Origin of the sequence: Mammaliicoccus vitulinus, from assembly GCF_029024305.1 — a bacterium.
GTDB lineage: Bacteria > Bacillota > Bacilli > Staphylococcales > Staphylococcaceae > Mammaliicoccus > Mammaliicoccus vitulinus.
In genome coordinates this window covers 1-57,671 of sequence record NZ_CP118974.1, presented here as the reverse complement: position 1 = coordinate 57,671, position 57,671 = coordinate 1, and the positions used below count along the sequence as shown (strand labels likewise).

The window sequence follows — 57,671 nt, the reverse complement described above, 5'->3', positions numbered from 1 at the left end:
CCCATTAGAATATGAGAATTAGGAGTGAATTTTCCCTTTAATTTAGTATTTTCAACTGTCTCTCCAATTCCTTCGAGAATAATTACATGGTAGCCGGCTGTGATTGTGGCAATTGAAAATAAGATGTTTTGTATTAATAAATTTGCATCACTTAAAAAAAGCCCAATTATAGCCAACACTAAGCCAATAAAATATGAAATAATTGGCATTTTTCCGTGATCATGATCATGACTATGATCGTGGCTATGACTTTCGTGTGCTTGTTGCTCTTGAATATTTTTCATTTCTATCACCTTTCTAAATAAATATGATATATCGGGTTCCAATATATTCGCAGTAAGCTTTACTAAACCAGGACGTTAATTGACCACATCCAAACTTTTTGTATCCAATAATACATCCTATGAATTTATCAACCGTATTCACTAACCCTCTCTGCTACACCCATCTCACTTTCCTTCGAGATATCATACAACGCTTTCCATTCTGTTTTTTTGTTTTCCATATCCATTGCAAAATCCCCTTTTCATATAACAATATTAATGACGTGAATTATTATTAACACTCATTACTGGTTTACGGAATACTAGTGATGACAGGCGTGATCGATCGCCTGTTTTAGCATATTCATAGTATGTTCATCATCATGGGAATAAAACAATGTTGTGCCTTCCCTTCGGAATTTTACTAACCGTAAATTTTTCAAGAACCGCAATTGATGGGAAACTGTTGATTGTCTAAGATGTAGCGTTTCAGCAATACCGTTTACCGAATACTCCTTATAAAAGAGCAAATGGAGAATCCGGATTCTCGTAGGATCACCTAACGCTTTAAATGTTTGCGATACGACAAATAATGTTTCATCATCTAAGTCCTTATTATTTACTTCCTCTAATTCCTTTTTTTCTTCCATTCTCCTTCCCTCACTTTAGGTTTCAATTCAAAACCTTATATATAATAATCACTATTTATCTACATATATTAATATATGTTCATATATATGATATAACAATCTGAATAAAGAATCAAATAATATTTAATATGAATTCATATATTTTGTTTTGATTTTTTAGAGTAAAATAAACAAAGCCTTTTTAAGAATAGTGGGATGAGTGCAGTATAAATTAATTTAGGGAGCGAGACTACGATTCAAAATGAATTTTATCCCACTTCTCATACATGCTTAGTATCTCATTTTATTCACTAATGATTTGTCCTTTGATGACATAATCCTTTTGGTTAACAAAAAATCTCACATCTTTATCTTCAATTTTATAGATATATTCTTTACCTCAGGCTGATGTAGATGTATACTTTGCTTCACCGTAATGATTCAAAAATTCTTTTTTGCTCACTGACTTACGGTCTAATAAGAAGAAAACACCATTCGCTTTATGTTTAGAAACCCCGTAATATGTTGGATCGTATAAGTCTTTATTATTTTTAGTAATCTTGTAATTATTAATCTTGAAGTTAACAGCTTTTAGAGATGTTTTAAATTTCTTATCTAGAATAAAGTTACTTTGATGTGCTGTCTAACCTCTATAATTAAAAGAAGGTTTCACAGATTCTTGTGCATGTGCTTGAGTGACATTAAATAATTCGGGCGTTACAGAAAAGCTCAAAACTAAACTACTATCTAAAATAAATTTAGAAACTTTTTTCATAAAAACCCTCCTCATATTTGTCTTACAGGCCACATTATTACATTAATATTACAATGCCACAAAATAATTATATAAAAATATAAATTTTTTACTTCTTTTTACATTCATACACGCAATTTAACTTTTGATTTTCTTAGTTTAGAGACTTATCACTATAGACAAATTACAAAGTAAATGTTTGATATAATCATAATTAAACAAAGAGCGCATATACATTGCCATGCCTCATGTTGAGAATCATTTGATATACATTGATTTTAAGTGTAAATATAAAAAAATCGCCTGGAACAAAACGTAATGTTCCAGGCGTTGCTATGATAAGTCTTATAATAGTTTCGCGAGTGCGAACATGACAAATTGTAATTGCTCATCCACTTAGAAAGGTTGAATATTGCTTTTTGTATCATTCATTCTACCTCTCATGTAAGGATCTATAGATAAATAAATGGAGTCTACTTGAACTTCACCTACTTAAGGTTCTCGTGCTTCTATTGTTTCAAATCTAAATACAACGGTCTTGAGGGATACCTTATGGTAGTTTTGCAAGTACAACTTGTTGATTATTCATTTATTATTCTTCCAGATATTTAGTCGTTGCGTCTGATAATGACAAATCACCATTGATGATTTGGAATTCGTGACCTTGTAATGCTTCATCAGTTAATACAGAAACAAGCACTTCTGCTACATCTTCTCTTGTAATAGACGGATTTTGTACATTTTCAAATTGCGCACTCATATTGAATTGTTGCGTTTCATGTTCGTTTGTTAAAGCGCCTGGATGCACAATGGTATATTTTAAATTTGCATGTCTTAAGTAGTCATCCGCATAATGTTTAGCAATGGTATATGGTTTCAAGTCGCCTGACGCATCAAACGCTTCTCGACGTGAGTCGTACGTTGATACCATAACAAAATGTTGACGACCGACGTGTTCACTTGCTTTAATTGCTTTCACTGCACCGTCTAAATCTACTATGATTGTTTGATCGTCACCTGTGCTTCCACCAGAACCGACGGAAAAAAGGATTTGATCATACGGTTTAAATAATTCTATTAATTCATCAATAGATTGTTTTGCAACATCAATGTAAGTTGCATCAATACCATCTGCTTTTAAAACTTCAACTTGTTCTTCTTTTCTAACACCGGCAGTAAAGTCAACGTTTCGTGCTTTGAGTTTGCGTACGAGATGTTGACCAACGCCACCATGAGCACCAATTATTAACGATTTCATGTGTATCGCTCCTTTTTAAAATTATTGATTAGCTAAGATTTTTAAAGCATGTTCAGCAACAGCATGTCCTGATTGAGGATTTTGACCAGTCACAATGCGACCATCTACGACTGCGAAATTGCTCCAGTCATCCTCTTTTTTAAAATGTGCACCGTTACTAATAAATTCGTCTTCTAATAAATATGGCATGTATTCAGTTGTACCATTTGCTTGTTCTTCACTATTTGTAAAACCAGTCACGTCTTTATGACGAACGAGGTAATCGCCATTTTCTTTAATGTCGAGTAGACCAGCCGCACCATGACATACAGAAGAGAGAATGCCTTGGTTATTGTAAATACTTAACGCAATGTCGTTAAGTTCTTTGTTATTTCTAAAATCCCAAATCGCACCATGTCCACCTGCAAAGTAAATGGCTTGATAGTCGCTAGGATTAACCTCTTTTGGAGATAATGTTTGTCCAAATTTATTCATATAATCATGATCCGTGTAGTATTCCCAGTCCTCAGCTCCCATCATTTCAGGGTTAAGACTGATAGGATCAAGAGGCACATATCCACCGTTCGGACTTACGAAATCAACATCATAACCTGCGTCATAGAAATCTTTCGCAAAATGCGTAACCTCTGAGAACCACGCACCCGTAGGTCTGTCTAAATTATCGTATTTCGCAATGTTTGTTACAACAATTAAAGCTTTTTTCATTGTATTTCCTCCTCATTCATGTTTATATAGAGTACAATATCAGTTAAACCTTGGTTTAAGAGAAAGGATATGCTTACATGAAACAATATTACATTGAATATGTCTCAGATTATTGCAATATACCTAAAAGCAAACTGCGTTATTACGAGAAAAAGAATATCTTGAAACACATCGACAGAGATAGCAATAACAAGCGTTTATACACAGACGACGATATCGAAATGATTAAATTTATCCAGTGCCTAAGCAATTTGAATATGCCATTAAAAGAAATCCGAAAAAACACAGATATGCTTTATCAAAACCAAATAGATGTCCCAAGCGTGTTACGCGCACACCTAAAATTCTTGAATGAACAACGGAATTTGATCAGTACACATATCGACTTAATTGAACAAGAATTACAAACTGCCATGACCGAGTGACGAGGGAAAAGGAGGTGTGAATTAAAAGAACGATAAGAAGAGTATGGAGGGATAGTGAATGAATAAGCATAAAGAAATTGTAGATTTTAAAGGTGGAGTGCGTAGATAAAGGCGATAGGTGGATAGGCAAAGCTGGAATGAATTTTTCTTCATCTACATAAGTTTCAATAAGTTCAGCATAGCCTGTCTTTTTTGCTTTTTCTACTAAGTAATAAGTCGCCATTAACATTTCTAAAAATGTTGGGAATGACGTTTCCCTTTGTTGCATATAATCTAAATAACTGGATACGGTCTGAATGCCAAATTTATAATATTTCTCTTGTGGGTCAATTTGTATCAATTCATTTGTACAATATCCTAACCAGTGATCATGATATTTCCAGTATTTTTTCTCTATAAACATTTCAAATAACATTTTGACAGTATTCAACAATTACATTCTTAGCTATCTCACAAACATTTTTTAAATATATAAAATTTTTATTTTTTCCTATATAATGTGCTTTAGCTTTATCATTTGTTACTAAAGATGATTCATTACTAAAGTTAAAGATATCTATCTGTATGCTATTCTTTACAAAGTCCTCATTTAATTCATATAAATATTTAGCGCTATCAAACAAAAATAGTGGGGTGTTTGAAATTCTTTTATGCTCTTCAGCTTTACCGTTATAATACATATTCGTCAAAAATGTAAGTATGGAAATCATCAAAGAAAATCCTGATATATACTTTGCTGTTTCTGGCTTAATAAGCATGAAAACTATTAATAAGATTAAAAATATAATGACTTGGGTATTTTATTATCACAACATAGCCCTTCATTTTTTACATACTTTACACGATTTAATGTATATCTTAGTAAGAGAATTAACCCATTCTTATGAAGTTAAATTAGAATTAGGTTTTAAAAGAGAGTTAGTAGGCAAATTAAAGGCTTCTGACAATGAAACTTATAACAAATTAGGGAATATACTTAATAAAAACAGTCCTATCCGTACCGTAAAGTATAGAGATGAATATACTCATAACATAACTCCATACCGATTAAATAGCCATCCGAGAAAGATGAGCATGGAATTGCTTTTTTTAAAGCTAATAAACCAATGATCAATGATATTGAGGAAGCTATAAAAGACATAGAGTCTGATTTTAAAAAAACTGCTGAAAAGGCTAAGTATATTAAAACAGCACTTGCTATCTTATAATAGTTATACCATTCAAAATTCACCCAAAATTATTAACAGTTTATAGAAATGGATGATTAGTATGATAAAAAACAAATGGAAAATAGAATTATGGTTTCAGAAATTTAACTATTTTATACATAAAATCAGCAATGAGTTTGTGCCAGAAAGCATCATATTTGATAAAAATAACTTAATTAAAGGAAGATCATTACCTAATGAAACAGTTTATATTAGCTACTTTATAAATCAATCAGATCAAATATTTGAACAACATACAGTGAAATCAGATTCAAACGGCATCTTTACTGACAATGTCCCAAATATATATCAATCGGAAATTTTCAAAAATGATAAATTATCATTTTTTATAGATAGTCAAAGTAAAATTGATATTGATGATATATCACAAGAAATCATTGAAGAAGGTTCTTCCGTTCTCCTATTCTTAGATTTAAAAACAATAGAATCATACTTTGATGAATTCTTACTTGCCATTTCAGACAAAACAGAATTTGCTAAACAAACTGCTGAAAATGTAAGAAGACAAATAATGGGTGAGATAAATCTTAAAAAATGGGATATTCAAATTAAAATGAATAAAAACAAAGATAAATTAAATTCATCTTCAGAATTCAACAAACTTAAAAATGAAATTATAAAGAACCATCAAGACTTAACTGCAGAATCATATAATGACATTTTAATAAGTGATTTCTTAACTAAATATCTTGTATATAAAGAAAAGCAGGACTCCTATCTGGAAAAAGGCATATTAAGTCAAAATAAGTCAAACTATTTTATAAAATTAATTAATAAAAATTTAATTAAACAACGAAAAAGCGACTCCCAATATTTTGACATTGCAAATAGTATTAAACCGTCAACTCATAAAAATGATTCTTTAGAACAATCTGACAATATCGATCAATTCAGACAAGCTGCTATTGGTGTTTCACTTTATCTATACGATAAAAATGACCCTTACTTTAAATTTATTCGCAGTATTGCAAATGAAAGCTTGCGCAAAAAAACAATAACTGTTGATGACATTATACAGTCAAAAGAAAAAATTGATGAATTCATGGAGGAGGAAAATCTAATCAGTTATAATGAACTCTATTATAAGACAACTATTGAAGATACGTTTCATTTCACCCTATTTACAGCTATTTCAGATTTATTAGATGAACTCATTCAAACTGTAAGTGTCATAATACAAAAAGCAACAGAGCAAGACATACTAGTATCTTTACATATAATAAGTAATCTTAAACAGGACTTAAAGAATTGGGTTGTAAAATACGATCAAAAATCACAGCATATAGAAAACCTAATTAATGGCTATGCTAGAAATTCAGATTTAAAGTCGGTAGTTGCTAAAACCATTCAAATGAATCGCAAACTAACTTCAACTATTGAAAGTGAACTACTTTCAACACTTGCTGACTATGACATAAGCACATTTTATAGTAGATATGGTTCGACCTCTAATCCTAACGATTTTCGTGATACATTAATGACTCAACTTATTAGTAAATTTTATGAATCACGTTTTAAAAACAGTAAAAAGCATAGAAATATTTATTTTTAATAAATTAATTGCCTATCGAATACATGTATTCGATAGGTATTTTTTCTTTTAAACCCCTTTATATCAATGTCCTAAAATTTCCCTAAAAAATTTGAAACTAAGCCTACTTGTGAGGGATTAGTATGTAATTACATCAAATTTGATGATTTTAATTATTAGGAGGAATTTTATATGAGCAAAAAAAGTTATTGCTTTCTTTTGTTAAAAAGACGCGCTTGTGGTGTTGCTTTTAATTTAGCAATTGGTAAAGATTTTACGTTTAACGATTTAAATTTGGCGTCCAACGTTACATGTTCAACTGACGTACAACAAGATGTTGGTCGCTGGTTTGCATACTTTGTAAAGAACATGCCAAATGTCCCATTTGTCATTATTGGTAAGAATAGCAACGGGAACTTAGTTTATCGTAAGACAGGACCTAATCCAATGCTTCACAAACATAACTGGAAAGGTGGTAACAACTAATGACTAACAACATATTCAAGCAATATCCATATTTTTTAAATTCAAATGGCTTTTATGAAGTGATTCCACCTAAAAGTAACAATGATGTAGAAAAAATCATTCAATTGTCTAGTCCCATCATTATTGAAAATAAATTTCTCGACCCGTCTACAGGGGTTGAGAAGCTGATTATTACAGATGGAAAAAATATTGAACGTATTGAAGCATCAGATATCTTAACATCTTTCAAGCTACCTGGATTGATTAAGTACGGCTTCAACATCAATGAACGGTACATTAAATCATTAAGCTATGCGTTACAATCGATGCGCCAGTCACTTCCATTATCTAAATTATATACCGGCGTAGGTGTATTACAGTCTGATGATGAAGGTATGGTCATTTCATTGGATAAACCATACTTTTCAAAAGAAATAGAGCAATCTCAAGCTAATGAAATCATTTGTGAAACACACTATGATTTACAACCAAAAGGTACTTTCAAAGGCTGGTGGGAGATGTACTTAAAACAAGTTAAAGGGAACTTACTACTAGAACTTGCAGTAGTATTTGCTGCTTCTTCATTAGTTACTGCGTTCCTAAAAACAAGACATGAGGTCGAGTTTGCGGGAACCATATTCTCATTTATGGGAAATTCAAGCACAGGTAAATCGACTGCAGCCGCTTTAGCTGTTTCAATAGCCGGCAATCCTACTAAAGGTAGCAATACACTTTTTAGGTCTTGGAATGGTACTAGAAACGCGCTTGAAGGATATTTAAGTAGCAATTATGGTTTGCCTATCGTATTGGACGAATTATCGGCTGCAACCTTCAAAGACACTACTGGGTTGTTGTACAGTCTGGCAGAAGGACAAGGCCGACAACGATCTAATATAGATGGTAATGTCAAAGCACTCAAAAATTGGGGGACCTCAGTGATAAGTACGGCAGAACACAGTGTTTTAAATAATAGTGCACGTAATGATGGATTAAATGTTCGTACCATTGAAATATCAGAAGCTTTTACGACGAGTGCTGACAATGCAGATGCAATTAAAAGGGCTACATCGGTCAATTATGGCCATATCATGCCATTAGTAGCTGAATATCTTTTAAAACGTGAAAACGAAGTAATTAAATGGTTTCATGCGGAACATGATTGGTTCAAAAACCAACTAAAAAATGAAACGAGTAATACTGGTATTCGTATGTTCAAACGCTATGCAGTGATTGCGACATCTGCTCGGATATTCGAACGTGTTATTGCAGTGCCTATTGATATAGATGCAGTAAGAGAATACTTGGTTAGTTATCACTTGGAGTCAGTTTCAGAACGCTCACTAGCAGAGAAATCTATCGAGGTCATTGTTCAGTTTGTAGCGCAAAACCGGGGGAAATTCTCTGAGGATGCCAAGCTATCAAGAATGATTGAGAATTATGGACTTATTGAACTCAAAGAAGACCACATACAAGTTAAAATCCTGAAAAATGTATTTAAAAATATGTTGAATGAAAATCAATTCCAAGATGTAAATATTGTAATTGATGCTTTACGAGACAAAGGTTATATCCATTCTGATCGGAACCGTAAAACAACAAAACGTAGCGTTCCAGATTCTAATGGTAAAAAGAAGACTATTGTCTTTTACCATCTTAAGCTAGATATGACTTATGCTTCAATGTTTGGTTTGAGTTCTAAAACAGAACCTAGTATACCACCACCATTCGTTGATAATACAAATAAAAATTTGCTTAATGACTTTGTTAATCAAGCCAGAGAAAAAGAAGCAAGTGACGATTTAGAACTATAAATTTGAATGTTATACCGCTACAACGCTATAAACGCGTTGTAGCTCATTAAATCAATCGGAGGAAAAAATTATGAACGTAATTGCATTAACACATAATATTACAGATGAAAGATCTGAATTTTTAGAAAACACGCCTATTGATGACATTAAAACTTTCTGTAAGTCAAATGGTTATAAAATTACAAAAGCTTATGACAACGATAACCAATTAATAAATGACATTAAACTTAAAAACATCAAACCTAAACGTATTGTCTTTTGGGGCACCTATGAAGATTACTCTGAATTGGACAGACTCTGCTCAAAGCTAAATATCGAATTCATTACAATATTTCCGATGTTGGTATAACACTTTTACTACTATCAAAGTCAATTGGGAGGAATAATATGGACGAATTAATCACATTACTTGCTGATTTAGTGATTGAAGAAATCAATCACACTGATGACTAATAATAACGCCCAACACCTCACTGGTGTTGGGCTTATGTGTAAATTCATTCATAAATATATATTATCACTGTGGAAGGAGGAAACAGGATGAAACAAGCAATGGGTTACTTACGTCAAAGTACAACAAAACAACAATCACTTCCGGCACAGAAACAAGCCATCAAGACATTAGCTGAAAAACACAATATTCAACACATCACATTTTATAGCGATAAGCAATCAGGACGCACTGATAAGCGAAACGGTTACCAGCAAATTACTGAACTGATTCAACAAGGACGATGTGACGTACTATGTTGCTATCGTCTGAATCGACTTCATCGTAATCTAAAAAATGCATTAAAACTCATGAAATTGTGCCAAAAATATCATGTTCATATCTTAAGTGTTCATGATGGCTATTTTGATATGGATAAAGCATTCGATCGGCTTAAACTTAATATTTTCATCAGCTTGGCCGAATTAGAATCTGATAATATTGGCGAACAAGTAAGCAACGGGATAAAAGAAAAAGCGCGTCAGGGTAAATTGATAACTACACACGCCCCCTTTGGTTACCACTACAAACGTGGTACATTCACGATAAATAAGAATGAATCACCAACGGTAATTGCCGTATTCAATTACTATCTTCAAGGTAATGGCTATAAAAAAATTACACAGTTCTTAGAAGAAGATAACAAACTACTCAACCGGAAACCTTATCAAGTACGTAATATTATTATGAATCCCAATTACTGTGGTCGTGTTATCAATAAATATGGACAATATGACAACATGTTTCCGTCTATTGTTTCTACAAATATGTACGAACAAGCGCAAGCTCTACGATCGCAAAAACAAATCAAACGAACACCTTCAGACAATCAACTCAAACAAAAAATCAAATGCCCTTATTGCGGGTCAACCCTTACCAATATGACAATTAGAAAAAAGAACCATGCATTACGTTACTATGTCTGTTCTCGAAATATGAATGCATCTCATTTTGTCTGTGAATTCAAAGGGATTAATGCGCCAAAACTAGAAACTCAAGTCTTAACTACATGTCAGGACTTCTTTCAAAATCAACAACTTTACTTAAAAATCAACGATGTAATTCAAAAACGGATCAAAAAACAAAGGGCCCTAGAAACTAGGAGCACACTTACACAAGAACAATTGATAGATAAATTAGCTAAAGGAGCCATCGATGCAGAAACGTTCAGAAAACAATCTCAATCGTTACTTCAACAATCAAAACCAACACTATCAATAAATGAGCAACAAATTCAAAGGTCTTTTGAAAATGTAATTCAACAACACTTCACGTTAAGCATGTTATACCGATATATTGATGAAATTCATATTTCTAAAAACAAAAGCCTTGTGGGAATCTATTTCAAAAATGAACCGCTAAACATTGTAAACCAAGCTACGCAATCATCGATTGCTTAATTAATGAAAGGATGAAAAATATGAAAGAAATGAAAAGAAAATCTGTAGGATGTTATGTTAGAGTTTCAACAATTTCTCAAGACATTGATAAATTTAGTATTAATGGTCAAATTACACAAATAAAGGAATATTGCCAATTCCACGGATATGAAGTTTTTGATATTTACGCTGACCGTGGTGTTTCAGGAAAAACAATGAATCGCCCAGAGTTACAACGCATGTTAAAAGATGCTAAAGAAGGTAAATTGGATTGTGTTATGATATATAAAACAAGTCGTTTAGCGCGTAACACATCTGACCTGTTAACAATTGTTGAAGGATTACACAAGCAAAATGTTGAATTCTTTAGCTTGTCCGAAAACATGAAATTTGACTCAAATAGTGGAAAATTACTCTTACAAATTTTAGCTTCCTTCTCTGAATTTGAAAGGAATAACATCGCCGAGGGAGCATTTATGGGGCAGTTGAGAAGGTCTCAAGAAGGCTATTATCAGGGCAATTTACCGTTAGCTTATGATAAAATACCTGACAGTAAACATGAACTCATGATTAACCAACATGAAGCCAATATTGTGAAATATATTTTTGAATCTTATGCCAAAGGTCATGGTTATCGTAAAATAGCCAATGCACTCAATCACAAAGGCTATGTGACTAAAAAAGGCAATCCATTTAGTATTTCAGCTGTTACTTATATTCTCTCAAATCCATTCTATATTGGTAAAATTCAATTCGCAAAATACAAAGATTGGAATGATAAACGACGTAAAGGATTAAACGATAAGCCAGTAATCGCTGAAGGTAAACACACGCCTATTATTAGTCAAGATTTATGGGATAAAGTCCAAGCACGTAAGAAGCAAGTAAGCAAAAAGCCACAGGTACATGGTAAAGGGACAAATCTGTTAACTGGAATAATTTTCTGCGAAAAATGTGGTGCAGCATATGCAGCTTCAAATACAACCAATACACTCAAAGACGGTACTAAAAAACGTATTCGTTACTATTCGTGTAGTAATTTTCGAAATAAAGGCTCAAAGGTATGTTCTGCGAATAGTGTTAGAGCCGATGTCATTGAAAAATATGTTATGGACCAAATACTTGAAATTGTCAAAAGTGATAAAGTTCTCAAACAAGTTGTCGAACGTGTCAATCAAGAGAATCAAGTCGATGTAGCTGCACTTAACCATGATATTGCTTATAAACAACAACAATTTGATGAAATTAACACTAAACTTAAAAATCTAATTCAAACCATCGAAGACAATCCAGACTTAGCATCTACGCTCAAACCAACCATTCATCAATATGAAACACAACTGAATGATATCACAAACCAAATGAATCAACTCAAGCAGCAACAAAACCAAGAAAAACCATCTTACGATACGAAGCAAATCGCTGCCCTATTACAACAAATATTTCAAAACGTAGAATCAATGGATAAAGCACAACTCAAAGCATTATACCTTACGGTCATTGATCGTATCGATATTCGTAAAGACGGTAATCATAAAAAACAATTCTACGTTACACTCAAACTCAATAATGAAATTATTAAACAACTTTTCAATGATACCCCACTCGACGAAGTGCTCCTCAGCACTTCGTCTTTATTTTTGCCTCAAACGCTCTTTCTTCAAATCTAATACAAATGTACTGTCCTTTCGTCATTCAATAACACTCATCTAACAAATATATTCAACACGCTAACAAATCATGGCTCAATGTGAAGCTTATATTGATATGACGAAAGAACATCCCAAAACAAAATATAAGTGGGATAGTAACGGGATTGGCTAACTTCATGTAAGAGAAGGATTACGCAAGCGTAATCCCAAAATCCCATTATTATTTATAAATAAATAATATAAAAAGAAAAAGTAAATCATAACCACACCTACAAATCCAAACTATATATAAATATATAGCTATATTTCCCAAAAAATGATCGGGATAACGGGATTTCCTTGTCATACCAACAATTGTGACGACTTTCGATTGGGATCTTTTCTGTATTTCAGTGGGATTTTTAAGCGAAACAAACGTTATTTCAAACTTATATTATCAAAATGATGTATCACGTACATACATCAATCAAATACATTAGGAGGTCATAATAATGACACTAGAACAACAACTCAAGCACTATATAACCAACTTATTCAATCTGCCAAAGGACGAAGTGTGGCACTGCGAATCTATCGAGGAAATCGCTGATGATATCTTACCCAATCAATATGTAAGACTTGGCCCACTCAGTAATAAAATACTTCAGACTAATACCTACTACTCTGACACACTTCACGAAAGTAATATCTATCCTTTCATTCTCTACCATCAGAAACAACTCATAGCCATTGGTTATATCGATGAAAATCACGATATGGATTTCTTATACCTACACAACACTATCATGCCCCTTTTGGATCAACGATACTTACTAACAGGAGGACAATAATATGCATAAATACATCAAAATTACACAAATCGTCATTACAATTCTTAGTGAAATTATCATTTGGATGAAAGAATCAGAACGAAAGGAAAACACTTATGAATAGATATATCACTCGTGGTATTGCCAATAGCTTACCTATCACCTTACAACATCAATTATGGCAACTTGTAGCACAACGCGAAAACGAACAGTCCAAAGCAAATGAATCATTGGATTATTTTCATATATTCCAACTCAATATGCATAATAGTCAATTATATATCAAGCATATACAAGAGCGTCCAGAGTATATCAAAATTCATAAGGCAAACGTCAAACAGCCTATCAATATCAATAAAGTCTACATTATCAGAGAAGATGATGTAGGCCTTTCCTATTACGTCATGTTACTACCAGAAGAATACTAGAGGAGTGAATATTACATGGAAACAATAAAAAATACATTAGAAACTGAAGCCATATTCAGTGATGACCAACAACATCGCTATCTACTTAAGAAAACATGGGATAGTGAAAAACAAACGATCACAATCATCACAATGTATCCGCATTATGATGGTATTCTCAATATTGATTTAACGACTCAATTAATTCTAAATAAAGTATCTGAAATGGAAGACTTCGGATCAATTGATTTTGTGAATCTATATTCAAACATGATAACAACCACAAATATAAAGCATATAGAAAATAGCCATGATAAACATACAGACATTCAAATCATGAAAGCTGTAAAAGAAGCAGATGAAGTTATATTAGCTTGGGGTGCATACGCTAAAAAAACAGTTGTTGAGTCTAGGGTCAATGAAGTATTAGAAATGTTGAAACCTCATAAGAAGAAAGTAAAGCAACTTATTAATCCAGAAACAAATGAAATCATGCATCCACTTAATCCAAAAGCAAGAAAAAAATGGATATTGGGATTTTGTGAATAAATTTATCATTAAAGTGACGATCTTCATTCTAGACCTTAATTTTATTGTTGCCTAAGGCATTATCTGATAGTATGGTAAAGTATATTATGAGGAGTTGTAGAAATGAGATTTATTGGATCAAAAACAAATTTATTAACAAACATCGAAGAGATATTAAATGAACATTCTGATGGTGATGAAAAAACTTTTTTTGATGTGTTCGCTGGTAGTAATGTTGTAAGTGAATACTTTAAAAAAGATTATCAAATTTTCAGTAATGACATTCTTTACTTTAGTTATATAATGGCTAAAATCAGTATTGAAAATAATGAAACTCCTTCCTTCAAAAACCTCAAAAATATTGGTATTGAAAATCCTATAGATTTTTTAAATCAAATTGATTTTAGTTTAAATGAAGTTGGCTACTACGAGGAGAATTATAGCCCTAGTGGGAAATCTAAAAGAATGTATTTTACTGTTGAAAATGCTAAAAAGATTGATGGAATCCGTACTTTAATTGACAAATGGAAGTTGGAAAGTTTGATTGATAATTTGGAGTATTACTATTTACTTACATCATTGATACAAGCTATTCCATTTATAAGTAATATAACAGGGACATACGGAGCCTATTTAAAAAAATGGGATACACGTGCTTTAAAACCGCTAACTTTAAAAGCAGTAAAAATAGTAAATAACAACAAATCTAATTTATCTTTTAATGAGAATGCCAATAATTTGGTTAAAACTATTAAATCAGACATTGCATATTTGGATCCCCCATATAATAAAAGACAATATGCCCCAAATTATCATGTGTTAGAAAATATAGCTTCAAATAAAAAGCCTGAGTTATCTGGTGTAACAGGATTAATGGATTACAGTAATTTAAAAAGTACATACTCCATGCAGAAGAAAGCTAAAGAATCTCTTGAAGAGCTGATTAGTAATATCAATTCAAAACATATTATATTGAGTTATAATAATGAGGGAATAATTAGTGAAGAAGATCTAATAAATATAATGCAAAATCATTCCTTCAATAAAAAAGTTGATATAAAAAGAATACCTTATCGAAAATATAAATCGAAGATTCCTTCAATAAATGAAGGGCTGTATGAAATTTTAATTTATATTAGAAAATTTTAATAAAAAGGAGTTTATAATGTTAAAAAGCCCATTGAATTATGTTGGTGGTAAATATAAATTGCTACCACAAATTATACCATTATTTCCAAACGAAATAGATCTTTTTGTTGATTTATTTAGTGGGGGGGCCAACGTAGGTATTAATGTTGAGGCTAAAAAATATTGGTTTAATGATATGAATTACAAAATTAATGAAATGTTCAGATTTTTTTCAACTCAAGATCCTGATGAATTAATTTATAATATAGATGAAATAATTACTAATTGGAATCTATCTAAAACAAATCAAGAAGCCTTTCTCGCATTTAGAAATTACTATAACTCTAATCCCTCACCTATTAATCTATATGTATTAGTAGCGTATAGTTATAATTATCAAATAAGATTTAATAATTCTATGAAATTTAATAATCCATTTGGTAAAAATCGTTCTCAATTCACAAATAATATGAGAAGTAATCTATATAAATTTGTCAAGAGATTGAATGAAATAAAGCCTCTATTTACAGACTATCTTTTTGAACACCTAAATTTGTCAGATTTAAAACCTAACGACTTTGTATACTTAGATCCTCCTTATCTTATAACTAGAGCCAGTTACAATGATGGAAATAGAGGTTTTACAAATTGGAATGAAAATCAAGAATTAAAAATGTATAATTTACTTAATCAACTTACTAGTAATAAAGTTAGATGGGCTATGTCTAATGTCTTAGAAAATAAAGAAAAGCAGCATACTTTATTAGAGAATTTCATAAAAAATAAAAGTGTAGCTGTACATGTATTAAATTATAATTATAATAACTCGTCATACAATTCAAAAGGTGTCGGCAGTAAAGAAGTACTTATTACAAATTACGACGTTTCTAATGGCAATATTTTAAAATACTAAAATTAAGGTGATTAATATGGATTTCAACCGTACTTATTTATTTGATTGTGTATATGGAATTAAAAAATTAATTGCTTCAAATGCTTTAATCGATTTAGTTATTGCAGACCCACCATATGTGATTTCAAGAAAATCTAATTTTGCAACAATGAAAGACCGAAAAAATAGTCGCGTTGGTACTGATTTTGGCAATTGGGACAAAAACTTTGATAATCAGTTATGGATAGAAGCTGCTTATGAAGTAATCAAACCTGGGGGCAGTCTAATTATTTTTAATGACTTTAAAAAATCCAGCATTCTAACTGAAATATGTCATAATCTTGGATTTATATATAAAGATACAATCATATGGCAAAAAACTAACCCCATGCCACGTAATAGAGATAGACGTTATGCACCTGATATAGAAATGCTTCAATGGTATGTAAAACCTGGTAAGAGTTGGACTTTTAATAGACAAGATAGTGCGATGGAACGGTCAGTATTAAAATTTCCTTCCGAAAGTGGTGGCGGCTTTGAAAGATACCATCCTACTCAAAAACCCGTTAAACTTATTGAACACTTAATAAATATACACTCCAATAAAGAAGATATTATATTAGATCCTTTTATGGGAAGCGGAACTACAGGAGTGGCTTCGATGAATACCGATCGTAATTTTATAGGTTTTGATATAGATGAGAAGTATGTTTCTATAGCCAATAAAAGAACGAAGTTTAAGCAACAAAAATTGTTTTAAAAAAAATGACTTAGAATGAAATCTAAGTCATTTTTTTCATTATTTTTTCTAACCATTTTGGACTATTATCGCTAAGATTTATTTGACCGAGATTATTCACATTTAATAACACATCTTTATGAGGTAATTCGTCCTGGTTATTAGATGAATATAAAGTAACCCATTTTGAAAATTGATAATCAGGGTAATATTTCTTCAAGAAATCCTCTTCAAAAGTTGGATAATTTTCTAACTCTTCTATACCTTTTTTCCAATTTTCATATGTTTTGCCCTCTACTAATAAAAGCTCTTTTTCTTTGTGATTAGCTATCACTACATCAGGTATATAATATAATTGATTCATTTTATTTTTTTTAGGTATTACTATGTTCTGATTTTCAGTTATAAAGTATCCTCTCTCACTTCCTGCATGATTTTCATAAATTGCTGGAATATCAAAATAATCACATAATAAATGTAAGAAAATATCCGTAACTTTTTCACTAGTGTTTTCATATTTCCAATATTGAGAAGGTATATATGCTTTAATTTCTGTTAAATCCATTTCTATATTTTCTAACTCTATATTTAATATTGAACAAAGTAATAAAAATTTATTTTTTTTATTACGATTTATGTAAGTTTGTGACACTCCATGCCTAGTGATGACTATCTTTCCATTCCAACCTAACTTTCTCAAAACAGAACTAATTAATGTTAAGGCTCCAATATTAGGATCATGACCAATGTTACCTGCATTCGCTGGCTTTGCTAATCTTCCAGATATAGTTATTAGATTTTTATTTAAATCAAGATTTATATCTACCGGTACATTTCCTTTTGGTGGTTTTCTCATAGAAGATTTAAATTCAATCAAATCTTCTATGCTTCTAAAAGATTCAAACCATTTGTCATCTTTACCTATTAAAGATACATCGAGATTTTTATAAAGACTAGTACCAAACACACTAGTTTCAGAAGGTTTCACTTTACTATCTTTATTACTATCATTATATAGCATGTATAACTTTGAATCAGGATAAAAATGTTCAAAAAAGACAAATTTCGACCCTCTTTGATAAACACCTGTATTTCTACTTTCACTATCTCTAGTTTTAGTTTCTTCAACACCAAATATTAAGTTATTTTCTTTTTCCGGATTTGGTATTTCATTTTGTATAAAAACTAAAAAATCTACGAAACTTGAATATCCTTTTGACAATTTTATTATTATACTATTAATACCTTCAATCTCTATTCCTTTTACTAAATAATTAAACGTAAATCTACCGTCGATTATTTCAGGTATTATTTTAAAATTAGTTTTTTCCTCATTTAAGCGAAGTATTTCATTCTCTTTAATATTTTTGTTATTCAAATGTGATTGAACTAATAATAACAACTGATAAACCACACTTTTTTTAGGTCGTTCTTCTGAAAGAATATATACATTTTGCATCATCTCAACTCCATAATTGCATTATACCTCAATATATTAAAATTTGGAATATAACAAATAATGTGTATAAGTAATTAAAAAACCGCATCACTTATGATACGCTTCCCCACGCATTATCTTAAATGCTCTATATACTTGCTCCATCAACACGACTTTCATCATTTGATGTGGGAAGGTCATTTTGCTGAATGATAGGGCGTAGTTGCTGCGTTGGAGTACTTTACTATGCAATCCGTTTGATCCGCCAATAATAAATGTGATGTGTGAATTTCCTCGTGTCATGAGGTTATCGATTTCTTTACTAAGCTGCTCGCTTGTTAACATCTTACCTTCTATTTCCAGGGTAATGACGTAACTGTCTTGTTTTACTTTCGACATAATACGGTCCGCTTCTTTTTCTTTCACGATCTCTATATCTTTTTCACTCATATTATCTGGTGCTTTTTCGTCTGCTACTTCGATTAATTCTGTCTTCGTATAAGCGCCTAATCTCTTATTATATTCATCTACGGCTTGTTTCCAGTACTTCTCTTTTAGTTTACCGACTGTTATGATTGTTATTTTCATCATTATCCACCTTTATTCATTGTCTTAAAAGTTATCCACAGGTTATCAACTTATGCACAGTTTTCTTTATCATTATATCAACATTTCAATATTTTTGTATATTTTCTTAATATTTAGTCGTTTATTTTTATACATTTTGGTGCTATTTATCCACTGAATTATATACATTGTGGATAGAATAGTGGATAACCCATGTAGTTATGCACAGTTTGTGGACAATTGGGTATAACTGTGTACAAACTAAAAAGATATCCCCAAATCTGAAATTGGGGATATCTTTTGCCTATATATAATATATTGACGTTGCTTTTTCTTTATCTGTGTCGCATAGGATGACTTCTTTGTTTGTATCTATGTCGTTTTCGTTTAATATTTGTCCTACGCTCATTCTTGCTAAATCTTTCATATTATTATCTTGGCTCAAGTGAGAAAGATAAATGCGTTTTGTATTACCTGTTATCACGTCACACATTGCATGTGCTGCGTCTTCATTAGATACGTGACCCATATCACTTAATATACGTTGCTTTGTCTTCCATGGATATCTACCCATTCTTAACATATCTACGTCGTGATTGCTTTCAAATACAAATGCATCACTACCATGTATCATACCTTTCATTCTGTCTGACACGTATCCTGTATCTGTTATCATTGTAAATTTTTTATAGTCATGATTGAAGATATAGAACTGTGGATCTATCGCATCGTGTGACACGCTGAATGACTCGATATCAATACCTGCTAATGTTTTTGTTTCATATGGTTCAAAGTTGAACTTTTGATCAAGTGGTATATTCTTATCTTTAGCTTCTATCATTTGCCACGTCTTCTTGTTGGCATAGATAGGTAGTTTATATTTACGTGCAAGTACGCCTAACCCTTTTATGTGATCGACATGTTCGTGGGTTACTAAGATGCCTTCTAAGTCGCTGATGTTACGGTCTATTTGTTGAAACAGACCTTCTAATTTTTTACCTGTCAACCCTGCGTCTACGAGTAGGCTTCCTTTATCTGATTCTATATAAGTGGCATTTCCTGTACTGCCACTTGCGAGTACGCTCATTGCGATCACAAGTGTTCATCTCCTTTAATTACCTTCTCTTATGATTCTTCTAACACGGTTGATTCTGGTTTGATTGCATCAATGTACAATACTTTAGTCTTACTTTTACCGTTTTCTTTGGATTTAATTTTGACTTCCCATGAAGGAACAAGTACTTGTCCTCCAATTTCTTTAACGACACTATAATAGCCTAATCTCACGGATTCTACTTTATCACCTTTTTTAAGGTATGTGTTGTAATACAATATGTCTAGGGCTGTCTTAGCATCTGCAATTTTTTGCTTATGATTGTTATCTCCGTTACCTGGTTTCAGTTTATCTAAATATGTTTGTGTATATTTATTTACTTTACCTTCTTCTATATTAAAGACGATTTGCCCTTTACTATTATTCAGTATAGGTAAACCTTCATAGTTTTGTTCGTAAATCACTTTATTTTTATCAGTGTTGTTACTTTTATCTTTGTATTCTTTACCTTTAAAGGACTCTTTATTGATGAAGTTTTTGAATGATGATTGTTTGCTATCTTTATCTAAGTCTACATTGATGTCTTTATTTATCTTTGTGTCTTTTTCAGTTAATGTATACACACCTTCAAGTTCATCAGAACTAAACGATTTACTACTGCCTGTTATGGCTTGCATTTCTTTATCTTTATACTCTGGTAACTGTGGAATTTCTATTCCTTCTTTTGAGAAATTTACATCTGATTGTGCGTTAGATTCTTGAACGATCGAGTTGTTAATTTTATTAAAATAGACGACGACCAATCCAATGTTAATCAAAACGAACACAATGATGAAGAGTGACTTGGCATGTTTCCAATCCATTAAGTAAGCCCTCCATTCTCATATCTTTTCCATTCACCATCATATTTAATATACCATTTTGGCGTGAATTCAATTGTATCTTGTAAATTATCAATTTCATTATTTGGTATTGATAAATCATATCCAATCGCTATATTTGTAACTTTATTAAAGTCTATTTGTGCATTAGAAGCTAAACCGTATCTCACTTCTTCTGATGAAGGCAATTCATCTGCTTCTTTTTTAGACGGTACTGCTACACCTGTTGTAATCAATCCTCTATTATATTCATTAATCGTATCTCTACCCCACACAGCTTCGATTGAAGATAGCTTATCATCATTAAATACTGGATAGTTGTTTAAGAACATTTGGTAATCGATTTTGCCCGTCTTCTGATCGGTATCAAATAAACGGAACTCATCTGTATATCCTGCATGTTCATTAATAAATTTAAATGTATTCGTAATCGATTTAGAAATATCTTTTTGACGATTTTCATCTTCCGATAAATTCGTATAACGATACGTTTGCTTTTCTTCGTTTACAGTGGAAATCCCTGTATTATTATTATATGACGAAATGTTATCTTCGTTACTGCGTGCAATAACAGATTCTCCAAGAATAACATCATTTAAGTCCGCTACTGATATTTTATTAGATACATAACGGTAAATGTTCATATTATCAGCAGTCTCAGGTGCATAAATTTGGTTGATTTCATTTGTAGTCGTTTCATTCGTAATGATACCCGTATAAGGTTTCAAATCTGATGCAGCTGCTTTATTAATTTGATCGAATTTATGACTTTTCATCGACGTTTGTAGCTTTACAGCTTTACGTTTATCTTCACTTAATAAATAAACAACCGCTTCGTTTGTAGACTTAGTATCTACTAAAATTCTATCAAAATTAACTTTAGGATAATAACTCATATTCATGCCTAATACCTGATTCAAGTACATTTCACTAGGGACACTGTCAGGGAAGTCTAAAATCGTATAACGTTCAGACAAATCTTCAAGTTCAACAACTGATTCACTGCTTAAAATATCAACTTTCTTAACTTCTTTGCTCAACATTTGATCCGTTATTCTTTTAATATCTTTCACATTAGACGTCCCTTTCACGTCTGTACCATTGCGATTAATCATTCTAAAAGGCATAATCACGCTATCAATAGGCTTACTAATCTTAGGTCCAATAGAAGGGGTATCGGTATTAACATCCGTTTCCAAGTCTGTCAGTTCAGGTGTGAATGTCCATACACGGTATGTCATAAATACACTGACCAACACAAGGATGATAAGGATAGCAGATTTAATAACTTCTCTATTACGCATCCCAATCACCAAACTCATCTTCCATGACTTCACATGGCAAGGTAATATAAATAGATGTGCCTTGACCTTCTTTACTATTAGCCCAAATTCTACCTTTATGTGCTTCAACGATTTCTTTAGTAATCGCTAAACCTAATCCAGTACCGCCCATCTTACGCGCTCTTGCTTTATCTACTCTATAGAAACGATCAAATATTTTATCTACTTTATTAACAGGTATACCGATACCATTATCTTTAATCTGGATCGTCATTCTGTTATATAACGTATTTTGTTTCACATGAAACTCTACACGTTTTTGAGATTCTTGAGAATATTTAATCGCGTTTGTTATAACATTATCAAACACTTGTGTCATCTTGTCAGGATCAATTTCTACAAATAGTCCTTTAACTGGTATATCACGTATAAATGTTACATTCTTACCTTGTGACATTTCATGTCTGTTAATAATTTTATTGATGAACATATTGAAGTCAATCAACTCTGAATTCATTTGATCACTTGAATTGTCCATTTTAGATAGCTGTAATAAATCATTCACGAGACGTATCATACGATCGGTTTCTTCTCGTGTAACATTTAAGAATGTAGGCGCAACTTCTGGATCACGCCAAGCACCTTCTTCTAGTGCTTCTATATAACTTCTCATGGATGTTAACGGTGTACGCAATTCATGTGAAACATTCGCAACAAATTCGCGTCGTTCATTCTCTAAAATATGTTGTTCTGTAACATCGTGTAATACCGCAATATAACCATTAATAAAGCCGGTATCTTGAATGATTGTACTGAAGTTAACGCGTGCAATGATACCCTCTTCTTCGTTTACATCGATAATGAAGCTATCATTGTTCTCTTGTAAATCATCTAATGAGTAATCATCATCAATATTAAGAATGTCTAACATATGTTTAGCTTCTACATCAGAACGTTCTAGCCCCAACATCTTAAGCGCCATTTCATTGATGATTCGTACGCGACCACGTCTATCCGTCGCTAATACACCATCACTCATATGTGTGATGACAGAGTCGAGACGTCGTTTTTCACTTTCAGTATTCGCTTGTGCTTCTTGTACACGTTTCGATAAGTTATTAAATGATAAGGCCAGTTCACCAATTTCATCATTTCCATATATCTTCACGCGCTGTGTATAGTTACCTTTAGACATTTCTAATGTTTGGTTACGCATATCTGATATTGGTTTCGTAATTGTTCTCGCAATAAAGAAACCGAGCACAATTGTGATCAATAATGAGATTGCCGTACCTATAATGAAAATCTGGTTAATGTTGTTTAACTGCTCATATACAGAATCAATATCTGATTCAACGTATATATCTCCTACAACTTCACCTTCATATTTAACGGATTTATTTTTAATCCACACTCTGTTCCTATCTGAAGAATCATTTTTCAAAACGATTTTATCATTGGATTTACCTAACGATAATGCCTTTTGTACAGAGCTATCATTTACTTTTTGATTGACGGTATTCTGATTTGTAGCTTTAGATGTCGCAACGATAATTTGATCTTGATCAATAAATCTAATTTCATCAATTTCAGTTCGGTTTGCATAGTCATCTAGTATACCTTGTATTTCTTTTTGGAAGTTCCGATTTGGATCTTCTGAGTTGTACGTTTTCTTTATGTTGTAATTAATCTGTTTCACGTGTTGCTCAATGTTTGTCTTGAAGTTACGCGTCAGTTCTTTCTCAAGACTGTTTGTAAAATACAAACCGATAATTTGCATACCAATAATGATTAATAAAACATAAATGACGACAAGTTTAATGTGTAAGGACTGAAATTTCTTTAGCCAATTCATACTATCAGCCTACTCTTGCGTTTGTAGGAAATAACCCACACCTCTACGCGTTACGATATATTCTGGATGAGATGCATCGTCTTCGATCTTTTCACGTAGTCGGCGTATCGTTACGTCTACAGTACGCACGTCACCGAAGTAATCATAACCCCATACAGTTTGTAGTAAATGTTCACGCGTCATAACTTGTCCAATATGTTTCGCTAAATAATGGAATAACTCAAACTCACGATGTGTTAATTCGATATCTCCACCACGCTTTTTAATTGAATAAGCATCTGGATATACTGTAATATCTTTAATAACAATTTCATTCGTTTCTTCATTTTCTGCTTGAGTAGGTTGTGAATAATGTCTACGTAAGTTCGCTTTAACACGCGCAATCAATTCACGTGTTGAAAATGGTTTCGTAACATAATCATCTGCACCGAGTTCTAAACCTAACACTTTATCAATTTCTGAGTCTTTAGCTGTTAACATAATGATAGGCATTTCAAATTTCTTTCGAACTTCTCGACAAACTTCCATTCCATCTCTACCAGGTAACATAATATCTAATAACACTATGTCTGGTTCCTCTGCATATATCAAGTCTACTGCGTCATTACCGTCATATGCGCAATAAACATCATAACCTTCTTTTTTTAAATTAAATTCAAGTATATCTGCTATTGGTTTTTCATCATCAACGACTACTATTTTTCTAGCCATATGTTTACCTCATTTCTTTTTGAAAATAAGTATCTTCAAGCACACACTCGTGCATGATATCCTATACTATAATTTAACACTATTTGTCCATTAATTCTATTGTTTGGCGTTATTCTATAATTGTACAACAAAAAAATGCTTATCGTTATTACGATAAGCATTAAAAGCGGTCCCGACGGGAATCGAACCCGCGATCTCCTGCGTGACAGGCAGGCATGTTAACCGCTACACCACGGGACCTTATATGTATATAATTTAGATGGTGACCCCTACGGGATTCGAACCCGTGTTACCGCCGTGAAAGGGCGGTGTCTTAACCGCTTGACCAAGGGGCCTCTGTTTAACACAAGATTGATTATAGCATGACTGTTATACAGAAGACAAGATTTTATTTTAAATTTTTTATATAATATAAATAGAAGTAATAAAAAGGGATGATGATATGGAGCAAGAACAAGTTATAAAAAAAGGACATCGCAAATTAAGTAAAGGAGAAATCCTGAAACGATTCATTTTTATCACGATAGGTAGCGTGTTAATGGGCGTTGGATTAGAACTATTTTTAGTCCCTAACAAATTACTTGATGGCGGAATAGTAGGCATCGCGATTATTTTAAGTCATTTAACTAATATGAAACTCGGACTATTTATATTCATATTGAATATTCCCTTTTTCTTTTTAGGTTATAAACAAATTGGTAAGACATTTACGATTTCTACTATTTATGCGATAACCGTCTTATCAATTACAACTGCCTATTTACATCATTTTGAACCTTTTATTAGAGAAACATTTTTGGTTACAATTTTTGGTGGCGCAATTATAGGTTTCGGTGTCGGTCTCGTCATTAGATATGGCGGATCTTTAGACGGTTCTGAAATCAGTGCAATTTTAGTGAGTAGTAAAGCACCTTTTTCAGTTGGAGAAATCGTGATGCTCATTAACTGTTTCATATTCGCAGCAGCCGGATTTGTCTTCAATTGGGAGTCGGCCATGTTTTCCGTAATCGCATACTTTATCGCAGCTAAAATGATTGATGTGACCGTTCAAGGATTTGATGAATCAAAAGCAGTATGGATTATTAGCGATACATATCGAGACATCGGTGAAGCAATTAACGACCGTCTAGGTAGAGGTGTAACTTATCTTAACGGAGAAGGCGCTTATACAGGAGAAGATAAAAAAGTCGTATTCTGTGTAATCACTCGACTAGAAGAATCTAAACTAAAAGATATCGTTACTGAAATCGACAATACCGCATTTCTATCAATAGGAGATGTCAGCGAAGTTAAAGGTGGACGCTTTAAAAAGAGAGAAATTCATTAATATTGAATAAAAACGCATGAAAACTTATAAATTTAGTATGTGAGTTAGACATCCGTATGATAGGGAAGTCTTAATAAAGCTTGGCATGATAAGTTTTTGTGCTTTTTTATTTTAAGTTGGTTATGATATTTCAAGAGAAGCTTACAAGAGCAAAATCGTAACACTATATAAAAAAAGCATATCACGCTTATGACTGAAAAATTCAGTAGCGTGATATGCTTTTTTATTTAAAACTTAATCCCATAAGTTTTCTAATAAGTTTGTTTGGTTTCTATCTGGTCCTACTGAGAAGATAGAAATTTTTACGTCACATAATTCAGAAACGCGCTCTAAATAACGACGTGCGTTATCTGGTAATTCTTCTAATGAACGGCATCCTGTAATGTCTTCTTCCCAACCTGGTAATTCTTCAAAGATTGGTTTACAACGTTCTAATTCTTTTAAGTTTGCTGGGTATTCTGTAATTTCAACACCGTCAATTTCATAAGCTGTACAGATTTTAACTGTTTTAAGACCTGTAAGTACGTCGATTGAGTTGATTGATAAGTCTGTAATACCACTTACGCGACGTGAGTGACGTAATACAACTGAGTCAAACCAACCTACACGGCGTGGACGTCCTGTTGTTGTACCGTATTCACGACCAACTTCACGGATATGGTGACCATCTTCATCGAATAGTTCTGTAGGGAATGGACCGTCTCCTACACGTGATGTATAAGCTTTACATACACCGATAACTTTAGATACGTATGTTGGACCAACACCGCCACCTACTGTAACGTTACCAGCAATTGGGTTACTTGATGTAACGAATGGATAAGTACCATGATCGATATCTAACATGACACCTTGTGCACCTTCGAATAAAACTTTTTCATCATTTACGAAAGCATCGTCTAATAATTTAGGTGTGTCTGTAACAAATTCTTTTAAGCGTTGTCCAGCAGCAAAATATGTTTCAAAGATTTCTTCAAACGTGAAACCTTCAGCATTGAACATTTTTTCAAACAATTCATTTTTATATTCTAGATTTTCTTTTAAGCGTTTTTCAAATGTTTCTTTATCTAATAAATCAGCCATACGAATACCGATACGTTGCGCTTTATCTACATAAGCTGGACCGATACCTTTTTTAGTTGTACCAATTTTGTTGTCTCCGCGTTTTTCTTCTTCTAGTTCATCTTGTTTTAAATGATATGGCAAGATTACTTGTGCACGGTTAGAAATTCTCAAGTTATTTGTTATAACACCGCGTTCGTTTAAAGCATCTAATTCTTTTAATAAAGCAACTGGATCTACTACGACGCCATTACCGATAACACTTAATTTATCTTTATAAAATATACCTGATGGTACTAAGTGTAATTTAAAAGTTTCTCCATCAAATTTTATTGTATGACCTGCATTGTTACCACCTGAAAAACGTGCAATAACGTTTGCATCCTCTGCTAAGAAATCTGTAATTTTACCTTTACCTTCGTCTCCCCATTGCGTCCCAACTACTACGATTGATGACATGTGAGCACCTCCGCTTTTTCTCATTAACCATAAAGTATTCTATCAGTCCTATAACTAAATTGCAAACTAAAAACGAACATTAGTAAGGAGTGTTTTTTTACAACCTATAAATGTATGATAAACTCTATCAAAGACCATAACCATAGTGTTTAAAAGGATTTAACCTTAAATATTTCATTGTACAAACACAAACATAAAGAAATAATTGTCACTTTACATAAAACAAAAGGCGTACATTATAATAGAAAACTATATAAATGTACGTCTTTTGACTAAAAAACTTTTTTATCCAAATTCCATTCCAGCATGTTGATAATCAATATCTGTGAATTTGTTGTATTGTTTCATGAAGTGAAGTTTAACCGTACCAGTTGGACCATTACGTTGTTTGGCGATAATAATTTCTATTTCACCATTCTCATCTTGTGCACCGGCATCCATTGCTTCTCCATCTTCGTCTTCTCCACCTCTTGAATAGTAATCTTCTCTATACAAGAAGGCAACGATATCCGCATCTTGCTCAATAGAACCCGATTCACGAATATCACTCATCATCGGTCTCTTATCTTGTCGCTGTTCAACACCACGGGATAACTGACTTAGTGCGATAACAGGGCATTCTAGTTCCCTAGCTATCGCTTTAAGCATACGTGAGATTTCAGATACTTCTTGTTGTCTGTTGTCTGAGCTACGTGAACCACTACCTTGAATGAGCTGTAAGTAGTCAATCACAATCATGTCCAATCCGTGTTCTTGTTTCAATCTACGACATTTTGCGCGTATATCCGTGATACGGATACCTGGCGTATCATCGATAAATATTTTTGTGCGAGATAGTTTACCGACAGCTACTGTAAACCTACTCCAGTCTTCTTCTGTCATCGACCCTGTACGCAATCTGTTCGAATCAACGTTACCTGTACTACAAATCATACGCGTTGCCAGCTGATCTGCACCCATTTCGAGTGAGAATATGCCGACAGAGTACAAATCTTGATGCGTAGCGACTTGTTGGGCAATATTTAATGCGAAGGCAGTCTTACCGACAGAAGGACGTGCCGCAATAATAATCAAATCATTGCGGTTAAAGCCTGCTGTCATTTGGTCTAAATCTCTATATCCTGTTGGTATTCCTGGCGTTTGACCACTGTTTTGATCAAGTTGCTCAGCGTTATCAAATACAATACTTAAGACATCTTTAATATCTTTGAATCCTTCTGTACCTCTTGAAGCAGAAATTTCTAATATTCTTTTCTCTGCGTCACCTAACAATGATTCTAAATCCAGTTCTGGATTATACCCATCTTCAGCAATACTATCTGCTACACGAATCAATTGACGTTTCACTGCATGCTTAAACACGATATCTGTGTAGAAATGAATATTTCTAGTTGTCGGAACATTGTTTGCTAATTCAGCTAAATATGCAGGACCACCCGATTCTTCTAACAAAGATTCAGCTGCTAACTCATCCATCAGTGTTACCGAATCAATTTCTTTATTCTGCTCATTTAACATCAACATCGCTCTAAATATATGTTGGTGATTTGCACGATAGAAAGCTTCAGGTATTAACGTTTCACCTGTTGAGTTAATCAGTTCAGGATCAATCAAGATTGCACCGATAACAGATTGTTCTGCCTCTATACTATGGGGCATTTGTTTCGCATTCATCATATTATCCATACCATCCATACTGATTACTCCTTTCCGTTTTTAATATTTTTTATTATAACGCATTAAAATAGGTCGGTAAATCAAATACCGACCATTTTAATGAATCACTTACGCTTCTACAACATGTACTTTTAATGTTCCAGAAACTTTATTATGAAGTTTAATAGAAACTTTTGTATAACCTAGGCTATGAATGCCGTTAGGTAAATCCATTTTACGTTTGTCCACTTTAATTTGATGTTGTTTTTCTAATGCTTGAGTAATTTGTTTCGTACTTACCGATCCGAACAATTTACCACCTTCACCTGTTTTAGCAGGAATTTCAACTTCTAATTCTTCTAGTTTTTGTGCAAGTGCTTTTGCATCATCTATTTCTTGTTGTTTTAACTCTTGTTGGCGTTTATTTTGTTGTTCTAATTGTTTCATGTTTCCAGGAGTCGCTTCTACAGCATAATTATTTTTTATTAAGTAATTTTGACCATAACCTACTGGTACGTCTTTTACTTCTCCTTTTTTGCCTTTACCTTTAACATCTTGTGTGAAAATAACTTTCATTATTCTTCCACTCCTTTTTCTTCTGATTCAACAACCTTAATTAATTCTTCGATTGCTTTCTCTACTGATGTATTTTTAATTTGTGTTGCGGCATTTGATAAATGACCGCCGCCACCTAATGCTTCCATTGTTAATTGTACATTCACTTCACCTAATGAGCGGGCGGAAATACCAATTGTATCTTCGGAACGTCTTGCAACTACGTAAGATGCTTCTACACCTTCTAAACCAAGCAACTCATCTGCTGCTTGTGCCACTGTAACAGGATGATACGTTTGATGATCCTCACCGTGTGCAATCGCGACGCCACTACGGAATAGTTTAACAGTCTTAATTAAATCCGAACGTTTAATATATGTGTCTATGTCATCTTTTAAGAAATGCTGACATAGAATGGTATCTGCACCGTGACTTCTTAAAAAGCTCGCTGCATCAAATGTTCGTGATCCAGTTCTTAAAGTAAAGTTACGCGTATCAACTATGATACCTGCTAACATAATTGTCGATTCGATTCTCGTTAAACGATGTTCTGTTGGTTGATACTCTAATAATTCTGTAACGAGCTCTGCAGTTGAACTTGCATAAGGCTCCATATAAACAAGTAGCGGGCTAGAAATAATACTTTCTCCTCGACGGTGATGGTCGATAACCACTTTTCTATTTGCCTTGTTCAGCAAATTCTCGTCTATTACAAGTTCAGGTTTATGCGTATCCACAACAACGAGCGTCGTACGTGGTGTCATTTCATGCCATGCTTCTTCTGATGTAATAAACCGTTCTTTAAGGTCAGGTTTCTCATCTATTTCAGTCATAACACGCTCTAAAGTGCTATCAATATCAGAGTCATTTAACACGATATAAGACTCTAAATTATTCATTTTAGCGATACGAGAAACACCGATTGCAGCACCGATTGCGTCCATATCTGGTGATTTATGACCCATAATAATAACTTTATCACCTTCAATTAAGATATCTCTTAATGCATGAGAAATTACACGAGCACGGACTCTTGTTCTTTTTTCCATTGGATCCGTTTTACCACCGTAAAATCTTACATTACCGTTACTATTTTTAATCGCTACTTGGTCTCCACCTCTACCGAGCGCTAAATCTAAACTGGATTGAGATAGCTCACCTAATTCAATTAAGTTCTCACTACCTTCACCGATACCGATACTCAGTGTTAATTGATGTCCGATTTCTCGCGTTCTATCTCTTAAGTCATCTAACAAATTGAACTTCAATGTTTCTATATCTTGTAAAATACTATTATTTAATAAAGCTACAAATTGATCCGAACTATAACGTTTAATATAGAGTTGATAACGTGATGACCAATCATCAATTACACTCGTGATAATACTGTTAATTTCGGAACGTTGAGAATCGTTCATATTCTGAGTAATTTCGTCATAGTTATCTAAGAAAATCGTCGCTATGATTGGTTTTTCATTTTCATATAATTCATACACATGTGCAGACTCTGTAATATCGAAAAGATAAATCGCTTTTTCATCTTCGGTATACGTAACTTTATATTTATATGAACCTTCTTCAATCTCTACTTCTGGCGTATTTTCTAATCTTTTTAAAATGTTTGGAAAGATTTCATTAATCGGTTCGTCTAAAACATCTCGCTCTAAGCGCTTATTAACAAAATTATTAATCCATTCGATATGATCTTTTTTATCTAATAGTATTACACCTATTGGCAAGTCACTAACAGCACTTGTCTTACTTTTAGTAATTCTTCCGGCTAAACTTCCAATATATAAGTCTAATTTCGCAAAGCTTTTTCTAATAAAAAATATGCTTATTGCAATTAGAATTATCGTAACAACCGTCGAAATAATCGCCCAAAATATCGAATTAAAAAAACTGAAAACGAGTAGCACTAAAGCTAATATCATCATAATGATATACGGAAATATTAGGGCTTTCTTAACTGATTGACGGTTCATAAACTCACCTCAATTTACTTTTTTATGCGTTGTTTTAAATTAAACCAAATATCCATTAATCCAAATAAGTATGCAAACGGCTTAAATATGAAGGCCATTACAAATATCAAAACACCTACAATAATAGGTAATTTTTTTACTTTTACGTATAAATGGAACAAGGATAATGCTTGAATAAATATAACCCATTCTAACACAAATTGTAAGTTAGTGACTATGCCATACATCACTACGTTTTCTTTTGAAACAAACAAACTTACAAGTACAGTTATCACAAATACAAACGCAACACTTCTATTAATTTGCCACATAAATAATGGTCTGAATACTGGTGTCGCTACTTTGAATTTTCTTAATATAGGGAAAGTCACGAGTAAATTAACGAGAACAAGTACAAATACCCATAATATTATATACCCAGGAATGCTTACTTGTAATATCTCCATTGAAACTCGTAATGCTTCTTCAATTTCTGTCGTTAAATTTCCACTCATTTGAAAATAAGACATTAATACATCTTGATACTGACTAAATAACTTGCTTGTTAAAGGTATGTTCCCTGTAATTTGTAAAATTAACACACTACCGATTGTTAATATACTCATAAATGATGTAACTAAGTATAAAATACGTTCTTTTGATGTACGTTCAAGTAACAATTGCCCAATGAATACACTCATAAATACCATAAGCGTCATCGCTGTTAATAAAAACATATTATTGAATAGTACGGTCGCACATAATGTCACGACAACAGTCACAAAAAACGACGGTTTAGATCGATACCAAAGTATTGTTCCAGGTATCGTAATGAACGGTAATATAATAATTACTAAATATGGTGCGAAATTCATAACTACCACACTTAGCACTAGTGCTAATGTTGCTATAATTGTCGCTTTTATATCGACTTTAAAAGACAAATTTTTCACTTCCCAATCTAATTTAAACATCTTTCTTTATTTTACAGATTTTTATCTCTTAAAACAATGTAGGTGACTTTTTAAATGATATTAGCGTGCTTTGAATTTATGTAATTTTAAGAAGTGATAGACGTTAGGTGCCCAATCTCCGAAGTTTAATAAGAATCCATCGTGACCAACATTGTCTTGCACGAAGAAATGTCTATGATATTTAAAGAATCTACCTAAAGCTCTCACTTGATCATCTGGATACAATAAATCATCCGCAAAGCCTAAAGTTAAGACTTTCGTTTCTAGTTGTTGTAATCTTTCTTCAACATCATTACGGCCTTTAAATATGTCATGGCTATCTAATACGTCTAACAAGGTTAAATAACAATCTTTATCGAAAGTTTCTTTAAATTTATTACCTTGATATTTTTGATAACTCACGACATCATCTGCTGAAAATCTCGCCTCATAATCTTTACTTGAACGATAAGTTAAGAAGCCGAGCTGTCTTGCTATACTCAAGCCATCTTGTCCATTCATATTTATAACTTGTCTAGCGATTTCATTAAATGCTCTGCTATATGATGATGTCTTCTCAGTCGCTGCTAATATAACGGCCTTTTTAACTTCAATTGATCCATCGTAAAGCATTTCTAGAGTTTGCATACCGCCTAAAGAACCGCCGATGAGTACATCTATTTTTTCATAGCCAAAATGTTTTAAAGCTAAAATATTCGCTTTCGAAATATCTCTCATCGTTAATTTTTCTGGGAAATTTGATGTATTCAATTTAGAACTCGAACCATAAGGGCTACCAATTACGTTGAATGTAATAAATTGATAATCATTAATTGAAAGGTAACCACCATCTATAATTTCTCTCCACCAGCCTGGATTTTCATCGTCGCCATACGTTAAATGATTACCTGTTAACGCGTGACAAATAACGACTAAAGGTTGACCTTTATATCCAACATATTCATATTGAAGTTTCAAGTTATCAATCACTTCGCCAGATTCTGTTTCAAAATATCCTAATTCGACTAAACCTGTTTCTCGAGAAATAATCATATTAGAACCCCCTCTGTTATTAAATAGAAAAACTTCTTACTCGTTAAAGAAGTAAGAAGTCCTCATCATCCTTATTATGCGAGTAAACTCGTTGGTAGTAGCACCGTATCCAATATGACCGGTTGCTGAAGTGTCATCGGGCCAAATCCCTTAACTTCTCTGAATAAGCTTTGCTATATAATTTATATTAAGAATACTAGAAAAGAGCATTTCTTTCAATAAGGTAACGAATGAAATTAAAAGACGAATCGGACCATCGCCATGATAAACATCCCTGCTATAACTGTGATTGTTAAACTTCTAGATATTAAAGCGATCATGATGGTTGGAACGGCAACAATCATACTTTCATAATTCAATGTAAATCCAGACGTACCTTCTTGGTTTAACATGCCTTCGACGATTAATGCAGTAAACAGACAAACAGGTACATACTGTAACCACTTAATCACATTTTTCGGTAATTCAACCTTCGCTAAAAGTACAAAAGGCGATACTCTAATCATCCACGTTAAAACAAAACAACCTGCCGTAATCAACAACAAATAAGTCGAAATACTCATTTATCGAACACCACCCCTACTACTGAAGCAATGATGGTCGCTATAATAATAGATAAGTAAGTCGGCATAAATAATGTAAGGAGCATCATGCTTACAATCGTTAGTACAATTAAATATATATATACGGTGATTTTACTTTTATGTATCGTTTCAAATTGGGCCACAAGTAAAAATATGAACATCGCTGTTAGTGCATAATCCAGCCCAAATGTTTCTGGCTTAGGAATTAAATTCCCTACTAAACCGCCTAATATAGATGTCAAAATCCATAATAAATAAGCCGAAATATTTAAACCGTGCATCCAAGTTGAATTTAATGATTTTTCTTTCGCATATTTCGTAATTGCAACACCAAATGATTCATCTGTAACGAGTGTTCCGATACCGATGTTAGACCAAAATGAATTGCTTTTAAATGCTGGAACGAGCGCTAAACTTTGTAGAAACATTCTAGAATTAACAAAGAATACGGTTAAAAAAATCGCTGATATAGGAGATTGAATGGCAACTAAAGCACAAATAATAAATTGAGCAGCACCCGCATATACAAAGATAGATAATAATGTGATTTCTAAAATAGATAAACCTGATGAAACACCAACAATACCAAATGCTAATGCGACACTAAAATAACCAAGCATAGTAGGTATACAATCTTTAACGCCTTGAAGAAACGAATCTTTATGAGTCACGCTATAACTGTTCAACGCCCTACCTCCAAACAAAATATCACTACAAGAGGAAGTCTAACGTTTGTCTAACCTCAGTCTGACTTACCTCTTTAATAATTTTAATATGTCTTAGTTTTATCATACCTAAAGTACATTAGCAATAATGCTTGATTAAATATTCGGAAAATAATAAACAAAACAAAAAAACTACGTACAAAGCTTTTTTAACTTTGTACGTAGTTCTTATATAATCTATTATAAATTATTCGCCTAAACTGAATTCAGCACTTGCTTCGAATTTAACATCTCTACCGATCATTACGCCACCTGTTTCTAATGCTTGGTTAAATGATACGCCGTATTTTTCACGATCAATTTTACCATTTACTACGAAACCTGTAACTGTTTCACCGTTTAATGGATTTTTACTTACGCCGTTGAAATCAACGTCGAAAGTTTCTTTGTGTGTTGTACCAGCCATTGTTAAATCTCCAGTAATTGAATCTTCACTGATTGATTTTGTTTCAAACGTAATGTTTGGATTTTCATCTGCACTAAAGAAATCTGCTGATTTTAAGTGTCCATCACGGTCTGCATTTTTAGTATTAATTGAATCTGCTTTAATTGTTACTTTTGCTTTTAATGATGATAAATCATTAATGTCTCCTGAAACTTCTACATCATAGTCTTCAAAAGTTCCTTTAACGCGAGATACCATTAAATGTTTTACTGTAAATTCTAAACTACTGTGTGTTTTGTCAAAATTGAAATTAGTCATGTGTCAAAACTCCCTTTATTTATTTTATATACTTATTATATCAGATATAAAAAGTATATTCAAGATTTAAGTCTAAAAAAAGAGCAACCAATATATGATTACCCTTTTTGTAAGATTTAACTCACTTATAGTTCAATTGTTTCAAGTCCACCCATAAATGGTACTAATGCTTCAGGCACTGTGATTGTTCCATCTTCATTTTGATAGTTTTCGACAATTGCTGCAAAAGTACGACCAACTGCTAAACCACTACCATTTAATGTGTGTACGTATTCAGGTTTAGCATCTTTATCACGTTTAAATCTAATGTTTGATCTTCTAGCTTGGAAATCGGTCATATTTGAACAAGAACTGATTTCTTTATAATCATTGTAGCTCGGTAACCATACTTCTATATCATAAGTTTTAGAGCTTCCAAAGCCTATATCGCCTGTACATAGATTAATTGTTCTGTAAGGTAATTCTAGCGCTTGAAGAATGTTTTCAGCGTGCCCTGTAAGTTCTTCTAACGCATTGAAAGAATCTTCAGGTTTTTCATATCTTACCATTTCTACTTTGTTGAATTGGTGCAATCTAATTAGACCTCTAGTGTCTCTTCCCGCAGAACCTGCTTCACTTCTGAAACATGCTGATTGGCCAGTAAATTTAATAGGGAATTGTTCATTTTGTAACACTTCATTACGATAGAAATTCGTTAATGGTACTTCTGCTGTAGGAATTGTATATAATCCTTCTTTTTCCACTTTGAATAAGTCTTCTTCAAACTTAGGCAATTGGCCAGTACCAAACATTGAATCTGCATTTACAAGTTGTGGTACCATCATTTCAGTATAACCATGTTGAGTTGTATGCATTGTCACCATGAAATTCATAAGCGCTCTTTCAAGTTGAGCACCTTTACCTGTTAAAAATACGAAACGTGCACCTGATACTTTAGCAGCTCTATCAAAGTCCACCATTTTCAAGCTTTCAACTAAATCCCAATGTGCTTTAGATTCAAAATCAAATGCACGAGGTGTACCCCATTTACGAACTTCAACATTATCATCTTCATCTTTACCAACTGGTGTTTCGTCACTAATTAAATTAGGAATTCTTACTAATTTATAAGTAACGTCATCATTTATTTGATTTAATTCTTGATCTATTTCTTTAATTTGATCGCCGACTTGACGCATTTCTAATATAACGTCGTCCGCGTTCTCTTTATTACGTTTTTTCTGAGCGATTTCTCCACTCACTTTATTACGACGAGATTTAAGTTCTTCCGTTTGAGCAATTAACTCACGACGCTTTTTATCTAATTCTAAAATTTCATCGATGACTTTTGGGTCATCACCTCTTTTTGATACTTTGTCTTTAACGAATTCTGGTTCAGATCTAATTAACCTAATGTCTAACATAATATTTCCTCCCTCTTATTCCATAATTGTTTAAGAAAAAAAGCACCACGTTCCTTGTTGTTACACAAGGGACGTGGTGCTTACGCGTTGCCACCCTATTTAACAGTCGTATAGACTGCACTCTAAGTCATATAACGGTTTAAACCGATTGTTCTGCTTAATAGGATAGATTCATTTAAGTTTCATGTCTTGTTTGCACCAACCACAAGCTCTCTTTACATGACCGTCTTAAATTACTTATTCCTAAACAATATGGATATTAATTTAACCTAAATATATCAAATTGACATCATATTTTCAAGCTATATTATGATTCAGACAATAAGCCTGGATTTTCATAAACTTTTTTACCATTGATAATAACTGTATGAGCATGATTGACGCCATAATGATAAGGTAAATATTCATGGTTTGGAATGTCCCAAACGACCACATCTGCTTGATCGCCTTTTTCAAGTGTACCTGCATCTACATCAATTGCTTTAGCGGCATTCACTGTAACAGCATTCCAGATTTCATTAGGTGTAAGCTTTAATTTTAATGCTGCTATACTCATCACAAGTTGAAGGTTATCCGTTACACAGCTACCTGGATTAAAGTCCGTCGCAATCGCAATCGCACCGTTATGATTAAGCATACCTCTAGCATCCGCGTATTGATCTTTACCTAAATAGAATGTTGTACCTGGTAATAAGACCGCTACAGTATCACTATCTGTTAAAGCTGCTTTATCTTCTTCACTGGAAGCGACTAAATGATCTGCTGAAATTGCACCTTCTTCAATCGCTAAACCTAATCCACCGAGAGGATCAATTTCATCAGCATGGATTTTAACTTTTAATCCTTTATCTTTTGCTGCTTTCATATAACGTCTTGATTCTTCAATTGTGAATACACCTGTTTCACAGAAAATGTCTGCAAAATCAGCTTTATCTTTCACATCATCTAATAAATCTATCATTTCTTGTAAAAATGTTGCATTATCTTTAGCATCTTTAGGTACCGCGTGTGGTCCAAGGAAAGTATGTTTCATTCTGATTGGTGTGTCTTGATCTAACTGATGTGCCACATTTAATTGTTTTAATTCTGTTTCTTTATCTAGCCCATAACCGCTTTTAGCTTCAACAGTCGTCGTGCCAAATTGAATCATTCTAACAATCTCTTTTTTAGACTTTTGATAAAGCTCATCCTCAGTAGATTGACGTGTCGATTCAACCGTACTTAAAATACCGCCACCTTGTTTCAAGATGTCTAAGTAGCTTACGCCTTGTTGTTTAAGTGCCATTTCATGTTCTCTAGACCCACCGAATACTAAATGTGTATGTGCATCTATTAAACCTGGAGAGACAACTTTATTTGAGCCATCTATCACTTCGTCCGCTTCATATTCATCAGTATGTTCACCTGCATAAACCACTTTGCCATCATTAATAACAACCGTACCATTTTTAATAATATTTAATTCGTTTAATTCTTTACCTTTAAGAGGTCTAGCAGTCTTTTTCGGTAAAATTAATTCGCCTATATTTTGTATGATGATATTATTCATTGTTATCTTTCTCCTTTAACATTGGAATATCTACATTTTTTTCTTTCGCAGTATCGATTGCAATGTTGTAACCCGCATCTGCATGTCTCGCAACACCCATGCCAGGATCTGTTGTGAGTACTCTTCCAAGTCGTCTATCAGCGCGTTCACTACCATCTGCTACAACTACCATACCAGCATGTAAAGAGTAGCCCATACCAACGCCACCACCATGGTGAACTGAAATCCATGAACCACCTGCAGCAGTGTTAACAAGCGCATTTAATATTGCCCAGTCGCCGACAGCATCTGAACCGTCTTTCATTGATTCTGTTTCTCTATTTGGAGATGCTACAGAACCAGAATCTAAGTGGTCACGACCGATAACGATTGGTGCTGTGATTTCACCGTTTCTCACAAGTTCGTTTAATGCTAATCCCATTTTTGCACGTTCTCCATATCCTAACCATGCAATTCTAGAAGGTAATCCTTGAAATGCGATTTTTTCAGTAGCCATATCTAACCAACGCATGAGCTTCTCATCTTCTGGGAATAATTCTCTCATGAGTTGATCTGCTCTTTCAATATCTTTAGGATCTCCACTTAATGCTGCAAATCTAAATGGTCCTTTACCTTCACAGAATAATGGACGAATATAAGCAGGTACAAAACCAGGAAAATTAAAGGCTTTTTCTAAACCTTCGTCAAATGCTACTTGTCGAATATTATTTCCATAGTCGAAAGCTACTGCGCCTTTTTCTTGGAATAATAACATCGCTTCTACATGTTTTTTCATAGACGCTGAAGATAATTTAACATATTTTTTAGGATCACTTTCTCGTAATTTGTCCGCTTCTTCTAACGAATAGCCTTCTGGAACATATCCATTTAACGGATCATGCGCTGAAGTTTGGTCCGTTATGATATCAATTTTAAATCCTCTGTTCAGAATTTCATGATGGACTTCAGCTGCATTACCTACTAAACCGATTGCGAGTGGTTTACCGGCTTTTTTAGCTTCTTCTGCCTTTTCTAAAGCTTCGTCTAATGAATCAGTCATAATATCACAATATTTTGTTTCAATTCTCTTTTCAATTCGTGAAGGATCCACATCTACACCGATGACGACACCGTCATTCATCGTAACTGCTAACGGTTGAGCACCACCCATGCCACCTAATCCAGCCGTTAATGTGATTGTACCTTTTAAAGATCCATCAAAATGTTGATTTGCCAGTTCAGCAAAAGTTTCATATGTACCTTGAACGATACCTTGTGAACCGATATAAATCCAGCTACCTGCAGTCATTTGGCCATACATCATAAGACCTTTCTTATCTAATTCATGGAAATGTTCCCAATTTGCCCATTTAGGCACGAGAACAGAGTTTGATAGTAATACTCTAGGTGCTTCTTCATGTGTTTTGAATACAGCTACTGGCTTACCAGATTGTACGAGCATCGTTTCATCGCTTTCCAATCTTCTTAACGTTTCAACAATCGCATCAAAGCTTTCCCAGTTACGAGCAGCTTTACCAATACCGCCGTATACCACTAATTTATCAGGATGCTCTGCCACTTCAGGATCAAGATTGTTGTATAACATTCTTAGTACAGCCTCTTGTTCCCAACCTTTACATTCAATTTCTAAACCTTTTTTAGCTTTAATTTCTCTAGACATATGTCATTTCCCCTTTTCTAAAAAATTAATAAACTGAACGGTATCGCGATTAATAAAGTAAGTGCGACACGAATAAACCATATTAAAACCAATTTCCATATCGGAATTTTAATTTCTGTTGCCAAAATACAAGGTACCAAAGCAGAGAAGAATATAATTGCTGAGATACTTGTAATTGCTGTAACAAACTTCACTTCAATCGATGCCTTAACAACTAGAAGTGATGGTAAGAACATTTCGATGATTGATATTGTGGAAGCTTTTGCTAACAACGGTTTATCATCGATAGGAAACAGATAAATGAATGGATAGAATATATAGCTCAACCAATCGATAATAGGCGTAAAATTAGCTAATAATAATCCTAAAAATCCTATCGATAAAATTGAAGGTAATATTGCCATCGTCATCTCTATTCCATCTTTTAAATTTGTCATAATGTTTTTAAATAATGTTAAAGATTGATGTGATTGGCGCTTTGCTTCTCTATATGCTGCTTTAAGATAATTACCTTGAACCTTCATTTCTTTCTGACCTTCTTGGTTATGATAATAAGCTTCTGATTCACCTGAAATAGGTGGTAAATGTGCAGAAATTGCGGTTACGATAAATGTAATAACTAACGTACTCCAAAAGAACAAGTTCCACATATCCATTAAATCTAAAGTACCTGCTACAATAACCATGAATGTTGCTGATACAGTTGAAAATCCAGTTGCGATAATAACCGCTTCTTTCTTGTTGTACATACCATCTTTATAAACTCTGTTTGTAATAAGCAATCCTAAAGAGTAACTTCCTACAAATGAAGCAACTGCATCTACGGCAGACTTACCTGGCGTCTTAAATACAGGCCTCATAACAGGTTGCATGAGCACCCCGATAAATTCTAAAAGTCCATAACCTACTAAGAATGATAAAGCAATGGCACCAACTGGTATGAGAACACTGAGTGGTAACATTAATTTATCGAATAGAAATGGCCCATAGTCAGGGTTAAAAAGTAATTGAGGTCCTACTTTAAAAACATACATACAACCAATTACAGCACCCATCACTTTAAACAATACCAATATAAAGTCGGTGATAGATTTCTTAAAGTCCATCCGTACAAGCGGTAAGATTGCGCCTATTAATATAATAATAAGTGCGTAATAAGCCATAAAGTGACCGAATAAAGCACGTATAGCTAAATGAATGTGATCAACTAAAATCGTACTATTTTCACCGATTTGCATTGGCACAAAGAATAATGCAATTCCTAATAAACTAAACACATAAAATCTCCACATCTTTTTACCGGTATTATCTAATTGCTGATTATGCATCACATCACCCCTATGTTTGGTCTTTAATTATCTTAAATACTCATAAACTTTTTCTATATCATGATGAAATACTCTATCTTGTGTGATTGATGGCACTATTGCTCTTAATTCTTCATATTTCGCTTTAGTCTTAGGCGATAATTTCTCTACCCCTTTAATTTCTACAGCTTGCAATGCAATGATGCACTCAATAGAAATGACTCTTCTTACATTTTGAATGATTTGATACGCATGTCTCGCCCCAATTGTGCCCATCGATACATGATCTTCTTGGTTTGCTGATGAAGGAATTGAATCTACGCTTGCTGGGTGAGCTAACGTTTTATTTTCTGAGACTAATGAAGCGGCTGCATATTGCATAATCATCGCACCACTTTGTAAACCAGGTTCAGGACTTAGAAAAGCTGGTAGACCTCCATTCAACTGTGGGTTAACTAATCTCTCAAGTCTTCTCTCTGAAACATTGGCTAATTCTGCTACACCGATCTTCAAGAAATCAACTGCAAATGCAATCGGTTGTCCGTGAAAATTGCCACCTGAAATCACAAGTGTTTCGTCACCTTTATCAAAAATTAGAGGATTGTCATTAGCTGCATTCATTTCTAATTCTAATTTTTCTTTTACATAATTCAGTACTTGGAAGCTTGCGCCATGAATTTGTGGAATACACCTCAATGTATAAGCATCTTGCACGCGCACTTCTCCTTGACGCGTTGTTAATTGAGATCCTTCCAACCAATTTCTCATTCTTTCTGCGACTTCAACTTGTTCCTTAAAATTTCTTGCAATATGAACATGTTCATCATAAGCATCTACTATACCGTTAAGCGCTTGATGTGTTAATGAAGCGATCCATTCAGAATGGTAAGCAATATTTTCTGCTTCTATATAAGCAATTACCCCTTGTGATGTCATTGCTTGTGTTCCATTAATGAGTGCTAATCCTTCTTTCGCTTGTAACGAATGAGGTTCTAATCCGACTTCATGTAATACTTCTTTTGCATTACGTGTTTCACCTTCGTATTGAACATCTCCTTCACCAATAAGTGCTAATGCCAAATGAGATAATGGCGCTAAATCTCCAGAAGCGCCTAATGACCCTTGCTCTGGTATGACAGGTATAATTCTTCGATTAATAAATTCTACAAGTAATGCTACTAGTGATTCCGTAACACCAGAATGTCCCTTTAACATCGTATTTAGTCTCAGAATCATCATGACTAATGACACATCGTTAGGAAATGGTTTACCAATACCACACGAATGTGAACGTATTAAATTCACTTGTAAATCGTTATATTTTTCTTTTTCTATTAATACATCACTAAACAATCCAAAACCAGTCGTAATACCATAAATAGTTTCTTTATTTTTAATAATTCTCTCAACTGTTTCACGACTTTTTCTAACATTAACTAATGCTTCTTCTGATATTGTGATTTGTCCATTTTCTTTTAAAAACTTTTTAATATCATGAATTGTTAAATCTTTACCATTTAATACTAAAGCCATTCAAAACACTCCTTTTCAGGACACAAAAAAATACAACAAATCATCATTTGTTGCACCTTTCTCATATCTAATGTCTAATAGGCGTTTCTATGTCTTATATATGATTTATACCTAATCCAATTGTTTCATGTTCTTTACCTTTGATAGGCGCGCCAATCGTACCGTATAAACTAACTGCTATCCATTCACCTTCTCCAACGTCTTTATATGGATAACCTCGTACAATAGCAAATCTTAAGCCAACTGTTCGCATGATTTCACCTATAGATAATTCGCCTCTCGTAATACCATTAACCGCTTCTAATATGGCATGGTATAATGCGTGCGTTTCTCTATAATGACTTTCAGAAATAATACCTTCTCTTCTAGCCGCCGTTTCAACCGATGCAATAATTTTATTCAATGACATTGTTCCAATTCTGCCTGTTAAAAATTGCATTTCACGACATTGAGGCATTAACTTTTTAGCAGTATCCTCATCTGTAAGGGTTAATAATGTAGCGTACTTTCCAATCGATATTTGTTCAGTCATGTGAAAGCTCCTATCTCGTCTAATAACTAATGTCTATATTCACTTTTAGTATACGCTTTCATAAAATTTATGACAATACTTTTTAGAACATCCGTAATTCAGTGATTGATTAATATATTACCTTGTTAAAGTAATTTCTTTGTAATGTTTTAAAAAATATACTGTTCAATTTCATCTTTAAGTGGCATAATGAATCGTACAATTACTTGAAGGTGGGTTAATATGAAGACAATTTCATCTGTCACAATTCCAAAGAGGGAACAAGAATCTCATAAAGGGGATTATGGTAGAATATTATTAATCGGTGGTAACGCTAATTTAGGTGGCGCAATCATGTTAGCTGCAAGGGCGTGTGTATTTAGTGGTAGTGGTCTTATAACAGTCTCCACACATTCATCAAACTTCGCCGCATTACATTCACGTTGTCCTGAAGCAATGGTTTCAGATATAACAGATTTGAAAAAGCTCTCTAAATTAATCGAACAATCGGATTGTATTTTAATCGGGCCGGGACTTGGTTTAGACTTTAAAGGGAATAATACGTTAACGTTTCTATTCCAAAATATTCAGCCACACCAAACTTTAATTATTGATGGAGATGCTATAACAATTTTGAGTAAATTAAAGCATACTTTACCAGAATGTGAAATTATCTTTACACCTCATCAAAAAGAATGGGAACGATTGAGCAATATCCCAATAGAAGAACAAACATATGAAAAAAATAAAGAGGCAGTTAAAGCATTGAATGCGACTGTCGTATTAAAAAAACATGGTACAGAATTATTCTTTAGAGACCATGAATATAAATTATCAATCGGTACACCCGCTATGGCTACAGGTGGAATGGGAGATACGTTAGCAGGTATGATCACAAGTTTTGTTGGACAATTTGATTTAGAAGAAGCGGTTATAAATGCAACTTATATCCACAGTTATATCGGTGAAAAGCTATCTAAAGATATGTATATTGTCCCACCATCAAAACTGATCGATGAAATTCCATACGCAATGAAGTCATTTGAATCATAATAAAATATCTCTTCATTAGGTAATCGCCTAGTGAAGAGATATTTTTATGTTTTAAATTATTACGATTTATCATATGGAGCCTGACTTGATAAATTCACAGGCAAATCGCACGAAGACTCAAAAATCAAATAAAAAAAAGCGCAAATTCTTTAAAATTAAGAATTTGCGCTCTTTTTAATATATTATTCTTCTTCGTTATCTTGTTCTTCGATATCTTCATTTACACGTTCAATGAAGTCTTCTCTTAAGTCTTCTTTTCCATCATGCTCTTCAGTATCTTCTGTACTTACAGTTTCTTCTAATACGCCTTCTACTGGAGATTCTGCTATTTCATCTTCATCCGGCTCAACTTTTGCAACTGTTGCAACGTGTTGATTTTCGCCTAAACGGATTAATCTAACACCTTGTGCGCTTCGTCCGTTTTGAGAAATATCTGACACATGAAGTCTAATTATTACGCCTGAGTTGGTAACAATCATTAAATCTTCATCACCTGTAACAGTAGTAATGCATACAAGCTCGCCATTTTTCTCAGTTAGCGTAGCAGTCTTAATACCTTTACCGCCTCTATTAGAAATACGGTATTGATCTGCTGATGTACGTTTACCGTAACCTTTTTCAGTTACAATTAGGATTTCATCTTGATGCTCTTCATCAGTGATGTCTAACCCTATTACTTCGTCACCTTCTCTTAATGAAATACCTCTTACACCTGCTGCTGTTCTACCTAATGGGCGTAATTTAGTTTCATCAAATCGAATTAATGAAGCATGTTTCGTACCGATGATAACTTCTTTCGTACCATCCGTCAGTCTAACCGCTATTAGTTCATCGCCTTCTTTAAAGTTGATGGCAATCTTACCATTTTTGTTTATACGTGAGAAATTAGATAGTTTCGAACGTTTAACAGTACCATGTTTAGTAGCAAATACTAAGAAGTTTTCTTCGCTTGAAAGATCCTTAACTGCTATCATTGTACTAATCATTTCGTCTTTATCAATTTCTAAAGCATTCACAATTGGTAAACCTTTAGACTGTCTAGACATTTCTGGAATTTCATAACCTTTAAGTTTGTATACACGGCCTTTATTCGTAAAGAATAAGACGTTATCATGTGTACTTAACGTCACTAATTGGCTAACAAAGTCATCTTCTATAGTATTCATACCTTGTACACCTCGACCGCCTCTGTTTTGAGAACGGTATGTAGAAACTGGTAATCGTTTAATATAGTTATTATGACTTAATGAAATCACGATTTGTTCTTCTGGGATTAAGTCTTCATCTTCAATTTGATCAAGACCAGCTGCCGTTATTTCAGTACGACGTTTATCACCATATTTATCTCTAATTTCAGTGATTTCTTCTCTAATGATTTCAAGTAACTTTTCTTCATCATTTAAAATCGCTTTTAATTCTTCAATAAGTTTAAGTAAGTCTTGATATTCATTTTCGATTTTGCCACGTTCTAATCCAGTTAAACGACGTAAACGCATATCTAATATCGCTTGAGCTTGTCTTTCTGATAAGTTAAAGCGATTTTGCAAACCTTCCATCGCTTCTGAATCACTTTGTGCTTCACGAATTAATGCAATGATTTCATCGATATGGTCTAACGCTATTCTTAAACCTTCAAGAATATGTGCTCTATCTTGTGCTTTTTTCAAGTTATATTTCGTACGTCTTGTTACGACTTCTTTTTGGTGTTCTAAGTAATGGAATAGTATTGGGCGTAAGCCTAATAATTTAGGTTTACCGTCTACTAAAGCAATCATATTTACACCAAATGAAGTTTGTAATGGCGTTTGTTTATATAAATTATTTAAGATAACATTCGCATTAGCATCTTTTCTAACTTCAATAACGATACGAACGCCGACTTTTAAGCTTGTTTCATCTCTTAAGTCTGTAATACCTTCAATTTTCTTATCGCGTGCTAACTCAGCAATTTTTTCAATTAATCTTGCTTTGTTAACTTGGTAAGGAATTTCACTTACTACGATACGCTCTTTACCGTTCTTCATAAGTTCTATTTCTGAACGGGCTCTCATGATGACTGAACCACGACCAGTTTCGTAAGCACGTCTAATACCACTTCTACCCATAATTAAACCAGATGTTGGAAAATCAGGTCCTTGAACAATGTCCATTAAGTCATTCGTTGTAATTTCTGGGTTATGGCTTAATGCCAATACGCCGTCAATAACTTCGTTCAAGTTATGAGGTGGTATATTCGTAGCCATACCAACAGCTATACCTGAAGTACCATTTACTAATAAGTTAGGGAATCTTGCAGGTAAGACTACCGGCTCTCTTTCATTACCATCATAGTTATCTTGGAAATCAATTGTATCTTTGTTTATATCTCTTAATAATTCACCTGTAATTTTAGACATACGTGCTTCTGTATAACGCATTGCAGCAGCACCATCGCCATCCATAGAACCAAAGTTACCTTGGCCATCTACTAATGGATATCTATAACTAAAGTCTTGTGCCATACGCACCATTGCTTCATAAATAGATGAGTCACCATGAGGGTGATACTTACCCATTACGTCACCAACGATACGTGCAGATTTTTTATAAGGTTTATCTGAAGTCATACCTTGATCATTCATACCATATAATATACGTCTATGAACTGGTTTCAAACCATCTCTAACATCTGGTAAAGCACGAGATACAATTACGCTCATTGCATAATCTAAAAATGACTCTTTCATTTCTTTACTGATGTTACGTTCAATAACTCTTGATTGTGGTATTTCAGCCATTAATCATATCCTCCTTAAATCGTAAATAATGCTTTATATATCTAACGTTGCGTATTCGGCATTTTCTTCAATAAATTGACGACGAAACTCAACAACATCTCCCATAAGCATTTCAAAAGTTTCGTCAGCTTCTATCGCATCAGTTAGTGTTACTTGAAGCATTGAACGATGTTCAGGATTCATTGTTGTATCCCACAATTGATCAGCATTCATCTCTCCAAGACCTTTATAACGTGCTATAGATAATTTTGGTGTTGAGCTAAGTTCTTCTTTTAATTTATCTAGTTCTCTATCGTTAAATACGTAATATTTTTTCTTACCTTGTTCTACTTTGTATAAAGGTGGTTGTGCAATATACACATATCCCGCTTCAAGAAGTGGTCTCATAAATCTGTAGAAGAATGTTAATAATAACGTTCTAATATGAGCACCATCGACATCGGCATCCGTCATAATAACTAATTTATGATATCTTGCTTTACTAATATCAAATTCTCCACCAATACCTGTACCAAGACCCGTAATCATTGCACGTATTTCATTGTTACCTAAGATTCTATCTAAACGTGCTTTTTCAACGTTTAAAATTTTACCTCGTAAAGGTAATATTGCTTGTGTTCTAGAGTCACGACCTAATTTCGCAGACCCCCCGGCAGAGTCACCCTCAACGATATATAGTTCACATTCTTCAGGTTTCTTACTTGAACAGTCAGCTAGTTTACCCGGTAAACTCGAAACTTCTAAAGCTGATTTACGTCTCGTAACTTCTCTTGCTTTTTTAGCAGCAAGACGAGCTCTAGACGCCATAACACCTTTATCAACAATAATTCTCGCAACATTTGGGTTTTCTAATAAGAATCTTTCAAATAGTTCAGAGAAAAGTTTATCAACAATTTGACGTACTTCTGAATTACCAAATTTAGTCTTAGTTTGTCCTTCGAACTGAGGATCACTATGTTTGATTGATACAATAGCTGTCATACCTTCACGTACGTCTTCACCAGATAGCTTCTCTTCGCTCTCTTTAAGAAGTTTATTCTTCAGTCCATAACTATTAATAACACGTGTTAAAGCACGTTTAAAACCATCCTCATGAGTACCACCTTCATAAGTATGAATGTTATTGGCATACGTAAGTAAAGTTGTAGCAAAGCCACTGTTATGTTGAATTGAAATTTCAACTTCTACATCCTCTTTACTATCATGAATGTAAATTGGTTCATCATATAATACTTCTTTAGATTTATTTAACATTTCAACGTAAGATTTAATACCGCCTTCATAGTGGTAAGAATCTTCTTTAATGTTTTCTTCGTCTCTTTCATCTCTTAATGAGATTTGAATACCTTTGTTTAAAAATGCAAGTTCACGAATACGCTTTTGTAATGTTTCATAGTCGTATTCAGTTGTTTCAGTAAAAATTTCTTTATCTGCTTTAAAGCGAATAGCTGTACCTGTATGATCTGTGTCGCCAATGACTTTCAAATCAAAAGCTGGTACACCTCTTTCGTATGCTTGATGATATATTTTATTATTAAGGTGAACGTAAACTTCTAGTTCAGAAGATAGTGCGTTTACGACAGATGATCCAACACCATGCAGACCACCAGATACTTTGTATCCGCCACCGCCAAATTTACCACCAGCATGAAGAACGGTTAATATAACTTCTACAGCAGGACGACCCATTTTCTCTTGAATATCTACAGGTATACCTCTACCATTATCCGTTACTTTAATCCAGTTATCTTTTTCAATCACAAGCTCTACATGATCTGCATATCCAGCTAATGCTTCGTCAATACTGTTATCAACAATTTCCCAAACTAGATGATGTAAACCTCTTGCAGCTGTAGAACCGATATACATACCAGGGCGTTTACGGACTGCCTCTAAACCTTCTAATACTTGTATCTGATCTGCACCATAACTTGTACCGTTATTTTGTTCTGACACGTATTTCCACCTTCACTTTCATCTACTCAATAATATTGCCTTTAGATACATTAAATACCTTGGCATCTTTCATAATCTCATGTTCAATTCCATCAACAGATGTAGTCGTAACAAATGTTTGTACCTTTTCTTGAATAGTACTTAATAAATGGGTTTGTCGTTTATCATCAAGTTCACTCAACACGTCATCTAATAATAATATTGGATATTCCCCAACAACTTGATTAATCAACTCAATCTCTGCAAGCTTTATAGATAATGCTGTTGTACGCTGTTGTCCTTGCGAACCATAAATTTGTACATTCATGTCATTAACATGAAAGCTAATGTCGTCTCTATGCGGCCCAAATCTTGCACTTCCACGCTCAATCTCTTTATCCATAGATTCATTAAGCAACTCGCAAAAAGCATTTTTCAATTCAGATACATTTTGATGTGTTTCAGCCAGTTTTATATTAGGTTCGTACTGAACCTGTAAACTTTCTTTTTCACTCGTTATACCTTGATGAATAACTTCTGCAATTTTTTGTAATTCACTAATAAAATGTGCACGCTTCAAAGTTACATTTGCTGCCGCTTCTGAAAATTGTTCATTGAATACTTCTAACATTGTTCGATCTTTCATTCTCCCAATTTGTAATTGCTTGAGGTAATGATTTTTTTGTTTAAGTAATCTCTGATAATTAGATAAATGATTTAAATAGACCGCAGACATCTGACCGAGTTCCATATCAATAAAACGTCGTCTGATTTGCGGGCTACCTTTTACAATATTCAAATCTTCTGGTGCAAACAATACCACATTTAAATGGCCAATATATTGTGTTAAACGACTCTGTTCTAGATGATTAACTCTCGCCTTTTTGCCCTTTTTAGTAATGATTAAAGAAATAGGCATAGTTCCATGACGATAACTTAGTTCACCTTCTATTTTACCATACTCTTCACCAAACTGTATGAGTTCTTTGTCATTTGAAGTTCTATGACTTTTAGCTAATGCTAAAGTATAAATAGATTCTAATAAATTCGTCTTACCTTGGGCATTCTCGCCAATTAATATATTAACATTTGAATTAAATTGAAGTGTACATTCATCATAATTTCTGTAATTGGTTAAAGTAAGCTTTTGTAGTATCATAATTTATTCGCTAAGATGGTTAATACGAAATTGACCCTCTGAAGGAATTTCGATTACGTCACCATCATGTAATTTTTTACCTCGACGAGTCTCACGTTCACCATTTATCAATACTTCTTCATCTTGGAGGAACCATTTAGCTTGACCACCCGTTCCAATGACGCCTTCGTTTTTTAGGAATTGACCTAAAGTTATATCGTCTTTAACTGAGATATCTTGTACCACTATCTTCACTCCAATCTTAATTAGTCATCTCTATATTATACCTTTTTTTTACTAAAAAATCATGTTTTTAAGCGCAATTCATTTTAAGATAAATAAATCTCCAAAAAATTTATATTTAAACTAAAAAAACATAGCTCACATTTGATAGCAAGCTATGTTTCATATTGTGAGCAAGATACTGAATCTCAAGCTCTTATTTTAAAATTTCTTTATCTTTTTTTGAGAATATTAATATTAAGCTAATTGACAGGAATGCTATTCCCGCTAAAAATGGTATCGTTATAAATCCAAGTCCATTGATATATTCTGATGAACATGGCACGCCTTGTGTACATGGTTTGATTTCAGCAAACCATGGTACTTTTTGTTCTAAATAGTGCCACGTTGATATTAACAGCCCGATTATTGAAAATGGTAGTGCTATTTTTTTAACGTTACCATCATTTTGGAATGAGCCAATACCTAATATGATTACTAAAGGATACATACATATTCTTTGATACCAACATAATGTGCATGGTACAAATCCTTGTATTTCACTAAAATATAAGCTACCTAACATAGCAACTAAAGCTATTACCCAGGAAATAAATAGTGCATATTGTTGCTTCAAATATATCACCTATTTTTATTTATTTTTCTTTTCGATTGCTTGATCGATTGCTTTGGATACTTTGTCGTAATCCATTGGATCTGCTAACACTTTACCATCTACAATTACTGTTGGTGTTATGTCTATGTCATATTTATTCGTTAAATCAGAATCGTTTTTCATTTGTTTATATGATTCTGAATTTCTATCTTTCACTAATTTCATAATTTGATCTTTTTTAGATTGATTGATATCTAAACCGTCTATTGCTTTTTTCACTACTTTTAAATCTAACCATTCGTCATCCGTTTCAGCATTATGATCATCTGGTTGTGCTTCAAATAATGCTCTATGATAATCCCAATACGCATCTGGTGCTATTTTATACACAGCGTGCGCAGAAGCGCCCCCTAATTCAGAACCTTCACCGTGGAATGGTGCATTAACGAATCTATATTCAACTTTATCTTTGTCGATATAATCTTTTTCAATTTGATCCATGTAATTTGTTTCGAATGCTTTACATGCTGGACATTTAAAATCCCCAAATTCTATGATTTGAACTTTAGCTTTATCTTTTTTATGTGTTGGATTATCTTTTGTATCTTTGGATAAATCTGTTGCTTTAACAGTTCTATCAAATAGACTTTCTTCTTTGTTGTCACTTCCGCTTCCACCAAACACAACTAGTAATACGATACCTACGACAACAACAACTATTGCTATCATCAGAAACATTATATTACTATTACTATTTTTATTCGCCATATTAACCCCTCAATCTCTATAGTTGATACTATAAATTTTATACTATCATTCAGAGAATTTCTATATTATTCCACAAAAAATCATTAAGGTTTTGTGACAAATTAGCTATTTATAAAGTTTTTAAAATTATTTAGTAATATTTAATGCGTTTTTTAAATTTTTAATGATACCTTTTTCATACGTAAGCACACTACCGCGATAAGTTTTAGCAGCAAATACAAGTAACACGATGCTCGTAATAACTGATATAACGATCCCTAAAATTAAATGCCACTCAGGCGTTGTTTCTGAAGTTGTTCTCAATAACATAACCATTGGCGACAACAATGGAATAAAGCTCGTCACTTTAACAAGCATTGTATCAGGATTAGAAATACTAAATATCGCAATATAAAATGCACCTAATGATACAAATGTTACGGGCATCATAGATTGAGCAAGATCTTCTATACGGCTCGTTAAGGCCCCTAGAATAGCCGCTAATGAAATATAGGATATAACCCCTAAAATTAAGTATACTGCACCGTAAATGATGATTCTCGTCGTCTCAGGGCCATACTCTACACCAGCTGATTCGAATAGACCTTTTAAATCAAATGCAAAGATACTAATCACAATCGCGAGAATGATAAAGAAGATTTGAGTAAATGCGACAGCTATAATCGCTAATATTTTAGCTGAAACATGTATTGACGGCTTCACACTTGTTATGATCATTTCAATCACACGAGTCGTCTTTTCAGTCGCAATCTCGGAACCAATTTGGTTAGCATAATTGATCGCTATGAAGAATGATAAGAAGATAATGATATAAACGACCGCAGTATTTAAAGCTTGAACTTTCGGGTTAATATCACTCGTTTGCTTTTCATCACTAGATTTAATTTCTTCTGTTTTTACGTCACTCGGCGTATTTAATGTTTTTAAATCGTCTTCTGATAAGTTTAATTTTTGTGCTGTTAATGATGATTGCATTTGGCTAAGCGTTGATTGTAACCTCATCTTCTCGCTTTCACTAACACTACCCTTTTCGTAGATTGTACCGTCTACTTTTTCACCTTTCACATTAACTTGAATGAGGCGTTTATATTTTTTATCTTTAACGCCCTTTTTACCTTTTTCCAGTGAGACTTTTTCGACTTTTTTAATATCATCACTTTGTTTATATTGTTTCTCTAACACGTTGTAAATCATGTCGTTATCTGTTTGTATCGCGACTGTTTTACTACTGTTATCAAATAAATCAATAATTTTATCAACATTGCTTAATGCAAAAATAAAAATCATAAAAATAGCTGTCATAATAATAAACGACTTACTCTTTACTTTTTGCATATACGTTAAATTAAAAGTTGGCCAAAATTTATTCATGTTTTTCACCCACCTTAGCAATAAAGATATCGTTAAGTGATGGTTCGGCTACTTGGAATCGTTTAAGATATCCTAATTTCGTAACGTTTTGATAAATATTTTCAGCATATGATTCATCAGAAATTGTGAATTTAACGCCTTTTTTAGTCATTTTGAAATCTTCAACGCCTTCAAAGTCTTTTAAGAATTCAAAATCATGTTCACCTTCGATGAAAATATCTTTCTTACCGAAATCATCTTTAACATTGTCTAAAGAACCTGACACAATCGCTTTTCCTTTACTCATTATGCAAATATAATCACATAATTCTTCAACATGTTCCATCCTATGCGAACTAAATATAATCGTCGTACCTTGTTCTTTAAGGTCTTTAACGGCTAATTTTAGTAATTCAACGTTTACTGGATCTAGTCCACTAAACGGTTCATCTAGAATCAATAGTTCAGGCTTATGAATGATTGCTGCAATTAATTGAACTTTTTGCTGGTTCCCTTTTGATAATGCTTCAATCTTTTTTTCTTTATTTTCAAACGCATCAAATCTTTTCAACCAATAGTCTAATTCAGTTGCAATGTCTTTTTTCTTCATCCCTTTTAATTCTGCTAAATATTGCACTTGCTCCCAGACTTTAAGTTTTGGATGCAATCCTCTTTCTTCAGGTAAATAGCCAATTTTATTCGTCATAGAATAGTCAATTGGCTCGTCATTAAAAGTAACAACGCCTGTTGTTTTAGGTAATAAACCTAAAATCATGCGAAATGTTGTTGTTTTACCTGCACCGTTTCCACCTAAAAATCCATACATTGTGCTTTTTGGAACTTCCAAGTTAACATCATGTACTGCAGTAAAGTCGTTAAACTTTTTTGAAACATTTTTAATAATTAATGTCATAACTTTTACTCCTTTTTATTGGGTCGTATTTCTGAAACATCTATATTTTCATCATCTTCAAATATAAATAATTCGTCTATAGATACTTCAAATACTTGTGAAAGCTTATGTGCCAATACTAATGTCGGATTAAATTTGTAACGCTCAATAGAATTAATCGTCTGTCTCGACACGTTGACTAAACGAGATAACTCGCTTTGCGTCATCTTTCTATCCGTCCGATATTCGTAAACTTTATTTTTCAATCGATCACTTCCTGTCAAGTTAACTTTACAGTAAAAGAATATGGATTATATGTCAAGTTGGCTTGACATATATAAACAAAAAAATAAGAAACTCTCAAAATTCCAGAGAGTTTCTTTAAATTTTTACTAATATGTTCTAATTGGTAAAATCAGTTGAATAACTGTTTCATCACCTTTTGGCTTGAGAATAAATGGTCTCATCGTGCCAAAGAATTCCACTTGCACTTCATCATTATCAATTGCTTTTAATGCATCCATCATATATTTAGAATTGAATGATATTTTTAGTGATTCCCCTTCAACATTATCAGTAGCTACATCTTCTTTAACCGTACCAATTTCTGGCGAAGTTGAAGATAATTCTAACTTATCTGCATCCGTTGATAATTTAATGACGTTATTTCCACCTTCACGTGCTAATAATGATGCACGATCAATAGCATGATAAAACTCACTATTGTTTATAGTTAATTTAGTTTCATAGTTTTCTGGGAATAATCTCGTAGTATCAGGATAGTTTCCTTCAAGTAAACGAGAAATAAAGTTAATATGACCAACTTTAAATAACACTTGGTTACTAGCAAAGAAAATATTGATATCTTCTTCAGAATCAGAAACGATTTTATTTAATTCCGATAAAGCTTTACCTGGAATAATGACATTCTTATCTTCGATCTCTTCATCTTCAAGTTTTAATTTTCTTAATGCAAGTCTGTGTGAATCTGTTGCAGTACAGGTCAATTCATTATTTTGGATTAACCAGTTAACACCTGTTAATACTGGGCGTGTTTCTGAGGTGGACACTGCAAAGTTCGTTTGTGCGATAATGTTCTTTAATACTTTGATTGGTAATTTGATTGCATCATCTTCAGAAACTTGTGGTAATAGTGGATATTGATCTGGATCTAAACCACTGACATTAAATTCAGAATGTCCTGAAGTGATAAGTGTCTTGAATTGCTCGTTAGTTGATAGATTTACTGTTTTACCTGGTAATTTCTTAACAATATCTACAAAGAAACGTCCTGGAAGTACAACAGAACCTTTTTCTTCTATATCTACAATCTTTTCACCATCAATATTTTGGTTGATTGTTATTTCAATCGATATCTCTGAGTCTGATCCTGTTAATATGATGCCTTTATCTGTTGCATCGATTTTGATTCCTGTAAGTATCGGTAATGTAGTTCTTGGTGAAATTGCTTTTAATGTATCATTCAATTGATTAAGAAAGTAATCTCGTTGAATTGTAAATTTCATAACTTATAAAACTCCTTCCAGTCGTTATATATTTAATTATATATCTTTTAAAATCATAGTAATAGTCATAGGGGCTGTGGATTGGTGGATAAGCGCCTTAAAAACGTGATACGAAAGTTATTCACATGTTAATAAACTGTGTACGAATGTGCACAACTTATCCACATTATCCACGGATTTGTTTTTCTAGTTGTTGTAAATCAGTTTTGAGTTCTGGATTATTTTCTAAATCTTTTCTGATTTTTTCGTGTGCATGAATCACTGTTGTATGATCTCGACCACCAAATTCTTCACCAATTTTAGGTAAAGAGAAATCCGTTAGCTCTCGAGATAGATACATTGCAATTTGTCTTGGATACGCAATAGATTTTGTACGCTTTTTAGCAGCAAAGTCTTCTATTCGTATGTTATACATTTTACCAACGACTTGCTGAATATCTTGAATTGTTATTTTAGTAGATCTTGGTGTTGAAATAATATCTTTAAGCGCTTCAGCAACTAAATCAGTATTAATAGGTTTATTTCTAAGTTTAGAATAAGCTAAAACTCTTGTTAAAGCGCCTTCTAGTTCACGAATGTTAGATTGAATAGAATTTGCGATGTAAGTTAGTGCTTCTACTGGTAAATCAAGATTTTCTTCTTCAATTTTCTTTTGTAAAATAGCCATTCTTGTTTCAAAATCAGGTGGCGTAATATCTACAATCAAACCCCATTCAAAGCGCGTTCTTAAACGATCTTCTAAAGTTGGAATTTCTTTAGGTGGACGATCACTAGAAATAACAATTTGCTTTTTATTTTGGTGTAAATCGTTGAATGTATGGAAAAATTCTTCTTGAGTTTGTTCTTTCTTTTGAATGAATTGAATATCATCTATTAATAAAACATCGATATTACGATACTTGTCTCTAAAGCTTTCAGTATCATTTTTTCGGATAGACTTAATAAATTCATTTGTAAATTTCTCACTAGATGTATATAGTACGTTCGCATTTGGATTCTGTTCAAGTACATAATGGCCAATTGCATGCATTAAGTGCGTTTTGCCTAAACCAACACCACCATATATAAATAGTGGATTATAAGCATTGGCTGGTTCTTCAGCGACAGCTAATGAAGCAGCATGCGGGAACTGATTACCCGGACCGATAACAAATGTATCAAACGTGTTGTTACTATTAAGTTGGCTGTTTATTACTTCTTCATGTTCTTCGGTTACTTTTGATCTTTTCGGCTTTTCAGCGAAATCTTCACTTTGCAAATCTTCTTCTGAAATAAATTTAACTTGAACCTTGTCTCCAATGACATCATAGATGAAATTAATGACATGTTCATGATATTTATTGGTTAACCACTCAGCAACAAAAGGACTTTGTGCAACAACGATTGCACGATTACTATCTATTTGATGTAAGTAAGTGCCTTTGAACCAAGTATTATAACCAGCAGAAGCGATTTGATCTTCAGCAATAGATAACACTTGCTCCCAAATTTCTTCTTTTGAATTCAT

The 57,671-nt window shown here is 33.2% G+C and carries 54 protein-coding genes, 2 tRNA genes, 3 pseudogenes, 1 riboswitch and 1 other annotated feature (1 of these 61 running past the window's edge); of the genes and pseudogenes, 16 read left to right on the top strand and 43 right to left on the bottom strand.

Going from position 1 to position 57,671, the window contains the following annotated elements; translation table 11 throughout:
* The 6 genes and pseudogenes from PYW35_RS00295 to PYW35_RS00270 all read right to left on the bottom strand — a co-directional run.
* On the bottom strand, positions 1-284 hold the 5' end (the start) of the coding sequence (locus PYW35_RS00295; RefSeq protein ID WP_053027547.1) for a heavy metal translocating P-type ATPase. 1,642 nt of this gene lie to the left of the window's left edge; only the first 284 of its 1,926 coding nucleotides appear in the window; it begins with the start codon at positions 282-284; its stop codon lies beyond the left edge, outside the window.
* 302 nt (positions 285-586) lie between these two features.
* On the bottom strand, positions 587-913 hold the full coding sequence (locus PYW35_RS00290; RefSeq protein ID WP_000391495.1) for an ArsR/SmtB family transcription factor: 327 nt from the start codon (positions 911-913) through the stop codon (positions 587-589).
* Between the two features lie 283 nt (positions 914-1,196).
* Positions 1,197-1,667 (bottom strand): annotated as a pseudogene (gene isaB / locus PYW35_RS00285) (immunodominant staphylococcal antigen IsaB family protein).
* A 378-nt stretch (positions 1,668-2,045) separates the two neighbouring features.
* A pseudogene (locus tag PYW35_RS13265) lies at positions 2,046-2,193 on the bottom strand (NADP-dependent oxidoreductase); the annotation flags it as partial.
* Positions 2,194-2,238: 45 nt separating this feature from the next.
* The gene (locus tag PYW35_RS00275; RefSeq protein WP_002511751.1) at positions 2,239-2,904 is read right to left on the bottom strand and encodes an SDR family oxidoreductase; all 666 of its coding nucleotides are present in this window, start codon (positions 2,902-2,904) and stop codon (positions 2,239-2,241) included.
* A gap of 21 nt (positions 2,905-2,925) precedes the next feature.
* A complete protein-coding gene (locus PYW35_RS00270; protein WP_002511752.1) occupies positions 2,926-3,609 on the bottom strand; it encodes a type 1 glutamine amidotransferase domain-containing protein in 684 nt (227 codons plus the stop codon).
* Between the two features lie 77 nt (positions 3,610-3,686).
* On the opposite strand from PYW35_RS00270, the gene PYW35_RS00265 reads away from it, so the two are divergent.
* Positions 3,687-4,034 carry a MerR family transcriptional regulator gene (locus tag PYW35_RS00265; RefSeq protein WP_103323357.1) on the top strand — a complete coding sequence of 116 codons (348 nt, stop codon included), beginning with the start codon at positions 3,687-3,689 and terminating at the stop codon, positions 4,032-4,034.
* 127 nt (positions 4,035-4,161) lie between these two features.
* On the opposite strand, the pseudogene PYW35_RS00260 reads toward PYW35_RS00265, so the two are convergent.
* Both PYW35_RS00260 and PYW35_RS00255 read right to left on the bottom strand, forming a co-directional pair.
* Positions 4,162-4,464: pseudogene (locus PYW35_RS00260) on the bottom strand (poly(glycerol-phosphate) alpha-glucosyltransferase); the annotation flags it as partial.
* Positions 4,439-4,744, bottom strand: coding sequence for a hypothetical protein (locus PYW35_RS00255; protein ID WP_233664233.1), 306 nt, complete (start codon positions 4,742-4,744; stop codon positions 4,439-4,441). The pseudogene PYW35_RS00260 and the gene PYW35_RS00255, both read right to left, overlap by 26 nt.
* On the opposite strand from PYW35_RS00255, the gene PYW35_RS00250 reads away from it, so the two are divergent.
* The 13 genes from PYW35_RS00250 to PYW35_RS00190 all read left to right on the top strand — a co-directional run bounded on the left by PYW35_RS00250 (position 4,734) and on the right by PYW35_RS00190 (position 17,115).
* Positions 4,734-5,144 (top strand): hypothetical protein, encoded by a 411-nt coding sequence (locus PYW35_RS00250; RefSeq protein ID WP_199186561.1) that lies wholly within the window; start codon positions 4,734-4,736, stop codon positions 5,142-5,144. The two genes, PYW35_RS00255 and PYW35_RS00250, sit on opposite strands and share 11 nt — an antisense overlap.
* Before the next feature lie 159 nt (positions 5,145-5,303).
* On the top strand, positions 5,304-6,815 hold the full coding sequence (locus PYW35_RS00245; RefSeq protein ID WP_103323358.1) for a hypothetical protein: 1,512 nt from the start codon (positions 5,304-5,306) through the stop codon (positions 6,813-6,815).
* A 171-nt stretch (positions 6,816-6,986) separates the two neighbouring features.
* On the top strand, positions 6,987-7,280 hold the full coding sequence (gene ssb / locus PYW35_RS00240) for a cassette chromosome ssDNA-binding protein (protein WP_031863540.1): 294 nt from the start codon (positions 6,987-6,989) through the stop codon (positions 7,278-7,280).
* Positions 7,280-9,070, top strand: coding sequence for a cassette chromosome replicative helicase (cch1, locus tag PYW35_RS00235; RefSeq protein WP_103323359.1), 1,791 nt, complete (start codon positions 7,280-7,282; stop codon positions 9,068-9,070). Before ssb ends, cch1 begins: the two co-directional genes overlap by 1 nt.
* Positions 9,071-9,140: 70 nt before the next feature.
* Positions 9,141-9,419 (top strand): hypothetical protein, encoded by a 279-nt coding sequence (locus tag PYW35_RS00230; protein ID WP_031903869.1) that lies wholly within the window; start codon positions 9,141-9,143, stop codon positions 9,417-9,419.
* Between the two features lie 191 nt (positions 9,420-9,610).
* A complete protein-coding gene (gene ccrA, locus PYW35_RS00225) occupies positions 9,611-10,960 on the top strand; it encodes a cassette chromosome recombinase CcrA (RefSeq protein ID WP_103323360.1) in 1,350 nt (449 codons plus the stop codon).
* A gap of 20 nt (positions 10,961-10,980) precedes the next feature.
* Complete coding sequence (gene ccrB, locus PYW35_RS00220) at positions 10,981-12,609, top strand: cassette chromosome recombinase CcrB (protein ID WP_103323361.1); 1,629 nt, start codon at positions 10,981-10,983, stop codon at positions 12,607-12,609.
* 473 nt (positions 12,610-13,082) lie between these two features.
* Positions 13,083-13,421 carry an SAUGI family uracil-DNA glycosylase inhibitor gene (locus PYW35_RS00215; protein WP_103323362.1) on the top strand — a complete coding sequence of 113 codons (339 nt, stop codon included), beginning with the start codon at positions 13,083-13,085 and terminating at the stop codon, positions 13,419-13,421.
* A 95-nt stretch (positions 13,422-13,516) separates the two neighbouring features.
* The gene (locus tag PYW35_RS00210; RefSeq protein WP_103323363.1) at positions 13,517-13,828 is read left to right on the top strand and encodes a DUF960 family protein; all 312 of its coding nucleotides are present in this window, start codon (positions 13,517-13,519) and stop codon (positions 13,826-13,828) included.
* Between the two features lie 15 nt (positions 13,829-13,843).
* Positions 13,844-14,356 carry a DUF1643 domain-containing protein gene (locus PYW35_RS00205; RefSeq protein ID WP_103323364.1) on the top strand — a complete coding sequence of 171 codons (513 nt, stop codon included), beginning with the start codon at positions 13,844-13,846 and terminating at the stop codon, positions 14,354-14,356.
* A 102-nt stretch (positions 14,357-14,458) separates the two neighbouring features.
* Entirely contained in the window at positions 14,459-15,484 is a 1,026-nt protein-coding gene (locus PYW35_RS00200; RefSeq protein WP_239102458.1) for a DNA adenine methylase, read from the top strand.
* A gap of 16 nt (positions 15,485-15,500) precedes the next feature.
* A complete protein-coding gene (locus PYW35_RS00195) occupies positions 15,501-16,376 on the top strand; it encodes a Dam family site-specific DNA-(adenine-N6)-methyltransferase (protein WP_239102456.1) in 876 nt (291 codons plus the stop codon).
* Between the two features lie 16 nt (positions 16,377-16,392).
* Positions 16,393-17,115, top strand: coding sequence for a DNA-methyltransferase (locus PYW35_RS00190; protein ID WP_103322422.1), 723 nt, complete (start codon positions 16,393-16,395; stop codon positions 17,113-17,115).
* Between the two features lie 22 nt (positions 17,116-17,137).
* On the opposite strand, the gene PYW35_RS00185 is transcribed toward PYW35_RS00190, so the two are convergent.
* The 9 genes from PYW35_RS00185 to PYW35_RS00145 all read right to left on the bottom strand — a co-directional run bounded on the left by PYW35_RS00185 (position 17,138) and on the right by PYW35_RS00145 (position 25,218).
* Positions 17,138-18,553, bottom strand: coding sequence for a hypothetical protein (locus PYW35_RS00185; RefSeq protein ID WP_103322421.1), 1,416 nt, complete (start codon positions 18,551-18,553; stop codon positions 17,138-17,140).
* Between the two features lie 87 nt (positions 18,554-18,640).
* Positions 18,641-19,120 (bottom strand): 23S rRNA (pseudouridine(1915)-N(3))-methyltransferase RlmH, encoded by a 480-nt coding sequence (gene rlmH / locus PYW35_RS00180; protein WP_103322420.1) that lies wholly within the window; start codon positions 19,118-19,120, stop codon positions 18,641-18,643.
* Between the two features lie 283 nt (positions 19,121-19,403).
* Positions 19,404-20,186, bottom strand: a complete 783-nt coding sequence (locus PYW35_RS00175) for an MBL fold metallo-hydrolase (RefSeq protein ID WP_103322423.1) — start codon at positions 20,184-20,186, stop codon at positions 19,404-19,406.
* A 38-nt stretch (positions 20,187-20,224) separates the two neighbouring features.
* Positions 20,225-21,016 (bottom strand): two-component system regulatory protein YycI, encoded by a 792-nt coding sequence (locus PYW35_RS00170; RefSeq protein ID WP_103322419.1) that lies wholly within the window; start codon positions 21,014-21,016, stop codon positions 20,225-20,227.
* Entirely contained in the window at positions 21,016-22,338 is a 1,323-nt protein-coding gene (locus PYW35_RS00165; RefSeq protein ID WP_103322418.1) for a YycH family regulatory protein, read from the bottom strand. Before PYW35_RS00165 ends, PYW35_RS00170 begins: the two co-directional genes overlap by 1 nt.
* Positions 22,331-24,172: a cell wall metabolism sensor histidine kinase WalK gene (gene walK, locus PYW35_RS00160; RefSeq protein WP_103322417.1), complete on the bottom strand. Its 1,842-nt coding sequence runs from the start codon at positions 24,170-24,172 to the stop codon at positions 22,331-22,333. Before walK ends, PYW35_RS00165 begins: the two co-directional genes overlap by 8 nt.
* Positions 24,173-24,181: 9 nt before the next feature.
* Complete coding sequence (gene yycF, locus PYW35_RS00155) at positions 24,182-24,883, bottom strand: response regulator YycF (protein WP_016911383.1); 702 nt, start codon at positions 24,881-24,883, stop codon at positions 24,182-24,184.
* Positions 24,884-25,050: 167 nt separating this feature from the next.
* Positions 25,051-25,123 (bottom strand) — tRNA-Asp (locus PYW35_RS00150).
* Between the two features lie 20 nt (positions 25,124-25,143).
* Positions 25,144-25,218: transfer RNA gene (locus PYW35_RS00145), tRNA-Glu, on the bottom strand.
* A gap of 107 nt (positions 25,219-25,325) precedes the next feature.
* Between PYW35_RS00145 and PYW35_RS00140 the strand changes: the two genes are divergently transcribed.
* A complete protein-coding gene (locus tag PYW35_RS00140) occupies positions 25,326-26,210 on the top strand; it encodes a YitT family protein (RefSeq protein ID WP_103322416.1) in 885 nt (294 codons plus the stop codon).
* A 234-nt stretch (positions 26,211-26,444) separates the two neighbouring features.
* On the opposite strand, the gene PYW35_RS00135 is transcribed toward PYW35_RS00140, so the two are convergent.
* The 15 genes from PYW35_RS00135 to hutP all read right to left on the bottom strand — a co-directional run bounded on the left by PYW35_RS00135 (position 26,445) and on the right by hutP (position 43,908).
* Entirely contained in the window at positions 26,445-27,731 is a 1,287-nt protein-coding gene (locus PYW35_RS00135; RefSeq protein ID WP_016911385.1) for an adenylosuccinate synthase, read from the bottom strand.
* 285 nt (positions 27,732-28,016) lie between these two features.
* Positions 28,017-29,417, bottom strand: coding sequence for a replicative DNA helicase (gene dnaB, locus PYW35_RS00130; RefSeq protein WP_026023198.1), 1,401 nt, complete (start codon positions 29,415-29,417; stop codon positions 28,017-28,019).
* A 99-nt stretch (positions 29,418-29,516) separates the two neighbouring features.
* Positions 29,517-29,963 carry a 50S ribosomal protein L9 gene (rplI, locus tag PYW35_RS00125; RefSeq protein ID WP_103322415.1) on the bottom strand — a complete coding sequence of 149 codons (447 nt, stop codon included), beginning with the start codon at positions 29,961-29,963 and terminating at the stop codon, positions 29,517-29,519.
* On the bottom strand, positions 29,963-31,927 hold the full coding sequence (locus PYW35_RS00120) for a DHH family phosphoesterase (protein WP_103322414.1): 1,965 nt from the start codon (positions 31,925-31,927) through the stop codon (positions 29,963-29,965). Before PYW35_RS00120 ends, rplI begins: the two co-directional genes overlap by 1 nt.
* Before the next feature lie 14 nt (positions 31,928-31,941).
* The gene (locus tag PYW35_RS00115) at positions 31,942-32,859 is read right to left on the bottom strand and encodes a DUF2232 domain-containing protein (protein ID WP_240594812.1); all 918 of its coding nucleotides are present in this window, start codon (positions 32,857-32,859) and stop codon (positions 31,942-31,944) included.
* Positions 32,860-32,940: 81 nt separating this feature from the next.
* Positions 32,941-33,912: a homoserine O-acetyltransferase MetX gene (gene metX, locus PYW35_RS00110; RefSeq protein ID WP_016911390.1), complete on the bottom strand. Its 972-nt coding sequence runs from the start codon at positions 33,910-33,912 to the stop codon at positions 32,941-32,943.
* A 68-nt stretch (positions 33,913-33,980) separates the two neighbouring features.
* A riboswitch (SAM riboswitch) is annotated at positions 33,981-34,082 on the bottom strand.
* A 66-nt stretch (positions 34,083-34,148) separates the two neighbouring features.
* Positions 34,149-34,475 carry an AzlD domain-containing protein gene (locus tag PYW35_RS00105; protein WP_016911391.1) on the bottom strand — a complete coding sequence of 109 codons (327 nt, stop codon included), beginning with the start codon at positions 34,473-34,475 and terminating at the stop codon, positions 34,149-34,151.
* On the bottom strand, positions 34,472-35,116 hold the full coding sequence (locus PYW35_RS00100) for an AzlC family ABC transporter permease (protein WP_233709617.1): 645 nt from the start codon (positions 35,114-35,116) through the stop codon (positions 34,472-34,474). The genes PYW35_RS00105 and PYW35_RS00100 overlap by 4 nt, the downstream gene beginning before the upstream one ends.
* Positions 35,117-35,408: 292 nt before the next feature.
* A complete protein-coding gene (locus tag PYW35_RS00095) occupies positions 35,409-35,924 on the bottom strand; it encodes a YceI family protein (protein ID WP_103322411.1) in 516 nt (171 codons plus the stop codon).
* A 125-nt stretch (positions 35,925-36,049) separates the two neighbouring features.
* Positions 36,050-37,327 carry a serine--tRNA ligase gene (serS, locus tag PYW35_RS00090; protein WP_103322410.1) on the bottom strand — a complete coding sequence of 426 codons (1,278 nt, stop codon included), beginning with the start codon at positions 37,325-37,327 and terminating at the stop codon, positions 36,050-36,052.
* A gap of 64 nt (positions 37,328-37,391) precedes the next feature.
* Positions 37,392-37,587 (bottom strand) — a binding site (T-box leader).
* 47 nt (positions 37,588-37,634) lie between these two features.
* Positions 37,635-38,876 carry an imidazolonepropionase gene (gene hutI, locus PYW35_RS00085; protein ID WP_103322409.1) on the bottom strand — a complete coding sequence of 414 codons (1,242 nt, stop codon included), beginning with the start codon at positions 38,874-38,876 and terminating at the stop codon, positions 37,635-37,637.
* On the bottom strand, positions 38,869-40,536 hold the full coding sequence (gene hutU / locus PYW35_RS00080) for a urocanate hydratase (protein ID WP_016911396.1): 1,668 nt from the start codon (positions 40,534-40,536) through the stop codon (positions 38,869-38,871). The genes hutI and hutU overlap by 8 nt, the downstream gene beginning before the upstream one ends.
* Before the next feature lie 17 nt (positions 40,537-40,553).
* On the bottom strand, positions 40,554-41,864 hold the full coding sequence (locus PYW35_RS00075; RefSeq protein WP_016911397.1) for a YjiH family protein: 1,311 nt from the start codon (positions 41,862-41,864) through the stop codon (positions 40,554-40,556).
* Positions 41,865-41,891: 27 nt separating this feature from the next.
* Complete coding sequence (gene hutH / locus PYW35_RS00070; RefSeq protein ID WP_103322408.1) at positions 41,892-43,376, bottom strand: histidine ammonia-lyase; 1,485 nt, start codon at positions 43,374-43,376, stop codon at positions 41,892-41,894.
* 94 nt (positions 43,377-43,470) lie between these two features.
* The gene (gene hutP / locus PYW35_RS00065; RefSeq protein ID WP_016911399.1) at positions 43,471-43,908 is read right to left on the bottom strand and encodes a histidine utilization transcription antiterminator HutP; all 438 of its coding nucleotides are present in this window, start codon (positions 43,906-43,908) and stop codon (positions 43,471-43,473) included.
* Between the two features lie 222 nt (positions 43,909-44,130).
* Between hutP and PYW35_RS00060 the strand changes: the two genes are divergently transcribed.
* A complete protein-coding gene (locus PYW35_RS00060) occupies positions 44,131-44,940 on the top strand; it encodes an NAD(P)H-hydrate dehydratase (RefSeq protein WP_103322407.1) in 810 nt (269 codons plus the stop codon).
* Between the two features lie 182 nt (positions 44,941-45,122).
* Here the strand turns inward: PYW35_RS00060 and gyrA are convergent, their stop codons facing one another.
* The 11 genes from gyrA to dnaA all read right to left on the bottom strand — a co-directional run bounded on the left by gyrA (position 45,123) and on the right by dnaA (position 57,671).
* Positions 45,123-47,717 carry a DNA gyrase subunit A gene (gyrA, locus tag PYW35_RS00055; RefSeq protein ID WP_103322406.1) on the bottom strand — a complete coding sequence of 865 codons (2,595 nt, stop codon included), beginning with the start codon at positions 47,715-47,717 and terminating at the stop codon, positions 45,123-45,125.
* A gap of 33 nt (positions 47,718-47,750) precedes the next feature.
* A complete protein-coding gene (gene gyrB, locus PYW35_RS00050; RefSeq protein ID WP_103322405.1) occupies positions 47,751-49,673 on the bottom strand; it encodes a DNA topoisomerase (ATP-hydrolyzing) subunit B in 1,923 nt (640 codons plus the stop codon).
* 22 nt (positions 49,674-49,695) lie between these two features.
* On the bottom strand, positions 49,696-50,811 hold the full coding sequence (recF, locus tag PYW35_RS00045; RefSeq protein ID WP_016911729.1) for a DNA replication/repair protein RecF: 1,116 nt from the start codon (positions 50,809-50,811) through the stop codon (positions 49,696-49,698).
* A 3-nt stretch (positions 50,812-50,814) separates the two neighbouring features.
* Positions 50,815-51,045 carry a S4 domain-containing protein YaaA gene (yaaA, locus tag PYW35_RS00040; protein ID WP_269473333.1) on the bottom strand — a complete coding sequence of 77 codons (231 nt, stop codon included), beginning with the start codon at positions 51,043-51,045 and terminating at the stop codon, positions 50,815-50,817.
* A 184-nt stretch (positions 51,046-51,229) separates the two neighbouring features.
* Complete coding sequence (locus PYW35_RS00035; RefSeq protein ID WP_103322404.1) at positions 51,230-51,649, bottom strand: disulfide oxidoreductase; 420 nt, start codon at positions 51,647-51,649, stop codon at positions 51,230-51,232.
* 15 nt (positions 51,650-51,664) lie between these two features.
* Positions 51,665-52,396 (bottom strand): DsbA family protein, encoded by a 732-nt coding sequence (locus tag PYW35_RS00030; RefSeq protein WP_016911732.1) that lies wholly within the window; start codon positions 52,394-52,396, stop codon positions 51,665-51,667.
* 126 nt (positions 52,397-52,522) lie between these two features.
* Positions 52,523-53,767: an ABC transporter permease gene (locus PYW35_RS00025; protein ID WP_103322403.1), complete on the bottom strand. Its 1,245-nt coding sequence runs from the start codon at positions 53,765-53,767 to the stop codon at positions 52,523-52,525.
* Positions 53,760-54,659, bottom strand: a complete 900-nt coding sequence (locus PYW35_RS00020) for an ABC transporter ATP-binding protein (protein WP_103322402.1) — start codon at positions 54,657-54,659, stop codon at positions 53,760-53,762. The genes PYW35_RS00025 and PYW35_RS00020 overlap by 8 nt, the downstream gene beginning before the upstream one ends.
* 5 nt (positions 54,660-54,664) lie before the next feature.
* Entirely contained in the window at positions 54,665-54,904 is a 240-nt protein-coding gene (locus tag PYW35_RS00015; protein ID WP_016911735.1) for a helix-turn-helix transcriptional regulator, read from the bottom strand.
* Between the two features lie 126 nt (positions 54,905-55,030).
* Positions 55,031-56,164, bottom strand: coding sequence for a DNA polymerase III subunit beta (dnaN, locus tag PYW35_RS00010; protein WP_016911736.1), 1,134 nt, complete (start codon positions 56,162-56,164; stop codon positions 55,031-55,033).
* A 166-nt stretch (positions 56,165-56,330) separates the two neighbouring features.
* Complete coding sequence (gene dnaA / locus PYW35_RS00005) at positions 56,331-57,671, bottom strand: chromosomal replication initiator protein DnaA (RefSeq protein ID WP_103322401.1); 1,341 nt, start codon at positions 57,669-57,671, stop codon at positions 56,331-56,333.

Coding starts and splice junctions, on each gene's coding strand:
- PYW35_RS00290 (WP_000391495.1), bottom strand. CDS start 913: ATGGAAGAAAAAAAGGAATTAGAGGAAGTAAATAATAAGGACTTAGAT.
- PYW35_RS00275 (WP_002511751.1), bottom strand. CDS start 2,904: ATGAAATCGTTAATAATTGGTGCTCATGGTGGCGTTGGTCAACATCTC.
- PYW35_RS00270 (WP_002511752.1), bottom strand. CDS start 3,609: ATGAAAAAAGCTTTAATTGTTGTAACAAACATTGCGAAATACGATAAT.
- PYW35_RS00265 (WP_103323357.1), top strand. CDS start 3,687: ATGAAACAATATTACATTGAATATGTCTCAGATTATTGCAATATACCT.
- PYW35_RS00250 (WP_199186561.1), top strand. CDS start 4,734: ATGGAAATCATCAAAGAAAATCCTGATATATACTTTGCTGTTTCTGGC.
- PYW35_RS00255 (WP_233664233.1), bottom strand. CDS start 4,744: ATGATTTCCATACTTACATTTTTGACGAATATGTATTATAACGGTAAA.
- PYW35_RS00245 (WP_103323358.1), top strand. CDS start 5,304: ATGATAAAAAACAAATGGAAAATAGAATTATGGTTTCAGAAATTTAAC.
- ssb (WP_031863540.1), top strand. CDS start 6,987: ATGAGCAAAAAAAGTTATTGCTTTCTTTTGTTAAAAAGACGCGCTTGT.
- cch1 (WP_103323359.1), top strand. CDS start 7,280: ATGACTAACAACATATTCAAGCAATATCCATATTTTTTAAATTCAAAT.
- PYW35_RS00230 (WP_031903869.1), top strand. CDS start 9,141: ATGAACGTAATTGCATTAACACATAATATTACAGATGAAAGATCTGAA.
- ccrA (WP_103323360.1), top strand. CDS start 9,611: ATGAAACAAGCAATGGGTTACTTACGTCAAAGTACAACAAAACAACAA.
- ccrB (WP_103323361.1), top strand. CDS start 10,981: ATGAAAGAAATGAAAAGAAAATCTGTAGGATGTTATGTTAGAGTTTCA.
- PYW35_RS00215 (WP_103323362.1), top strand. CDS start 13,083: ATGACACTAGAACAACAACTCAAGCACTATATAACCAACTTATTCAAT.
- PYW35_RS00210 (WP_103323363.1), top strand. CDS start 13,517: ATGAATAGATATATCACTCGTGGTATTGCCAATAGCTTACCTATCACC.
- PYW35_RS00205 (WP_103323364.1), top strand. CDS start 13,844: ATGGAAACAATAAAAAATACATTAGAAACTGAAGCCATATTCAGTGAT.
- PYW35_RS00200 (WP_239102458.1), top strand. CDS start 14,459: ATGAGATTTATTGGATCAAAAACAAATTTATTAACAAACATCGAAGAG.
- PYW35_RS00195 (WP_239102456.1), top strand. CDS start 15,501: ATGTTAAAAAGCCCATTGAATTATGTTGGTGGTAAATATAAATTGCTA.
- PYW35_RS00190 (WP_103322422.1), top strand. CDS start 16,393: ATGGATTTCAACCGTACTTATTTATTTGATTGTGTATATGGAATTAAA.
- PYW35_RS00185 (WP_103322421.1), bottom strand. CDS start 18,553: ATGCAAAATGTATATATTCTTTCAGAAGAACGACCTAAAAAAAGTGTG.
- rlmH (WP_103322420.1), bottom strand. CDS start 19,120: ATGAAAATAACAATCATAACAGTCGGTAAACTAAAAGAGAAGTACTGG.
- PYW35_RS00175 (WP_103322423.1), bottom strand. CDS start 20,186: ATGAGCGTACTCGCAAGTGGCAGTACAGGAAATGCCACTTATATAGAA.
- PYW35_RS00170 (WP_103322419.1), bottom strand. CDS start 21,016: ATGGATTGGAAACATGCCAAGTCACTCTTCATCATTGTGTTCGTTTTG.
- PYW35_RS00165 (WP_103322418.1), bottom strand. CDS start 22,338: ATGCGTAATAGAGAAGTTATTAAATCTGCTATCCTTATCATCCTTGTG.
- walK (WP_103322417.1), bottom strand. CDS start 24,172: ATGAATTGGCTAAAGAAATTTCAGTCCTTACACATTAAACTTGTCGTC.
- yycF (WP_016911383.1), bottom strand. CDS start 24,883: ATGGCTAGAAAAATAGTAGTCGTTGATGATGAAAAACCAATAGCAGAT.
- PYW35_RS00140 (WP_103322416.1), top strand. CDS start 25,326: ATGGAGCAAGAACAAGTTATAAAAAAAGGACATCGCAAATTAAGTAAA.
- PYW35_RS00135 (WP_016911385.1), bottom strand. CDS start 27,731: ATGTCATCAATCGTAGTAGTTGGGACGCAATGGGGAGACGAAGGTAAA.
- dnaB (WP_026023198.1), bottom strand. CDS start 29,417: ATGGATAATATGATGAATGCGAAACAAATGCCCCATAGTATAGAGGCA.
- rplI (WP_103322415.1), bottom strand. CDS start 29,963: ATGAAAGTTATTTTCACACAAGATGTTAAAGGTAAAGGCAAAAAAGGA.
- PYW35_RS00120 (WP_103322414.1), bottom strand. CDS start 31,927: ATGAACCGTCAATCAGTTAAGAAAGCCCTAATATTTCCGTATATCATT.
- metX (WP_016911390.1), bottom strand. CDS start 33,912: ATGATTATTTCTCGAGAAACAGGTTTAGTCGAATTAGGATATTTTGAA.
- PYW35_RS00105 (WP_016911391.1), bottom strand. CDS start 34,475: ATGAGTATTTCGACTTATTTGTTGTTGATTACGGCAGGTTGTTTTGTT.
- PYW35_RS00100 (WP_233709617.1), bottom strand. CDS start 35,116: ATGCTTGGTTATTTTAGTGTCGCATTAGCATTTGGTATTGTTGGTGTT.
- PYW35_RS00095 (WP_103322411.1), bottom strand. CDS start 35,924: ATGACTAATTTCAATTTTGACAAAACACACAGTAGTTTAGAATTTACA.
- serS (WP_103322410.1), bottom strand. CDS start 37,327: ATGTTAGACATTAGGTTAATTAGATCTGAACCAGAATTCGTTAAAGAC.
- hutI (WP_103322409.1), bottom strand. CDS start 38,876: ATGAATAATATCATCATACAAAATATAGGCGAATTAATTTTACCGAAA.
- hutU (WP_016911396.1), bottom strand. CDS start 40,536: ATGTCTAGAGAAATTAAAGCTAAAAAAGGTTTAGAAATTGAATGTAAA.
- PYW35_RS00075 (WP_016911397.1), bottom strand. CDS start 41,864: ATGCATAATCAGCAATTAGATAATACCGGTAAAAAGATGTGGAGATTT.
- hutH (WP_103322408.1), bottom strand. CDS start 43,376: ATGGCTTTAGTATTAAATGGTAAAGATTTAACAATTCATGATATTAAA.
- hutP (WP_016911399.1), bottom strand. CDS start 43,908: ATGACTGAACAAATATCGATTGGAAAGTACGCTACATTATTAACCCTT.
- PYW35_RS00060 (WP_103322407.1), top strand. CDS start 44,131: ATGAAGACAATTTCATCTGTCACAATTCCAAAGAGGGAACAAGAATCT.
- gyrA (WP_103322406.1), bottom strand. CDS start 47,717: ATGGCTGAAATACCACAATCAAGAGTTATTGAACGTAACATCAGTAAA.
- recF (WP_016911729.1), bottom strand. CDS start 50,811: ATGATACTACAAAAGCTTACTTTAACCAATTACAGAAATTATGATGAA.
- PYW35_RS00030 (WP_016911732.1), bottom strand. CDS start 52,396: ATGGCGAATAAAAATAGTAATAGTAATATAATGTTTCTGATGATAGCA.
- PYW35_RS00025 (WP_103322403.1), bottom strand. CDS start 53,767: ATGAATAAATTTTGGCCAACTTTTAATTTAACGTATATGCAAAAAGTA.
- PYW35_RS00020 (WP_103322402.1), bottom strand. CDS start 54,659: ATGACATTAATTATTAAAAATGTTTCAAAAAAGTTTAACGACTTTACT.
- dnaN (WP_016911736.1), bottom strand. CDS start 56,164: ATGAAATTTACAATTCAACGAGATTACTTTCTTAATCAATTGAATGAT.
- dnaA (WP_103322401.1), bottom strand. CDS start 57,671: ATGAATTCAAAAGAAGAAATTTGGGAGCAAGTGTTATCTATTGCTGAA.